Source organism: Lentzea aerocolonigenes (genome assembly GCF_000974445.1).
Lineage (GTDB): Bacteria > Actinomycetota > Actinomycetes > Mycobacteriales > Pseudonocardiaceae > Lentzea > Lentzea aerocolonigenes.
In genome coordinates, this window is the sequence record NZ_BBOJ01000003.1 from 112,780 (window position 1) to 170,320 (window position 57,541).

A 57,541-nucleotide genomic window follows, 5' to 3' on the forward strand; every position below is an offset into this window, starting at 1 on the left:
AGGCCGCCAGGGTGGCGAGGTGCAGCGTGCGGGCGGCGATGTAGACGTCCGCGACCTGAGACGCCGCTGCTTGGAAGGTCGCCAGCGGCTTGCCGAACTGGTGACGGGTGCCGACGTGCCGCACGGTGAGGTCGAGCGCGCCGGCGAGAACACCGTCCGCGACCGCGCAGGCACCGGCGAGGGCGAACCGGCGCAGGTCAGCGGCCGAGCCCTTCAGCTCTTCACCGCGAGCGCCTTCGAAACGCACTGTTCCGTCCGATGTGGACACACCTGGTTGTGCGGGATCAACGACGAAAACTCCGCTGTCGGTGCTGACGAGAATTCGTCGCGCCTCACCGGCGTGCGGCACGTTGATCTTCACGCCGGTGATCCCGTCCGGCCCGGCCGTGGTGCTCGGGGTGGCCGGCAGTGGTGCCGACGGTTCGCTCAGCGCCGCGGTCAGCACCGCGTGCTGTTCGGTCACCAGTGGCAGCAAGGTGTCCTGCTGCTCCGGAGTCCCGTGCCGGACGATCGGCAGCACGCCCAGCGCGAGGGTCGCCAGCGCCGGAACGTCCGCCGCCCGCCGTCCGACCTCGGTGAGCAGCACGGCTGTCTCCAGCACACCGAGTCCATCACCGCCAAGTCGTTCCGGAACGGCGAGGGACAGCAATCCCGCTTCCCCCAAGGCCTTCCAGGGGGTGTCGCTCTCCCTGCCCAGCACGTCGGCCGCCAGCCGGGCGATCTCCCGCTGGGTGTCGTCGAGCTCGAAATCCATCAAGACTCCCTGGGTAGACCGAGAATCCGTTCTCCGGCGAGGTTCATCAACACCTGTGTCGTCCCTCCCGCGATGCTCAGGCACCGCGTCAGCAGGAACTCGTGGACCAGCTCGCCGTCGACGGCGGCGTCCGGACCGAGCAGCTCCACGGCGAACTCGGCGACGTCCTGCCGGTGCCGCACTCCGACGAGCTTGCGCACACTGGACTCCGCGCCCGGCTCCTGCCCGCTCAGCACCCGCAGGTTCGCCCGCAGGTCCAGCACCGACACCGCGAGACCTTCCGCGACGAGCGCCCCGAGCCGTTCCGCGTGATCCGCGGCGGCCGGAGATTTCAGAACCTGTTCCAGTGCCTCGCCCAGCGACGAACCGCGACCCATCGCCACCCGCTCGTTGGCGAGCGTCGTGCGGGCGAGCCGCCAGCCGTCGTTCACCTCGCCGACCACGCAGTCGTCCGGCACGAACACGTCGTCCAGGAACACCTCGTTGAACCGCGCGTCGCCGGTGATCTCCCGCAACGGCCTCACCTCGACACCCTGCGACCGCATGTCGACGAGGAAGTACGTGATGCCCTTGTGCTTGGGCACCGAGGAGTCCGTGCGGGCCAGGCAGATCGCCCAGTCGGCCTGGTGCGCGAGCGACGTCCACACCTTCTGACCGGTGAGCCGCCAGCCGCCGTCGACCTGGTGAGCCTTGGTGCGCAACGACGCGAGGTCCGAACCGGCCTCCGGTTCGCTGAACAGCTGGCACCAGGTGATCTCGCCGCTCAACGTCGGGCGCACGAACCGTTCCTGCTGCTCGGCGGTGCCGTGACGCAGGATCGTCGGCCCGGCCCAGCCCCCGATGATCAGGTCGGGCCTGCGCACACCGGCGCGGGCGAACTCGTCGTCGATCACCATCTGCCGCGCCGGTCCGGCGTCCAGCCCGTACGGCCGGGGCCAGTGCGGCACGAGGAAACCGCTGTCCGCCAGCCGTTCCCGTTGCGCGGCGGGGTCCAGCGCGGCGATCTCCTCCGCGAACGCCCGCACCTCGGGATCGGACTCGATCTGGACGTTGTGGGACCTGCGCGCCCCGGCCAGCGCCAGCTCGGCGACCCGTCGGCGCCACCGCGCGACACCGCCCGCGAGCTGTTGCAACGCCAGCGCCCGGCGCAGGTAGCGGTGCGCGTCGTGTTCCCAGGTGAAGCCGATGCCGCCCAGCACCTGGATGCAGTCCTTGGCGTTGCGCACAGCCGCGTCGAACGCCACGGCGGCCGCCACCGCCGCGGCCAGCGGGTGCTCGTCCTCGCCGACGGAACTGGCCGCGTCCCACGCGACCGAGCTCGCCTGCTCCGCGCGGCACAGCATTTCCACGCACAGGTGCTTCACGGCCTGGAACGACCCGATGACACGCCCGAACTGCTGACGTTGTTTCGCGTACTCGACGGCGGTGTTCAGACACCACGCCGCCACCCCGCTCGCCTCGGCCGCCATCAGCGTCACCGCGAGGTCGGTCGGATCGGCGATCTCGACGCCGGGCTCGGTGACCACCACCGAACCGAGCGAACGGGACAGGTCCACGGGCTGAAGCTCGGTCACCTGACCAGCGGGAACGAGCCGCCACGAGTCCGTTTTGACCAGCACGTGCGTCGCCTCCGCCGCGCCCACCACGTGCTCCGGCGAGAACCCGAACCCCGCGACCCCGTCGAAGTCCGGGACCAGCACGGACACCAGCGCCGTGGGCAGCAACGGCCCCGGCACGAGGTTCTCGGCGGCCCGCTCCAGCATCACCGCGAGATCGGCGACCGTGCCGCCTTCCCGCGTCACCTCGAAGAACCCGACCCGGACGAGATCAGCCCACTCGCCCTTGGCCGCGTCCACGCTGTCCCGCAACGCTCGTTGTTCCCCGGTCGTGGCGATCGGCATGCGGCCTCCTCCAATACGTGAAGGAGTTTATAGAACGTGTTCTAATTCGGGCAACAGATCATGGCTGGGAAACCGATCTAGTACGATGAGGAGGCAGCTGCAACACGTTCCAGGAGGATCATCTCCGTGTCACCTTCGAAGTCGCGCACCGACGCACTCATGGCGGGCGAGGAGCTCAGCTCCGTCGCCCAGCGCGAGCGTCGCAAGCGGATCGTCGACGCGACCATCGCGCTGGCGTCCAAGGGCGGGTTCGACGCCGTCCAGATGCGCGCGGTCGCGGACAGGGCGGACGTCGCGCTGGGCACGTTGTACCGCTACTTCCCGTCGAAGGTCCACCTGCTCGTGTCCAGCCTCGCCGTGGAGCTGGAGCGCGCGCAGGAGAAGATGGACCGCACCACGGTCCCCGGCGACAGCGCCTACGAGCGCGTGCTGTTCGTGCTCGGCCGCATCACCAGGGGCCTGCAGCGCAACCCGCACCTCACCGAGGCGATGACGCGCGCGTTCACCTTCGCCGACGCCTCCGCGGGCGCCGAGGTCGACCGCGTCGCGTGGCTCATGGAGAGCATGTTCACCAAGGCGATGAGCGACGACGCGCCGACGGACGAGCAGAAGGCGATCGCGCGGGTGATCGGCGACGTGTGGCTGTCGAACCTGGTCGCCTGGGTGACGCGGCGGGCCACGGCGACCGATGTCGCGAACCGGCTCGAGCTGACGGTGCGGCTGCTGCTGAAGTGACTCGGTGACGGGGTGCCAGTCGGGTTTGCCAACGCCGCCGCTTCCGACGCCCCGAACCCACAACCCGCCTACCGCTCACACCAACGGCAACACGCCAGCCGTCCAACCCGGACACCTCCACGCCGCCACCACCCACCTCGAACCCGCAATCCGCCTCCTGCCCGGTTGATCGGCCTACCCTGGGCAGGTGCAGCGGATCCGTGTGTTCCTGTCCTCCCCGGGGGACGTCGCTGACGAACGCGCGATCGCCCTGGAAGTGCTCGACCGGCTCCCGTACGAGCCGGCGTTGCGCGGACGGGTGGCGCTCGAGGTCGTCGCGTGGGACAAGCCCGGCGCCGGCGCCCCGATCCTCGCCACGCGCACCCCGCAGGCCTCGATCGACAGCGGCCTCCCACGGCCGCGGGACTGCGACGTGGTCGTGGTGCTGTTCTGGGCGCGGATGGGCACTCCGCTGCCGTTCCCCGACTACCAGCGGGCCGACGGTCAGCCGTACGCGTCGGGCACCGAGTGGGAGTTCGAGGACGGCGTGAGCGGCAGCGGCCAGGTGCTGCTCTACCGGCGCACGACCGAGGTGTCGATCAAACTCTCCGACCCGGAGCGCGCGGACAAGGAGCGTCAGTACGACCTGGTGCAGGACTTCTTCGCGCGGTTGAAGGACCCCGCGACCGGCGCGATCCTGCGCGGGTACAAGGAGTACACGGCTCCCGAGCACTTCCGCGACGAGCTCACCACCGACCTGCGCGAGGTGCTGCACCGGCTGGTCGTCGGACCGGCCGGGAAGGACACGGGTCCGCGGTGGCAGGGGTCGCCGTTTCCCGGACTGCGGTCGTTCACGCCGAAGGACGCGCCGATCTACTTCGGACGCGGCCGCGAGACCGACGAGCTGGTCAGCCGGGTCGACGCCAGCCGGTTCGTGGCGGTGGTCGGCGCCAGCGGTTCCGGGAAGTCCTCGCTGGTGGGCGCGGGGCTGATCCCCCGGCTGGCCGCGCGCGGGTGGACCGTGCCCGAGCACAACGGGAAGCAGTGGATCGGGCCGCGGTTCACGCCCGGCGAGCTGGGCGACAACCCGTTCCTCGCGCTGGCCGCGAAGCTCGGCGGCATCCCGCGCGAGGTGGCGCGCGAGCTGGAGCGGGGTGATCTCGCCTCGCACCTCGACGGAGAGACGCTGATCTTCGTCGACCAGTTCGAGGAGCTCTTCACCACCGTCGCACCCGATCACGTCGAGCCGTTCGTGGCCCTGCTCTCCAACCCCGGCCCCGCCCACGTCGTGGCCACCGTCCGATCGGACTTCTACCACCGGTGCCTGGAGATCCCCGCGCTCGCGAAGCTGCTGGAGACCGGCCAGTTCCCGCTGTCGACCCCGACCGACACCCTGGTCGACATGATCACCAGACCCGCCGAGCGCGCCGGCCTGGAGTTCGACGAGGGACTGCCCGGCCGGATCCTGGACGACGCGGGCAAGCAACCCGGCACGCTCCCCCTGCTCGCGTACACGCTCGACGAGCTGCACCGCGTCTGCCCCGGCACGCTCACCCACAGCGCGTACGAACGGCTCGGCGGCGTCGCGGGCGCGATCGGCACCCGAGCCGAGGACGTGTTCCAGCGCAAGCTCGACGACGCCACCCGCGCCACCTTCGACGCCGTGTTCCGCGAGCTCGTCGACATCGACGAACACGGTCACGTCGCCAGGCGCCGCGCCCCACTGTCCACTGTGGTCATGGACCCGTGCGCCGAGCGGCTCATCGACGTCTTCGTCGAAGCCAGGTTGCTGGTGCGCAGCGCGGACGCCGGCCAGGAACCGGTGGTGTCGGCGGCGCACGAGGCGTTGTTCGGCAGCTGGGGCCGCCTGCGCCAGTGGATCGAGCTGGCCCAGGACGACCTCGTCCTGCTGCGCCGGGTTCGCGCCGCCGCACGGGAATGGGTCGAGGCCGGCCGTGCGGACGCCTACCTGTGGCAACACGAACGCCTCGAACCGGTGTACGAGATGATCGCCCGCCTCCAGCCCACCCTCGACCCGGAGCTGGAGCAGTTCATCAGGCCGGAGCACGAACGTCTGCTGGCGGAGTTCACCTCACCCGCGCTGGAGGGCTACCGGCGGCAGAACATCGCCGACCGCCTCTGCGTCATCGGTGTGTACGTGGTGCCGGAACTGCTCGACGCCATGCTCACCGGCACACCGGCGGTGCGAACAGCCGCGGCGGCAGCCCTCGCGAGGCTCGCCCCGGCGTCGATCACCGGCCTGACCGAGGCCGCGGCACACCACCCGTCAGCCGACGTCCGGCTCGCCGCGCTGAGCGCGTTGCGGCAGACCACGGACCCCCAGGTCGTCCCCGCACTCGGCCGCGCGTTGCACGACCCCGACGACCGAGTGCGTTCCCTCGCGAACGGCGGCCTGCGCGCCATCGGCGGTGCCGAGGCCCAGTCGATCCTCGCGGCCGCCGCGAGCGACGCCGACGTCGACATCCGCTGGCAGGCGATCGGCACGCTCGGCGCGTTCGGCGAGGCGGCGGTGAGCCCGTTGCTGCTCGCCATGCGCGACAACGACTTCCGCGTGCGCACCGACGCACTCCGCGCCCTGCAGGCGATCTGCGCCGACGCACCCGAACCGCTGATCAGCGCCCTGCGCGACCAGAGCGCGAGCGTGCGGGCGGCGGCCACCGAGGTGCTGGGCACGCTGGACGAGCGCGCGATCCCGGCGTTGCTGGCGGCGCGGGACGACCTGGACGCCGACGTGGCGTGGCGGGTGCGGGACGCGCTGGACACGTTGGGGCACGCCGATCCGGTCGAAGAGTTGATCGGTCAGCTGCCGGACGCCGCCGACGCGTTGGTGCGGCACGGTGATGCTGCGGTGGCGCCGTTGCAGGCCGTCCTCACGTCGCCACGGCCGAGCGAGGGGCGGGTAGCCGCGGCACGGGCTCTGAGCAGGCTCGGCGATGCGGGCACCCGTGCACTGGTGGCCGCGTTGCACGACGAACGTCCACGGGTGTGGCTCAGGGCGATGGACGCCTTGGGAACGTGGCCGGGGTCGTTCCACGACATCCTCGAACTCGAGGGACCGGCGCACGAGGCCGCGGTCGCCTTGCTGATGGAGGACTCAGTCGGCCACGCCCTGTCGATGCTCCAGCACGCGGACGTGCCCACGCGCAGGGCGATGGCAGCCGCGTTCCAGGCCTGGCCTTCTCCCGCGGTGAACGCCGCCTTGGTGCAGCTGCTCGAGGACGACGACAACGCCGTCCGTCTCGTGGCCGCGCGCAGCATCGGGAAGATCGGCGCGGAGATGTTGCCGTTGCTGGCTCCGCTGGTGAACGACCCGGACGTGCACTACCCGCTGCAGCTGGCGCTGCGCTGGATCGGCGGCGAGGCCGTGCCGTGGCTGCTGGAGCTCGTCTCCCTGCCCGACCAGCAGGTACAGGAGCTGGCCGTCCGCGCCCTGTCCAGCATCGGCACACCGGCAGCCGTCTTCGGGCTGGCCGAACGCGGGATCGAGGTTCAGCCGAGGTAGTAGACCACCCGGAAGAACGACTGCGCTTGCCCGACGGTGATGCCGCACTCGGCGACGATCTGGTTCGCGTCCCTGCTCTCGGCAGGGTTCGCGGCGTCGTCGCAGCGCACGGAGTAGGCCTCGGCCGCTGTATCGCCCTCCAGCACACCCGCCCGCCACAACAGTCCGAAGAACTCGTCCAGGGCACCTTCGATCCGCTGGAGCAGCCCTTCGTCGCGGGCGTTCTCGAAGATCACCCAGCTCGTGCCCGAAACGATGTTGCGGCCGATGAAGTTCATCAGCCGCCGACGGTTCAGCTGCCGCCACTCCGGCTCGCTCGTCAGCGTGCGCGCACCCCACACCCGGATGCCGCTCGCCATGGAGACCACGCAGTTGATGCCCCAGGGATGGAGGATGTCCTGCTCCATCTTCATGAGGTCCAGCTCCAGCCCGAGGACACCCCGTAGTTCGAGGTTCGCGGCCTGGCGGTGCGGCCCGCGCAGCAGATCGGACCGCGCGAAGGCACCCGCGACGTGACCGCACGGCGGCACGGACACCAGACCGGTGCGGTCGAAGACCCGCAGCCACGGGAAGTAGAGCGCCGCGAACTTCGAGTCGTAGCCGCGCTTGGTCCGCCAGTCCCTGACCTGCTCCGCGCTGAGCCCCTGCGGCGGGTCGAAGAGCGCGATGCGGTCACCCATCAACTCGCAGTGCGCCATGAGGATCATCCGCGCCACGTGCGCGAGCTCGTCGTCCTCGGGCAGGTCCGGCATGCACACGGTGGAGACGTCCTCGATGCGCTCCAGCATCGAGGAGGCCTCGCGGACGTCATCGGTCGGAACGATCCAGCACCCCGTGCCGCCGTTCTCGAAGAAGCCCTGCACGGCACGCGGCATGTGCCTGTTCTCTTCGTAGAACTGGCGGACGTACGCGTTCCAGCTCGTCACGAACGCCGGTTCGGTGTGCTCCCCTCTGGACACGCGGCCGATGAACGCGGCGACCGAGTGTTCGGCCAGCCACTTGGCGGGAATGCCCGGCTTCAGCGGCCGCGACGGCTCGTAGGGACGGCGCAGCCGCGGACTCTTGAAGGAGTCCGCCTCCGTCTCCTCGACGTAGACGCCGGGACGCAGGTAGAAGGGCACGCGCACATCGTGACAGCTCAACGGCGTAAGCGTCATGATCTCGGGCGTGCGCGTGTTCCTCGGTCATCGGACCGCCCAGCGCTCGTCCCGGGGAATGACACGCCGGTCACCCCACCGAATGATGCGAGCGCATCGTTCACCCGAATAGCGTATGCGCCGTGAAGACATTGCTCGTGGTGCTCGGCGTCGTGGCGGTCGTCGGTGGCGGGACCGTCGTCCTGGTCAACTCGTTCGGCGGCTGGAACACGCTGATCGGCAAGGCCTGGGCGATCACCTACGAGGTCCAGGCCCAGCCCGCCGAGACGGCCGTCGACGTGACGTACACCGAGTCGCCTGACCGGTACCGCAAGGAAGCGCCGCGGACGGTCACGGTCTCGAAGCCGCTGCCGTGGACGTACGAGGCCGTGATCAACTACGGCGAGAAGGCCGAGGTTTCCGCGACGCCCAAAGGTGATCAGGTGCTGACGTGCCGGATCCTGCTCGACGGGATCAAGGAGCTCGCCAAGGCCACCGCCGCGCCCGGTCAGCAGGTGAGCTGCAAGGCCGTGACGGCCACCTGATCATTCCTCCTCCGGCCTGTCCCCGGACTCGATCTGGCCGTTCTTGCGGCGGTCGAGCCCCTCGATCTGCTCGGCGTTGAGACTCTTGAGCGTGTCCCTGAGCATCTCCTGGCCGATGACCGTGGGGACGATGCTGCCGGCCGCGCCGACGTCGCCGATGTAGGTGTTCGGGCTCTGCATCTTGGCGAGCTCGCCCATCACCTCCTTCATCCCGACGAACTCGGCTCCGAGGACTTCGGCCCGCTTCTTGATCTCGGCCACCGGGACGGCGACCTCGATCTCGTCGGTCGCGAGGCGGATGCGCCTGATCTCCTCCTCGAGCTCGGCGTTCCTGCGCTGGTAGCCCAACTCCTCCTGCCGGTCGCGCTCCTCCGCCTTCCTGCGCCGCCGCTGGTCGAGCTCCGGGTTCTCGGGCTCGAAGTCGCTCAGCGTCGTGCGGCCCGCCTGCACGCCCCACTCGCCGAGCGCCTCCGCGACCCTGGACTCCAGCTCCATCCGCACCTCGTTGTGGCTCTCGAGGAACCGGAGCACCTCGTACTCCGAGGCGCAGCTGTGGAAGTAACCCTCCACGGTGCGGCCGAGCACGCGTGCGACGAACCGCTGCACGGGAGTGGGGCTCTGCACGTCACCCAGCCCCGTCATGTCGGTGTCCTCGCCGAACCGGCGCACCAGTCGCGGAGCCGCCTTCGCCGGGATGCGGATGATCTGGGACATCGTGAACCTGATGCGCTCGCCCTCGACGTTGACGACGATCTGGCCCAGCGCGGCGTCGAACCGGTCGGTGTACTCGCCCTCCTTGCGCTGCCACTCCAGCGTCAGCTCACGGGTGGGGATGATCGCGACGCGCGCGAACCACGGGTTGATGCGGTACACACCGCCGTGTGACAACGTTTCAGCCTGAGCGCCGCGGCGACCACCGTTGGCGAGGAACTCCCACGGCTTCTGGAAGCTGAAATGCCCCTCCACGACCGGGCCGACGGCGTTGGTGTTCTCGTCCTCGTCGGGTGCTTCGCCGTGCCTGGCGATGACGACCCCGGTGGCACCTTCCGGGACGCTGATCTCCGTCAGGTCGGACCGGGTGACCTCGTACTTCTCCTCGTCTCCCAGCGTGTCGACCGTGATGACCTCGAACAGCGCCGGGTTGATGTCGTAGTAGGCACCGCCGGGCAGCACCATCGGCTGCTTGCCCATCTGCCCGCCGCGCAACAGGAACTTCCTGCCGTCCTGGAAGTAGTCGCACTCGACGTGACGGCACAGCGTCTCTTCGACCGACGGAACCGCGCCGACTTTCGCGATGACGAGGCCGATGGTGCCGGGCGGGACGTAAGTGCGTTCGACGGCCTTCACGCGGTACAGCAGCGGTGGCAGCAGGTACCGGCGATCGGCCTGGAGCGTGTGGACCTGCACGCCCTGGCCGCCGTGCACCCGCACCGGGTACTTCTCGTTCTTGAGGCTGCCGAACCGCTTGTAGACCAGGCCGATCTTGCCGGTCGGCACCGACTGGTAGCCGGTCGCCGCCACCACGAGTCCCGCGATGGCGGCGATCACCAGAACGACGATCAGGAAGTCCATCAGCCTCTTACCCCGCTGTTCCGCAGTCGTGTGTGGACGGCCATCACGGTGTCCGTCCACTTGTCGTGCCAGCTCTCGAACCGTTCGAGCTGGGGGTTGCGCATCGTCGGGAAGAAGCCCGGCGGAAAGAAGTCGGTGGCGACGAGTTCCTCGTAGACGGGGGAAACCTCGCCGCGCAGGCCTTTCCAGCCCACCGACAGGGCCAGCCCGAGGAAGTCGCGGTGCCGGCCGGGCGGCGCTCCGGGCGGTGGTCCGGGGTGCCGCGCCAGCTGAACGCCGAATCCCTGCTGTCCCTGGGAGAACTTCGACCAGACGGTGTCGATGTCGGCGAGCAGGCCGGTCGGCAGCCGCGCGCTGTCGGTCCGGCGCAGCCAGCCCTTGTCCAGTCGCTGCACGGCGTCGAGCAACAACGACGTCGTCAGGATGTCCGCGTGCACGAACTGGCCTTCTTCCAACGCGTTGCGCAGCTTGCGCAACGAGGTCTCCGAGGGCACGACCGCCACCGGCACCACGGGACTCGGCCGCTGGGTCGGCGGCGGCGCGGCGTGGCCGTCCAGCAGGTCCCGCAGCCTGCGGATCTCCTGCTCGCCCGGCAGCCCGCCGTCCCGCGCGTCGAAGAAGTTCGTGGCGGCCAACAGGAAGTGCCGGTATCCGCGCAGCAGGATCGGCAGGAACGGCCGGCCGTAGCGCTGGCCTTCGAGGATCTCCCGTTCGACCCACTCCGACTGCTCGGAGGCGGGCGACATGATCACGATGATGGCGGGCGCGGCGGCCAGCCGGTCGCGGATCTCTCCCGGCACCCTGGTGCCCCAGCCGAGCTTGGCGTCGAGCCACACCGGGAGGTCCGCTGCCTCCAGGTGCTCGGCGAGCCGCTTCACGTACGCCGCGTCCGCCTGCGTGTACGAGAGGAAGAAACCGGGTGGTCCAAACGACATGCCGCAAGCTATCCGCGGTTCGGCCAGATGGGACAGCGGAGTCCGCTGATTGTCCATCAATTGGCCAGTTCGCTTCACCCTCTCGGAGCAGGCTCCGCGAACTGGCCGTCGCGCGTCACGCGGTGAGCACCGGCGCGGCCGCCAGGCCCAGGGGACGTTCGGCGAACGCCTGCTCGGTCGCCACCGGGTAGCAGTGGTTCTCGCTCGCGTCACCGAGAACCGTGTCGACCCAGCCCTGGACCGGTGTCAGCGAATCCGCCTCCCACAGGCAGGTGACCTCGGTCAGGTCCTCGCTCGGGTAGAACTGGAGCACCTTCACGCCCTCCGGCGCCCCGTCTCCCGAGATGAGCCGCTGCCCGCGCTCGAAAGCCGCCTCGGGGTTCTTGATGTGGTGGTGGACGACGATGTACATGGCGTGTGCCTCCTCGTTCGAGCTGATGGGCACGACGCTAGGCAGGACGGGCCACGCCCCGCCTCGCTCGGATTCACCAACTCGGGCGGGAACTCCCATCACCAGCATTGACCACACGTCTCAGGCGAGGTGGTGTTCGTGGGCGAACGCGCCCGCCGCGGTCCGCGAGGACACACCGAGCTTGCCGAAGATGTTCTGCAGGTGCCGGGCCACCGTGTGCTCGCTGAGGAACAGGACCGCCGCGATCTCGCGGTTGCTGCGGCCGGTGGCGACGAGCCGGAGCACCTCGATCTCGCGGTCGCTCAGGCCGTGCCGCGCCCCGGTTTCCTGCGGGAGAGACTCCACGTCCGGCCGTGCGCCGAGTGCCGTGAACGTCTCCAGCGCCGCCTGCAACTCCAGGCCGGACGACTCGTGATCGCCCAGCAGCGCGCACGCCCTGGCGATCAGCACACGGCTGCGGGCGGCGTCGTACGGCGCCTCGATCCGTTGCCACGCCTGCCAAGCACGTCGTGACGCGGTCAGCGCCGCCTCGGGATCGCCCGCTGCCAACGCCAGCGCACCCCGGGCCTGCCAGGACATCGCGTCGATCGCCTCGTTCTCCTGCTGCCGGGCGATCTCGGCGAGCTCACGGCACGCACCGGCGGCCGCGTCGAGGTCGCCTGCCACCAGCACGATCTCGACGTAGGCCGGCAGCAGCGCGGCGCGGGGCAGCCCGCGGGACGTCTCCGCCACGATCCTGCGGATCATCGCGACCGCCGTGTCGGTCCTGCCCTGTGCCAGACGCAGCAGCGCGTGACCTGGTTGTGGTTGCCTGCCCAGGGAACTGGCCCTGCGGTAGGCGTTCTCGGCCAGAGCGAACTCTCCGCGCAGGCGGCGGACCTCACCCTCGCGGTACGCGGCGTCCCCGCGCGCCAGCTGGTTCAGCGCGCCTCTGGTGAGCTCCTCGCTCACGTGACCGAGTTCCACCAGCGCGTCGTCCCACGCCCCGCCCAGCGTCATGACCTCCGCGCGGTGCACCAGGCAAACACCCTTGTGCGCCACCATGTCCGGCTGACGCGCACACCACCGCGTGAGTGCGGAGGTCCACTCCTTGACCCGGCGCAGCTGGTAGACCTCGCGGCAGAAGGAGATCGTGTTGCAGTACACGATCCCGGCGACGATCGGCGAGAGCTCGCCCGAGGTGACGGCGACCATCGTCTCGTCGATCAACCGCAGGCCGTCCGGCAGACGCCCGAGCCTCACCAGCGAGTGCCCCTGCTCCATCATGCCCAGCGCGACCAGGTCCTCGTCGCCGAAGCGTTCGCCGACCTCCACGACCTGGGCGGCCAGCGCGCCCGCCGCCTCGATCTCGCCGTTGATGAGGTTGCCGAGCATGTCCGTCAGCAGCACGTAACCGCGCTCGGCGACGTCACGCCCTTCCCGCTCGAACAGCCGCCGCGCACGGGCGAACCAGCCCTGCGCCGGCGCGATCTGCCCGCGGAACAACCAGCTGTGCCCGATCCAGAACGCGCACCGCACCGCCCGCGTCGGCGCACCCGCCCCCAGATGGGCCCGATGCGCCCGTTCCAGGGCGCTGACGTACTCGTCGTCCCGGCCGAGCATGTACGCGGTCTGTGCGAACAGCTCCAGGTCCGCCGCCTCCCGGGCCGTCCCGGCCAACGCGGCGTGAGCCTCCCGCCAGTTCGCCTCGGCGAAACACCGGCGCCCGTGTTCGAGGTCAGTTTCCACGACCACCTCCGACCGCCGCGCCATCGTGGCACAGGTCAGCTCTTTCAGCCGGGTGAAACGACATGGCCTCGTCAACCGGACAAATCCCCGCGATACATCGGAGGTCTTCGTACCGGGAATGCGGTTACCAGCCGGATTCGACACGTTGGAGCCTTGACCCATCGGGTCGATACTGCTTGTGTGGCCCCGAGCACAGGGGGTCACATGACAACCAGCAGGCGGCAGTTCTTCGGCCAGGCGGCGGCGGTCTCGGCCGGAGTCGCACTGTCCGCACCGGCGGTGGAGGCACTCGCCGCCGAACCCGCACCGGCGGGCCTCGTCGACGTGGTGTTCGAGGTCAACGGCGAACGTCAGAAGCTCCGGCTCGATCCGCGGGTGACCCTCCTGGACGCCCTGCGGGAACAGCTCGGACTCGTCGGCACGAAGAAGGGCTGCGACCGCGGGCAGTGCGGCGCGTGCACCGTCCACGTCGACGACAGACGCGTGCTGTCGTGCCTGACGCTCACGGCAACTTTGCAGGGCAAGGAGGTCACCACCATCGAGGGCATCGCGGACGGCGACGACCTGCACCCCGTGCAACGCGCGTTCATCGACCACGACGGCTTCCAGTGCGGCTTCTGCACGTCCGGTCAGATCATGTCCGCCGTGAAGGTCGTCGAGGAACGCGAGGTGCGCACCGACGACCAGATCCGCGAGGCCATGTCCGGCAACATCTGCCGGTGCGGCGCCTACCCGAACATCCTCGAAGCGATCAAGCAGGCCAAGGCTGGTGACCGCTGATGCACGCGTTCGACTACGCCGCGGCCTCGACCGTCCGGGGTGCGCTCGACCTCGCCGGGCCGGGCTCTGCGTTCCTCGCCGGCGGCACCACCCTGGTCGACCTGATGAAGCTCGACGTCCTGACGCCGGACCGGGTCATCGACGTCAACGCCCTGCCGCTCAAGGGAATCCGGCTGCACGACGGCGCGCTGCGGATCGGCGCGCTGGAGCGGATGAGCGACGTCGCCGCCCACCCCGTCGTCAGGTCGGTCCACCCGGTGATCTCGAAGGCGTTGCTGCTCAGCGCCTCCGGCCAGGTGCGGAACATGGCGAGCATCGGCGGGAACCTGATGCAGCGCACCCGGTGCGACTACTTCCGCGACGTCACGTCGGCCTGCAACAAGCGCCGGCCCGGCAGCGGGTGCCCGGCGCTCACGGGCGTCAACCGCAACCACGCCGTCCTCGGCACCAGCGACTCCTGCGTCGCCACGCACGCCAGCGACGTCGCCGTCGCGTTCGTCGCGCTGGACGCCCAGGTCGTCCTCAGGAGCAAGGACGGCGACCGGGTGGCGCCGCTCGAGGAGTTCTACCGGCTCCCCGGCAGCACCCCCGACCGGGAGAACGTGCTCGGGCCGGGCGAGCTGATCGCCGAGGTCGTCGTGCCGGTGCTGCCGTGGGCGCGGCATTCGACGTACCTCAAGATCCGTGACCGGCAGTCCTACGAGTTCGCCCTCACGTCGGTGGCGGCGGCCGTCGACGTCAAACGCGGCGTGGTGCAGGACGTCCGTCTCGCCGCGGGCGGGGTGGCGGCGAAACCGTGGCGGCTGCGCGCCGTCGAGGAGGCACTCAAGGGCGGGGTGGCGATCGAGCGAACCTTCGCCGAGGCTGCGGAGTCCGCTGTGGACGGAGCACGACCGTTGGCGCACAACGCGTTCAAGACCGCCCTGCTGAAGCGCACGATCGTCCGCGCGCTGCTCGACGCGGCAGGTGCGCGATGATCGGACGCCCGGTCGACCGCGTCGACGGCCGCATCAAGGTCACCGGCGCGGCACCCTACGCCGCCGACACGAAGATCCCCGGCGTCACCTGCGGCTACCTCGTCACCAGCACCATCGGCCGGGGACGGCTCACCGGTATGGACACGGCCGCGGCGCTCGCCTCACCCGGCGTGCTCGCCGTGTACACGCCGTTCAACCCGTTGAAGCTCTTCGCGTACGTGCAGGAGCAGAACGACGAACGCTTCCCTCCGTTGCAGGACACGGAGATCCGGTTCTTCGGTCAGGCGATCGGGTTCGTCGTCGCGGAGACCTGGGAACAGGCCCGTGACGCCGCCGGTCTGGTCACCGCGACCTACGACCAGCAACCACCGGTCACCGAGTTCCCCGGCCGGACGCTCCAGGCGTTCGAGGAGGTCGAGGAAGTCGTCGGCACCCAGACCGTCGGCGACATCACCTTCACCGCGAGCTACACAACGCCGTTCCAGCACCACTGCGCAATGGAACCGCACGCGACCGTGGCGACCTGGAACGGCGACCACCTCACCGTCTACACGGTGTCCCAAGGCGCGCTTCTGGTGCAGCGCAGACTGTCCGAGACCCTCGGCGTGGACGCGGCGAAGATCCACGTGCTCAGCCCGCACGTGGGCGGCGGGTTCGGCGGCAAGTGGGGCAACTGGGCCCAGGTCCCGCTGGCGTGCGCGGCGTCGAGGGCGCTGGGCAGGCCGGTCAAGGCGGTGCTCACCCGCGAGCAGGTGTTCGCGATGGCGGGCCACCGGCCGAGGACGAAGCAGACGCTCGCGATGACGTGCACCGAGGACGGCAAGCTCACCTCGATCGTCAACGACGGCGTGACCAGCCGCGGACTGGGCGGGAACTGGTCCGAGTCCGTCGCGAACTGGACGCTCACCACCTACGCGAGCCCGAACCTCCGCGTCACCAAGACGGTCGTGCCGCTGAACCTCGGCGCGGCGACCGTGATGCGCGCGCCGGGCGAGGCGAACGGGTCGTTCGCCCTGGAGAGCGCGATGGACGAGCTCGCCGCGCAACTCGGCGTCGACCCCGTGGAGCTGCGGCTGCGCAACTACGCGACCCTCGTGCCGAACACCGGGAAACCGTGGTCCGGCAAGCACCTCGACGAGTGCTACCGGCTCGGCGCGGAGGAGTTCGGCTGGTCGAAGCGGCCGAAGCAGGTCCGGGCGACCGCCGACGGCGACTGGCTCGTCGGCACCGGCATGGCCACCGCGACCTACGGCGCCTCCCGGGGTCAAGCGTCGATCAAGGTCAGGCTGCACCCGGACGGCACGGCGTCGGTGTCCGGCACCGCGGCGGACCTCGGCACCGGTCAGTACACGGTGTTCGCGATCCTGGCCGCCGACGAGCTCGGCATCCCGGTCACCCGCGTGCGCCCGGACCTCGGCGACTCCACGTCCCCCGCCGCCGCGAACGCCGGTGGTTCGAACTCGACGTGCACCAACGGCCCCGCCGTCCAGGTCGCCGCGAAAGCCGTGCAGACCGAACTGATCACCCTCGCCACGACGAACCCCCGTTCGCCCTTCTACGGCAAGGAAGTCTCGTACCGCGACGGAAGCGTGTCCTCCGGCGGGCTGACGATGAGCTTCGGCACCCTGCTCACGACGTGCGACGTGGGCGGCGTCGAAGCGGTCGGCACCTCACCCCGGCTGGTGGACCCGGAACACGGCTTCCGCTCGTTCGGCGCGCACTTCTGCGAGGTCCGCGTGCACCGCCTGACGGGCGAACCGCGGGTGACGCGCTGGCTGTCGGTGTGCGACGCGGGCACGATCGTCAACGCCAAGGCCGCCCGCAGCCAGATCCAGGGCGCGGTGGTCATGGGCATCGGCCAGGCGTTGCTGGAGGCCACCGAGGTCGACGTCAGCGCCCGGTTCACCAACGCCAACCTCGCCTCGTACCTGGTGCCGGTGCACGCCGACATCCCCCGCATCGACGTGCGGTTCCTCGACCACTCGGACCCGGTGATCAGCGGCCTCGGCGCGAAGGGCATCGGCGAGCTCGGCATCGTCGGGGTGGCCGGCGCGATCGCGAACGCCGTCCACCACGCGACGGGTGTCCGGGTTCGCGATCTGCCGATCACACTGGACAAACTGCTGTGATTCACACGTTGTCGACGTGCTCCACGCCGGAGCTGCGGTAGTTCTGCACCGCCGTCTTCACCTGGGCAGGGCTCAGCACCTGCCCCTTGGCGAAGTACACGTAGTCGACCTCCTGCTGGTAGGCCCGCTCGGCGCTGCTGCCCTGCAACCCGCCGGAGATGAACCACAGGTTGAAGTTGATCGACATCGGCGTCTCCGGGTAGTACTTGTCGCCGTGATCGGCGACCAGCACGCCGTCGATGTAGTACTTCACCCTGCCGCCGCCGACCTGGAACACCAGGTCGTGCCAACCGGCGTAGCTCACGCGCTGTTCGTTGTGGACGTTGTCGGCGACCCAAGGCTCGTTCTGGTAGGTCTCCCAGGTGGTCTCGTACATGACGTTGGCCGGTTCGCCCCAGCCGCCGTTGGGCAGGTACTCGAAGTCGATCTCGCCGTAGTCGGGGTCCATCGGGGCGTTGAGCGGCGTGATGGTGAAGAAGGTCTGCACGACGTGGTCGCCGTCCGGGCCGAAGACCGGCGCGTCGCTGAACTTCACCCTGGCCGCGTAGGTGCCCTCGAAGAACTTGCGCTGGTGGAACATCTCTGTCTGGCGGGCCGCGGAGCCGTTGTTCCACGAGTCGAGGCGCAGGACCTTCTGGCCGTCGACGGTCGGGAACGTCACGCGCGACGGGTCCCACTCGGCGCCGGGCACGCCGGGGCCGCCGGCGCCCGAGCGGACGGTCCAGCCGCGCTGGCCGATGCGCGAGTCGCTGGAGCTGGTGTAGCTGAAGTCGTCGAACATGGCCGGGCCGTTGGGGTTCGGCGGTGTCGAGGTCGTGGTCGTGGTGGTGGGCGGGCTGCCGCCGGGCGGAGTGCCCCACAGCACCGTGCCGCCCCGGTGGACCGTGACCTTGGACCACGCCGAGTACGTGCTCTCACCGCGGAACGAGTAGTCGTCGGACTGGGTGATCGGGCCCCAGTTCGCGCGGTAGAACCGCACTTGCAGGTCGCCGGTGTCGGCGCCGGGGGCCAGAGTGCCCGCGCCGCCGGTGAATCCGACCTCCAGGTAGCGATCGGCGGTGCCGCCGGTCAGGGTGCCGAACTGGCCGGTGACGTTGGCGCAGCCGCGGACCGCCCACGAGCAGGCGAACCGGTAGCCGACGTCCGGTGTCTCGCTGCGGAAGTAGTAGCGGATCTTCACCTCCGCCAGCGGCAGGCTCGTGGTGCCGGAGTTGACCAGTTTGAGCCACGGTTCGACCTGGTCGGTGGTGGCACCGGAGGCGCTGGTCCGGTACTGGGCGGTGACGGCGTCGGCGGCGAACGCGTTCGGTGCGACGGCCAGGGCGATCGCGGTCAGTGCCGCGCAGAAAGCGGCTATGAGTGGTCGCAAGGTTCTCTCCTCACTTCGGCAGGGACGGACAGTGCGGCGAGCCTCGATGCGTGGTGACGCATCCGGGTGGTGAAGCCCTCCCACTCGGGGCGCTGTGACCAGAGGGTGTCGGCCAGCGCGGCGAGGCGAGGAAAAGCCAGGTATTCCAGGTGTTCTCTCGTGCGGACGTGTTCGGTCCACAGCTGGCACTGGGCGCCGAGCACGCCGTCGGGCAGCGGCACGTGGTAGACGTCGCGGCTGGTCACGACGTGTCCGGGCTGGCCGGGCGGTTCGTGCGGGCCGTCGGACCGCGGGTAGTCGAGGTAGGTGGAGGTGTGTGGCGCCATCACCACGTCCTGGCCACGTGCCAGCGCTTTTGCTGCCTGTGTCTCGTCCTTCCACGGCATCACGAGCGCGCGTGGATCACCCGTCGGTTCCCACGCCGCCGGGACGCGGCCGTGGTCCAGCAGGTAGCCGCCGGCCTGGCGGAGGAACTCGCCGTGCACGTCCGTTGGCAGCAGGCACTCGTCGCCGCCGAGGTGGACGTGCGAGCCGGGGAACACCTCCAGCACCTCGGACAGCACCTCGCGGACGAACCCGACGGCGTGCAGGCCGAACGACGAGTCGCTGATGCCCCAACGGGTCCAGACGGGCAGCGGTTCTCCGGCCGCGCCGAGGTCCGGGTACGCGGCGAGCGCGGCACGGGCGTGGCCGGGCATCTCGATCTCCGGCATGATCCGGATGCCACGTTCGGCGGCGTGCGCGACGAGTCCTTCCAGCTCGCCGCGGGTGTAGGTGCCGCCGTGCGGGACGCCGTCGCCGTTGGTCTCGGTGCGCCAGCCGCCGATCGACGTGAGCAACGGGCGGCTCGGGACCGGCATGCGCCAGCCCTGGTCGTCGGTCAGGTGCAGGTGCAGGACGTTGAGCTTGTGCACGGCCATCAGGTCGATGAACCGCCTGACGACGTGCACCGGCTGGAAGTGCCGTGCGACGTCGAGCATGAACCCGCGCCACGGCAGCCTGGGCACGTCGCGGATGTCGACGCCGGGCAACGTCCAGTCCACTTCGGACACCCGGTTCGGCCGGAAGACCTCCGCGGGCAGCAGTTGCCGGATCGTCTGGATGCCGTGCGCGAGACCGGCGGTGGTTCCGGCGCGCAGCAGGACGCCGTGTTCGTTGACGGTGAGCGCGTAGCCTTCCGCGCCCAGCCCGACGAGCTTGGCGTCCAGCGCGATCACGACCTGGCCGTGGTCGGTGATCGGCAACGGCAGACCGGTGGCGGGCCGCAGCAGTGAGCGGAGCAGCCTGGCCGCGTGTTCGGCGCCGGGCGTGACCCGCACGCCCGTGCCGCGGTCCAGCGTGAAACCCCTGCTGCGCCGCACGACCCTGGTCGGGAGCGGAACGATCACCCCTTCACCGCCCCTCCCACGATGCCGGTCGTGACCCTGCCCTGAAGCACGACGAAGATCAGCAGCACCGGGAGCATGAACAGCGTCGAGGCGGCCATCGTGGCGCCCCAGTCGGTGCCGAAGGTGTTGTTGAACGACGACAGCCACACCGGCAGCGTGCGGTCGTCCTGGTCCTTGATGATCAGCACGTTGGCGAAGGCGAACTCGTTCCACGCGGTGATGAAGCCGAACAGCGAGGTCGCGAGCAGGCCCGGCGCGAGCAGCGGGAACACCACCCGCCGGAACGCCTGCCCGCGCGAGCAGCCGTCGACCTGCGCGGCCTCCTCCAGGTCGACAGGGATCGCGGCGAGGAACCCGCGCAGCGTCACGATCGTGAACGGCAGCGTGATCATGAAGTAGACCAGCGTGAGCATCCAGAGCGTGTCGAGCATGCCGGTGTCCCTGGCGATCACGTAGATCGGGATCAGCAGGGCCTCCCACGGTGTCATCTGCGCGACGAACACCATGAGCACGAACGCCCGGCGCCCCTTCCACCGCAGGCGCGCGATGGCGAACGCGGCGAGCAGGGCGACGACCAGTGCGAGCAGAACCGCTCCTCCGGCGACCAGGAGACTGTTGCGCCAGAACGAGAAGAAGCCCTTCGCCGCGATCGCGGTGCCGAAGTGGTCGAACGTCACGGACGCCGGGAGGAACGTCGGCGTCGCGCTCTGGATGTCCTTCGTCGGCTTGAAAGCCGTGAGGACCATCCAGTACACGGGAAAGACCGAGACGACGAAGACGAGGAGCGCCGCCGCCGTGCGGGAGATCCGTCCGATCACGCTTCGCGCTCCTGCCGGTAGAGCTGGCGGAAGTAGGCCAGCAGCGCGAGCACGAGCAGCACCACCATGAGCATCGAGACCGCCGCGCCGAGGTCGTAGCGCTGCAACGACTGCGCGACCTGGAACGCGTAGACCGGCAACGTCGTCGTGGCCTGTCCGGGACCGCCCTGGCTGATCACCCAGATCTGCACGAACGCCTTGACGACCCAGATCACCTCCAGGCACGTGATCAGCCCGAACATGGCTTTGAGCACGGGAAACGTGATGGTGGAGAACACCCGCCACGCGCCCGCGCCGTCGATGCGCGCGGCCTCGTACAGCTCCTGCGGCACCGTGATCATCGCCGCGTACAGCGACAGCGCGGCGAACGGGACCGACTGCCACACGATCAGCGTCACGAGGATCCCGAACGTCGCCTCGCCGTCGGCGAACCACGTGTAGTTCCGGTACTCCTCGAAGCCGAGCGAGGTGAGCGCCCAGTTCACGACGCCGAGCCGGGACTGGAAGAGCCACTGGAACACCGTGGTGGCGGCGATGATCGGTGTCGCCCAGGTGAGCACGAGCCCGCCCATCACCAGCAGCCGCAACCACTTCCCGAGCCTCACGAGCAGCAGGGCGACCGATGTGGACAGCACCATGATCAGCACGACGTTGATCGCGGTGAACCACAACGTCCTGCGGACCACGGCCCAGAACTCGGGGTCGTGCAGCACTTGGACGTAGTTGGCGAGCCCGACGAACCTCGCGTCCCCGCGCACCAGCTGCGGCAACCCGAACTCCTGCAACGAGATGACCACGTTGCGGACGAGCGGGTACAGCAGCAGGTACGCGGTGGCGACGAGAGTCGGCGCGATCAGCAGGTACGGCAGGACGTTGGCCCGCTTGCGGCGCTTCGGGGCGGCCGGCGCGGTCGCCCGCACCGGCCGTTCGGCCACGAGCGTCATTTTCCGGAGTTGAGCGCTTGGGTGATGACCTCGTCGGCCTTCGCGGCCGCCGTCTTCGGGTCCGTGCCGGTCAGCACCGCCGTCTGGAACTCCTTGATCGGGTTGCGCGCCTCGACCGCCGCCCAGTTCGGCGAGTTCGGCGTGGCGTGCCCGTTGGCCGCGCCGACGGCCATCGCCGCGGTACCGGGATCGCCGCCGACGTCCTTGGCGAGCGACTTGCGGTTCGGCACGTAGTTCATCGCCTTGGCGAGTTCGACCTGCCACTTCTCGCCGGCGAGCGCCTTGACGGCCTGGTAGGCGCCTTCTTGGCGGGACGACGCGAGCGGGATGATCAGGTCGGAACCGCCGGTGAACACCGCACCCGGCTTGTCCGCGGTCTTGCCGGGGATGGGGAAGAAGCCGATCTTGCCGTCCAGTTCGGGGTTGGCCTTCGTGACGAGCTTCGCCGCACCCGGCACCGCGATGAACTGCGCGACCTTGCCGCCCGCGACGACGTCGGTCTGCTGCGGCTTGGCCTCGTCGGAGTCCTTCGGCCCGTCGCCGAGAGCCTGGAGTTTCTTGTAGAAGTCCATGCCGGCCAACGCTTCCGGCGTGTTCAGCACACCCTTCCACCTCCCGCCGTCCTGCTCTGCGAGGTCACCGCCCTCGTCCCAGACGAAGCCGGAGAGCGTGTACCAGTTCTGTCCCGGCAGGTAGATGCCCTGCTGGTCGCCCTGGTCGAGCTTGGTCGTGGCCGCGATCCACTCGTCGCGGGTCTTCGGCGGCGTGACCCCGGCGGCCTCGAACAGGTCCTTGCGGTAGATCACGACCCGGTTGGCGGCGTAGAACGGGATCCCGAACTGCTTGCCGTCCACCGCACCCGGTTCGGACAGGCCCGGAATCCAGTCGCCGCCCTGGAGTTCGTCCTTCTTGCCGGACAGGTCCGTGACGCCCTTGCTCGCCACGTACTGGGCGACCTGGGTGTTGCCGACCTCGATCACGTCCGGCGGGTCGGTGCTGGCCAGCGCACTGGTCACCTTCTGCGTGATGCCGTTCCACTCCTGGATCTGGATCTTCAGGTCGAGGTTCGCGTGGTCGCGTTCGAACTCGCTCTCGAACCTCGACACGAACTCGTCGGTGGCCGTGTCCTTCATGAGCCACACGGTGATCTCCTGCTTCTCACCCCCTCCCGCGGACGTGCCGCAGGCGGACAACGTGAGCGCCAGGACGAGCAGGGCAGCGGAGCGCGACACGACTCACCTCTCGCTGGGGATGTGACCAATTGGTCAGGTCCGGTGGAGTGAGGTAGAAAGTGGCACAGACCACTTGCTCCGTCAATACCCAGTTCAAAGCAGTGAGAGCGCTCTCGATCTCGCACGAACTGGTTACTTACCACTGGTATGCCATACTGGCCGCCGACGAAGCGGAGAGGCATGGGCGAGGCGATCCTCAAACGCGAGCGGGTCCGCGACCACCTGCTCGAACTCATCGAGACCCACCCGGCGGGAGCCCCGATCCCCGCCGAACGCGTGCTGTGCCAGCAACTCTCGGTATCCCGCCCCACCGTCCGCTCGGCCGTCGAGGAACTGGTCAACACGGGCCTGCTGGTCCGCCAGCACGGCCGCGGCACGTTCGTGAACCGGGCCAAGATCACCCAGGAGATGGTCTCCGGCACGGGTTCCATGTCCCTCCCCCAGGCCTCGGGCACCTGGGAGTCACGCGTCCTCGAACACGCCCGCATCCCAGCGGGCGCCCGAGTGGGCCGTCGCCTGCACCTCTCCCCCGCCGCCGAGATCCACTACATCGCCCGCCTGCGCCTGGTCGACGGCGAGCCCATGGCCCTGGAGTACCTGCACGTCCCCGCCGTGCTGGCGCCCTCGTTGACGTTGCACGACATGGAGTCCGGCGACTTCTACGAACGGCTGCGCGAGCACGGGGTGCACGTTTCCGAGGCTGTGCAGTCGATCGAGCCGACGGTGACGAACGAGTCGGAGGCGTCGCTGCTCGGGGTGCCGGTGCTGGCGCCGGCGTTGTTGTTCGAGCGGCTGACGACGGATGCGGAGGGGCGGCACGTCGAGTACGTGCACTCGATCTATCGCGGGGACAGGTATCGGATCGTGTCGCGGTTGACGCTCGGGGAGTCGCCGCAGAGCACGGTGGACGTGCAGGCGCGGGTGGGCAACGACCCGTTCTGATCAGGCGGTGAACCGGGCCGACATACCGTCGATGAACACCTGCGCCCGCTCCAGCGTGTGCGAACTGAACGTCCCCCCGGCCCGAGCATCCAGCAGCGCGCTCTGCTGAGCCTCCATCATCACCCGCTGCAACTCCCGTTGCTGCTGCAGCTGACTGTCCGGATCCCGCTCGTTGACCATCCTGTCGATCACCTCACCCATGACGAGACTCCGTTCCCGCGCCTTCGCCAGAACCTCGTCGTCGAACGGCTTTCCGTTGTCCCGCACCAATGCCGGGCTCTCCAGCAGCGCCTGCGTCGCCGTCACCAGCTCACCCGCGAGCCGCGCGTACTCCCGGCGCTCGTGCTCCTCGTCGTTGCCGCGGATGCCGAGCCACCTGATCACCAGCGGCAGCGAGCCGCCCTGCACGACCAGGGTGAGGATCGCGACCGTGAACGCGATCAGGATCAGCTCCGCGCGGTGCGGCACGTCCGTCGGCAGTGACTGGGCCGCGGCCAGGGTCACCACGCCGCGCATGCCCGACCAGGCGAGCACCGCGCCGCCGCGCCAGCCGAGGCCTTCGCTGGCGTAGAAGTTGATGTCGGCCTGGCGGCGTTGCAGGGAGCGGGCCACCCTGTCGAAACGTTGTTCCTCGCCGGGGCGTGGGCCTCGGGCCGCGAAGCCGTCGACCAGCTCCTCCATCCGGCCGGTCAGCTGGTCGGCGCGTTTTTGCTGGTGGCGCAGGACGGCGATCAGCGGGACCACGAACACCGCGCGCAGCACTACAAGCGCAGCCGTCACCAGCAGGCCGAGCACCAGGGTCCGGCTCAGGCCCTCGTCCGCCACGTCGCTGACCACCGACGTGAGCTCGAAGCCCATCAGCAGGAACACGCCGTTCTCCAGCAGCAGCTGGATCGTGCGCCAGTTGGTGCGTTCGGAGATGCGGTCGTGCGCGGCGAACCGGCGGGCGCTCTGGTGGCCCGTGATCAGACCGGCCGTGACGACCGCGATGACGCCCGACGCGTGCAGCTCCTCGGTCGGGATGAACGCCAGGAACGGCACCACGAACGAGATCGCGGTGGTGAGCACCGGCTGGCTCTGGATCTTCGAGCGCACCCACACCGACACCGCGCCGACTCCAGCTCCGATCACCACACCGACCACCACGGCGAAGGCGAAGTCGCCCAGAGCGCTGCCGAACGAGACCGTGGTCGCGATCGCGGCGATGGCCGTGCGCATCAGGACCAACGCCGTGGCGTCGTTGACCAGGCCCTCGCCCTCCAGGATCGTCACGAGCCGCGGCGGCAGCCCGAGCCGCTTGCCGATGGACGTGGCCGCCACCGCGTCCGGCGGGCTGATCACCGCGCCGAGGGCCAGCGCGGTGGCGAAACCGATGTCCGGCAGGAGCCACCAGATCAGCAGGCCCGTCCCGAATGCCGACACCGCCACCAGCAGGACCGACAGCGAGCCGATCGTCTTGAGGTTGCGCCGGAAGTCCACCACCGGCACGTTCACCGCCGCCGCGTAGAGGATCGGCGGCAGCACCACCACCAGGATCAGCTCCGGCTCGACGAACACGCGCGGCGCGCCGGGCAGCTGGCTGCAGCCCATCCCGACCAGCACGAGCAGCACCGGCGCCGCCACGCCCAGCTTCGGCGCGAAGTACGACACCGCCACGATGATCAGCACGCCCGCGACCGCGAGCAACGCGAGTTCCTGCACGAGGGCAGATCCTGCCTGATCAAGACGCCGATCGCCGCGCGTGTGACGGCCAAGTGACGCGGCGGCTCGCGTTGTTCGTCGCGTGCCACCGCCTTCGCTGTCCGACACCGGGGCGCCCTAGAGTCGCCGCGTGAGACGACGGACAGGACTGGCGATAGCCGGAGCAGTAGCCCTGGGCTGGGGCGAATGGTTGAACTGGCGTTGGTCTCGAACTCTCCTGGGACACAGCGGGGGCGTCTCGGAGGCGGTGGTCGTGCTGGGGTACCGGAACCCCCAGGCGACGGCGAACCTCGTCAACCGCTGGCGAGTTCGTGCCGGCCTTCGCTCCATCTCCGCCCACGACGGGCGGGACACGCGCGTGATCTTCAGCGGCGGCGTGACCAGTACCGGCGCCGCGGAGGCCCAGTTGATGGCCGACTACGCGAAGTCCGTGCTCGGGTTCGGCGGCACGGTGTTCCTCGAAGACCGGAGCAGAACGACCTGGGAGAACGTCACGAACGTGATCCCGCTGCTCGAGGACGTCGACCGCATCAAGATCGCCTCCCAGCCGGCTCACGCGCTCAAAGCCCGCGCGTACCTGCGGCGGCAGCGTCCTGATCTCGCCGTCAGGCTCGTGCCCGCGGACGACTACCGTCCCGGCGAGTGGCTGATCGCCAAACCGCTGCTCGCTCTGCACGGGCTGTGGACGCTCCGCCGCCTGAGCGACGCTGAGCGGAAGGGCTCGCTCTGACCAGGTGCTCTAGAGCTTCCAGATCCGGATCGACTTGTCCGCGCCCGCGCACGCGATCCGCTTCCCCTCGGGGTCGAACGCCACGTCCTCGATCCGTGCACCCGCGCCGATGACCACGGCGCGCACCGACTTCGACGCCACGTCCCACAGCTGCACCGCGTTGCCGTGCCCCCAGGTGGCGATGGTCTTGCCGTTCGGGTGGTACAGGGCCTTCGTGATGATGTCGTCGCCCTCGGTCCGGTCGAAGACGGCCTTGCTCTGCCCGGTCGCGACGTCCCAGAGCTGCATGCTGTTCTTGCCGTCGTCGTCGGGGATCGCGAGGGTCTTGCCGTCCGGGGAGAACGCCATGCCGGGAGCGGTCGAGTCGTTGATGGTCCTGACGGTCTTACCGGTCGCCGGGTCGACCAGCTTGATCTCCTGGAACTTCGTGCCGCCGTAGGCGAGCAGCGACCCGTCCTTGTTGAACGCGAGCTCGCTGCCGCCGTCGGCCTCGGTCAGGCCGATCTTGACCTTGCGGGTGGCGACGTCCCACACCTTGAGGCCGCCGCCGTGGGTGAGGCCGACGATCGTCTTGCCGTCCGGGTGGAAGCGCAGGCACTTCATGATGGCCCTGGCGTCCTCCAGCGTGCCGATCTGCGTGCGGTCGGCGAGGTTCCACAGGTACGTGGTGCTGTCGCCGGTGCGGTTGCCGCCCGCCGCGAGGATCTTGCCGTCGGGGCTGATCGCCACCGCGCACGCCGACGCGCCGCCCGGTCCGTCCGGGTTCTGGACGGTGCCGAGGACCTTGGCCGCCGCGACGTCCCAGATGCGGACCACGGCGCCGTCGAGGCTGTCGTCGCCGCTCACCAGGAACTTGCCGTCCGGGCTCCAGGCGATCGACGTGACGGTGTCCTTGTGGTCGGAGAGCTGGACGTGCTCGGTGATCTCCTCCGGCCGTCCCGGTTGCGCCACCGACGAGGTCGTCGACTGCTCGGAGCCGCCTTCCTTGTCGGAGGCGAGCTTCTTGTCGTTGGTGGAGGGCAGTTCCGCGCCTTCACCGCCGTTCTTCCCGGACATCAGCCACCACGTGGTGCCGCCGCCCACCACCGCGAGCGCGCCGACACCGCCCAGCAGCAACGTGCGTCTGCTGGGGCCGGATCTGGCCGGGACCGGCAGCACGACGGGCGCGCCGGCGAGCAGCGCCAGTGCCTGGTCCACCGAGGCGCGCTCGGCGGGGTTCTTGCGCAGCAACGCGCCCAGCAACGACGAGAGGTGCCCGGCGCGCTGGGGTGGTGGCGGCTCCTGGGTCAGCAGCATCGACAGCGTCGTCATGAAGTCCTGGCCCTGGTACGGCGGCCGGCCCTCCACGGCCGCGTACAGGGTGGCGCCGAGCGACCACATGTCGGTCGCCGGGGTGATCGCGGCGCCGGTGCCCTGCTCCGGCGCCATGTAGGCGGGCGTGCCGACGATCGAGCCGTCCGTGGTCAGCGGGACGTCGCCGGTGAGCCTCGCGATGCCGAAGTCCGTGATCACCACCCGGTCGCCGGACAGCAACACGTTGGCGGGCTTGAGATCGCGGTGCACGATCCCGGCCTGGTGCGCCACCCGCAGCGCGCTCAGCATCGACGTGGCGACGTAGGCGACCTGGTCCGGGGGCAGCGCGCCGTGGGCCTTGATGGCGTCGGACAGCGAGCCGCCCCTGACGAACTCCATCACGATCATCGGGGTGCCGTTGTACTCGACGACGTCGTGCACGGTGACGATGCCGGGGTGGTTGAGCTGACCGGCCAGCTGCGCCTCGCGCATGGCGCGCTGGCATAGCACGGCCCGCTGCTGCGCGTCGAGCCCGGCGGGCAGCAGCAGTTCCTTGATGGCCACCTCACGGCCGATGACCTCGTCACGGCCGAGCCAGACCCGGCCCATGCCGCCGGTGCCGATCACCTGCACGAGCCGGTAGCGCTGGGCCACCAGACTTCCCGTCGCATCTGTCACGGCGCGCAGCTTAGATGGGAACAGGCTCCCGTTCGCGGGTATCACCGAAGTTCGGGAAGTACCGGAACTGTTGGTACACAAGCAACATCGTGCATGTTCAATCGGTCGACAATGGACCTGTCGCTAGTGGACCGTCGCGACCTCGATCCCGACTTCCCCGAACATCCGCAGCTTGCGCCTGCGGGTCGGTTCCGCGGTGAACCCCGCCGCGACGATCCGCTTCGCCACGGCGCCGTCGACGTTGTCGAGCAGGTGCTCCTTCATCTTCCCGTGGCCGTGGTGGCCGTGGTCGTGCAGCACGGCGTCGGCGAGCACGAGCAGGCCGCCGGGCTTCAGGACGCGACGCACCTCCGCCAGCATCTCGTCCTTCGACGCGCTGTCCAGGTGGTGCAGCATCAGGCTGGAGAAGACGCGGTCGAACGAGTCGTCCGGATGCGGCAGCTCCTGGGCGAACCCGCGGTCGAGCCGCGCCGTCAACCCGCCCCGGCGGAACTTGCGCTCGGCCCTGGCGAGCATCTTCAGGTCGGGGTCCACACCGAAGAGCTCAACGTCGCGGTGCCGCTTTCCGGTGGCGCGCAACAGGTTCCCCGTTCCGCACCCGACGTCCAGCACCCGGTGCCCCGCGCGCAACCCGGCCGCCGTGATCATCTCCTGGTGGACGGCGCTCAGCCCGGAGATCCGGTGCACCACGTCGTAGAGGGGCAGCAGGTAGTGCTTGCCCATGCCGGGCAGGTAGTCCCGCTCCTGGGACGATGTTTCGGCCATGAACCCATTCTGACCGGTTCACCAGCAGGATTTCTGTGTCGATCCACGGTTTGAGTGGGACGATCTGACGGTGCGAGCGCGACGACTGACACCGACCGGGGACCAGCCGGCGACCTACTCCTGGCAACCCGCCCCCGGTGAGCTGGCGGTGGCGGTCGTCCGGCTGGGCCACGACGCCGACATCAACGGCGCCCACGAGGCCCACTCCCACGACTTCCCCGGCATCGCCTACTTCGGCGCCCCCGGCGGCATCGTGCGCACCGGCAGGCAGGTCCGGGAGGTCGAGGCGGGCGACCTGTTCGTCGTCGCGCCGGGCGACGTGATGGGCCGGGCCCGCAGCGACGACCTCGCCGGAGCCAGCGGCTGGGGCGTGTTCTTCACGGCCGACGCTCTGGGCGAGGACACCCCCGGCGCGCACCTGGCCTGGCGGACCCACCCGCTGCTGTTCCCGTTCGTCCACGGCGGGGCGACCGGCGCGTTGCGGCTCAAGGTCCCGGCCGCGCAGCGCCAGGAGTGGACCGCTCGCATCGAAGCGTTGCGCGACGAGCTCGAGCACCGCCGCGAGGGCTACCGGGAGGCGGTGTCCGCCCACCTCGTGCTGCTGCTCGTCGCGGTGTCACGGCTCGCCGCGGACGTCGTCGGCGACCTGCGCGAGAACGCCGAACCGCCGCTCGCCGAGGTGTTCGACGTGATCGAACGGCGTTACCCGGAACCGTTGTCGCTGCGCGAGGTCGCCGCCGCGGTGAGCATCTCCCCCGGCCACCTGACGTCGACGGTCCGCAGGCGGACCGGCCGCACGGTGCAGGACTGGATCACCGAACGCCGCATGGTGCAGGCACGGCGGCTGCTGGCCGCCACGGACCTGCCCGTGGGCGACATCGGCAGGCAGGTGGGGTTCACGGACGCCGGGTACTTCGCCAGGACGTTCGGCAAGCGGCACGGGATGAGCCCCACGAGCTGGCGGCGGTTCAACCACCTGAACAGCGTCTGAACTCCAGCGGACCGGCGGGCGGTTCGTCGCTTTCGTCCCAGCGGGTCCTGGCACTGTGGTCACCATGATCAGCAGCACCGCGAAGGACGACCTCGGAACCAGGTTCCACGACCTGATGGAGAAGGTCGTGAGGTGGCTGCCCTTCGGCCTCTCCCGCCTCGTCGCGCCCAGCTTCCTCGGCTTCGCGCTGATCAACGGGTTCACGTTCGGCGTCGACCTGCTGCTGCTCGCCGGACTGCGCAGCGGGCTGGGACTGCCCGTGCCGCTCGCGTTCACGATCGCCTACGTGCTGGCGTTCGGGCTGAGCTTCGTGCTCAACCGCGCGCTGAACTTCCGCTCGCACGCGCCGGTCGGCCCGCAGGCGGGCCTGTACGCGGTGGCGATCCTGCTGAACTACCTGGCGTTCATCCTCGGCGTCGGCAGCGCGCTGACCGCGGTCGGCCTGCAGTACCTGCTCTCGCGCGTCGTCGCCAGCGCCTGCGAGGCCGCGTTCATGTACAGCGTGATGCGCTGGATCATCTTCCGCGACAGCAGGTGACTACTGCAGATATCCCTCGACCTCACCGACCGAACGCGCGGGGACGTCTTCCGCGTCGCCGCCGAGCGACCGCGCCGAACGGCGCCGCCGCAGCAGGTCCCAGCACTGGTCGAGGGCTTCCTCCAGGGCGCGCAAGCGGGCGTGCTCCTCGTCCGTGGTGATCTCACCGGCGGCGAGCTGCTCGCGCAGCTTGTGCTCCTCGTCGACCAGTTCGTTGATGCGGCCCAGCACGTTCTCGTCGCTCATCCACCCGACTCTACGACGATCAGTCGGGAACCGCCGCGAGCGACAGGCTGTTGGAGTCCGGATCCAGCACCTCCACGTGCCGCACACCGTTCGAATAGGTCTCGACGGGCCCGTGGGTCACGCCGTGCGCGGCGAACCGGGCCAGCGCGTCGTCGAACTCGGCCCCCGCCACCCCGAACGTGGTCATCGAGCCGCCCACGCGCTGCGCACGCACGGCACGCGCGTCCACGACGAGGTAGGCGTTCTCCCCCACCTGCCAGAGGTGCTCCTCGCCGATGACCTCGTCCGCCGCGCGCCCGAAGAACACCTCGTACCACTTCAGCGACTTCGCCAAGTCACTCACGCACATCACGCTGTACAGGTCCATGCGCGTGTTGACCCTGCACGCGGCCGGAACTCATCGAGGAAGTTCCACGACAGGGCCTGGCGGGGTACCCGGTCGGCAGACCCAAGGAGGCCGACATGCAACCAGTCCCGTTCGTCCCGTGGGTGTGGCGCGACCCGTCCTGGGCCGGCGGCCCCGAACACGACGAGCAAGAACTCGCGCAGCGACCGGACACCGGCTTGATCGGGTACGAGGTCGAGGCCACCGACGGCGGCATCGGCAAGGTCGACGAGGACAACGCGAAGGTGCCGCACGACTGCCTGATGGTCGACACCGGACCGTGGATCTTCGGTCGCAAGGTCGTGCTGCCGGTCGGCACGGTGCAGCGGGTGGACCACGAGGAGCGAAAGGTCTTCGTGGACCGCACGAAGGAGCAGATCAAGAACGCGCCCGAGTACGACCCGGACGACGACGAGGGCTACCGGCGTCGCACGGACGACTACTACGCGGAGAGCTACCGCCTGATGCCGCCCATGCTCTAACGGCGCAGGTAGATCGTGATGGAGTGGCCGACCTCGTCGATCGGCGTGCTGCTCGCGATCAGGGCCTTGAGCCGGTCGTCGGCCTTCGCCGCGGCCGAGTCGGACACCACGAGCAACCCGTGCACCTGGTCGGGCGGCACCTTCCGGGGATCCTCCGCGTGGATCCCGTAGTGCTCCGGCACTCCGGCTCCCTTGTAGACGAGCCAGGTACGCCCAGCCGGGCGCTCCTTCAGCCGGTCCGCGAGACGGCCCAGGTCCTGACCCCAGTCGACGTTCGAGTCGTGCAGGTGCAGGTGGGTCTTCTCCGGGCCGCCGAAGGCCTCGTTGGAGTAGGGCAGGTAGTACGGGAACGTCCGCAGCGAGCTGAGCGCGACGAACGCCAGCAGCACCGCCACCATCCAGCGCCACCGCACGCACGCCGCCGCCACGGCCAGGAACATCGGCACGAAGATCGCGTATCGCACACCGAGGTCGCGGCTGCCGCTCATGGCGGCCACCAGCAGCACGGCGGCGGGAACAAGAACGTACGGAACCGCCGCACGCTTGTGCGCGATGACGGCGGCGACCCCTGCGAACCACAGCACCAGCGCGCCCAGCGGCGTCTTCACCAGCAGCGCCGCCGGCAGGTAGTACCAGCGCGATCCCTCGTAGTGCTCGCCGAACAGGTAGCCGCCCCACACCCGGTTCTCGAAGCCGAACTGCACGCGCATCCCGTCGCGGTACGGCTCGGGGAACGGCAGCCAGTCGACGAACCCGGCCGCCAGGTCCGGCGGGGTTTCCCAGCGCAGGAACGGATCCACGGCGAGATAGGACGCCCACACGACAGCGAGCGACACCAGTCCGACGACGCCAACGGCGCGCGTGCGGTTGCGGGTGGACAGTGCCGCGAGGACCAGCAGCACCGGAACCGCGGCCAGCGTGCTCATCTTCGTCGCGAGGGCCGCGCCCAACGCCAGTCCCGCGAGCGGGAGGTACAGGTCGGGCTGGGTCCTGGCCCGCCACAGCAGCCAGGCCGACGTCAGCAGGAAGCCCGCCGCCGGCACGTCGAGCGCGGCCAGCGAACCGTGAGCGATGAGGTCCGGTGAGAACGCGTAGAGCGCGAGCGCGACGAGCCCACCCCTGTCGCCGGCCAGGTCCCGGGCGAACAGGAACACGACGAGCCCGAACAACAGCGTCAGCACGATCATCGGCAGCCTGGCCAGCAACAGCAGACGTCCCGGATCGTGCCCGGACTCGTACAGCACGTACCGGCCGAGCTCGGTCTGGTCACCGGTGAAACCGCGGTCGACGTGCACCTCGGCGAAGAACAGGCCCGTCGCCATGATCAGCTTGCCGAGCGGTGGGTGCTCGGGGTTGTACCTCAGGCTGTGCTGGTCCAGGTAGACCGCCGCCGCACCCGCGTAGACCGGCTCGTCGATCGTCGGCGTCTGCTGCACGGCCGTCGTGACCATGGCGATCGCCATCTGGCCGAGGAGCACCGCCACGAGCACCCAGACGAACCGTCGCGGAGCTACCGGCGCGGGTACGTCGGCGGTGCGCGGTGAGCCGAGCGTGGCGAGCGACAAGCGCGAAGTCCTTTCAGGTGGCTGAACAAGCTCAATACACCGGAAACGGGATACCCGCCGGACGGGTTGTATCCCCGGACGGTCCGGTGAGCGGAAAACTCGCTTCGAAGCGCCCGCAGCACGGGGCTAACCTGCGCGAATGCCGTTGGAAGACATCGAAAAGATCGCCGAGGACACCGGTTTCTCCGGGGTGGTCCAGATCGACCGCGCGGGTGAGATCGAGTTCGCGAAGGCGTACGGGCTCGCGAACCGGGCCTACCGCGTGCCCAACACCGTCGACACCAGGTTCGGCATCGCCAGCGGCGGCAAGGGGTTCACCGCGCTGACCGTGCTCTCCCTGGTCCGCGAAGGCGCGCTGGGCCTCGACACGACGGCACGCTCTCTCCTCGGTGGCGACCTCCCGCTGATCGCCGACGACGTCACGGTCGAGCACCTGCTCACGCACACGTCCGGCATCGGTGACTACCTCGACGAGGAAGGCGACTGGGAGGCCAACGACTACGTGATGGGCGCGGTGCACGAGCTGACCACGACCGAGTCGTTCCTGCCGCGGCTCGACGGGATCCCGACGAAGTTCAAGGCGGGCGAACGGTTCGGCTACTGCAACGGCGGCTACGTGGTGCTCGCGCTGCTGGCCGAGCGGGCGAGCGGGCAGAGCTACCACGACCTCGTCCGGGAACGGGTGCTGCGCCCGGCGGACATGACCAGGACGGACTTCCTGCGGTCCGACGAACTGCCCGGCGACGCCGCCGCGGGCTACCTGGACGGGATGGACCGGTCGAACGTCTTCCACCTGCCCGTCGTCGCGAACGGCGACGGCGGCATCCACACCACGGCGGGCGACATGTCGAAGTTCTGGCGCACGCTGTTCACCAGGGACGACGTCGAGGAGTTCGTGCGGCCGCGCCTGGACGTCCCCGAGGAGTCCCTGCGCTACGGGCTCGGCTTCTGGCTGCACCAGAGCACCGACACGGTCATCCTGGCCGGGTACGACGCCGGTGCGTCGTTCAAGTCCACTCACGACCCGCACACCGGCACCACGATCACCGTGCTGTCCAACACCGCGCCCGGTGCGTGGCCGATTGCTCGCGCGCTCATGTCGTGACTGTTCTGAACGGGTGACGGATGCGAACATGTGTTCGTGAGCACCCCGATCCTGCACGCCGACCTGGACGCGTTCTACGCGTCGGTCGAGCAACGGGACGATCCGAGCCTGCGCGGCCGCCCGGTGATCGTGGGCGGTGGCGTGGTGCTGGCCGCGAGCTACGAGGCCAAGGCGTTCGGGGTGCGCACGGCGATGGGCGGCGCGCGGGCGTTGAAGCTCTGTCCACGTGCGATCGTCGTGCCGCCGCGGATGTCGGCCTACTCCGCCGCGAGCAAGGCGGTGTTCGAGGTCTTCCGCAACACGACGCCGTTGGTCGAGGGGCTGTCCATCGACGAGGCGTTCCTGGACGTCGGCGGCCTGCACCGGATCGCGGGGCCGCCGGAGGTGATCGCGGCCCGGCTGCGCGCACGCGTGCTCGAGCAGGTCGGGCTGCCCATCACGGTCGGGGTCGCGCGGACGAAGTTCCTCGCCAAGGTCGCGAGCGGGGTCGCGAAGCCGGACGGGTTGCTGGTCGTGCCGGCGGAGGGCGAGCTCGACTTCCTGCACCCGCTGCCGGTCGAACGGCTGTGGGGCGTCGGTGAGGTCACCGCGGCCAAGCTGCACTCTCTCGGCATCAGAACCGTCGGCGAGGTCGCCCGGCTGGACGAGAGCGACCTGGTCTCGATCCTCGGCCGGGCGGCGGGCAGGCACCTGCACGCGTTGGCGCACAACCACGATCCCCGTCCGGTCCAAACAGGACGCCGGCGCCGGTCGATCGGCTCGCAGCGGGCGTTGGGGCGCAGGGAACGCACGCGGGAAGACCTCGATGCGATCCTCGCGTCACTCGTCGACGGCATCTCGCGGCGGCTGCGCACCGCCCACCGCGCGTGCCGGACCGTGGTGCTGCGCCTGCGGTTCGCCGACTTCACGAGGGCGACCCGGTCGCACACCGTCCGGCATCCGACGACGGAGACGGAGGTCCTGCTGAACGCGGCCCGGCAGCTGCTCGACGCCGCGATGCCCCTGATCGAAAGCCGCGGCATCACGTTGCTCGGCGTTTCCCTCACCAACCTCCAGAACGACACGCCGATGCAGATGACGCTGCCGTTCGAGGAGCAGAAGCCGGGCGCGCTCGACGCCGCGCTGGACCACGTGCGGGACCGGTTCGGCACCGCCTCCGTGACGCGGGCGGCACTGCTCGGCCGCGAACCTGGAATTTCAGTACCACTGCTCCCGGACTGACCCCATACGCTCGAGATCATGCGACTACACGTCAACCGCTGGGGTCAGGGGCCGCGCGTGGTGCTGGTGCACGGCGCCGTGCTCGGCGGCCGCGAAGCCTGGCGGGCCCAGCGGCCGTTGACCGAGCGGTGGACGCTGCTCGCGCCGGACCGGCCGGGGCACGGCCAGTCGCCGCCCGCGCGGCAGGACTTCGAACCGGAGGCGGCGTTGGTCGCCGACCAGCTGCTCGACGAACCGAGCCACCTCGGCGGCCTGTCGTACGGCGCCATCGTCGCGATGTACGCGGCGGCGCTGCGGCCGGAGAACGTCCTGTCCCTGACGATCGTCGAGCCGCCGTCGACCGCGGTCGCGCGGGGAAACCCGGTCGTCGACGAGTACGCCGCCGCCATCCGCGCACTCGCCGAGTCCGATGTGGACCCAGTCGAGGGCCTGCGCCTGTTCTTCCGCTTCGCGGGCGTGCCGGTCGAGGTGCCCGACGAGCCGCACGAGACGTTGCTCAAGGGCATGCGGCAGCTGTTGGGCGCCCGCTCGCCGGACGAGGCCGAGCCGCCGCTGCACGCGTTGCGCGACGCGGACTTCCCGATCCTGGTGGTGTCCGGCGGGCACAGCGAGGTGCAGGAGATCATCTGCGACACGATCGCCCGCGAGTCCGGTGCCTCCCGGGAAATCTGCCGAGGGCGCGACCACCTGGTTCCGGAAGCGCCGGAGTTCAACGCTGTGCTGGAACGATTCCTGATGAACGGGCGGCCGGAAAAACCGTGACATTTCCCGGTTCCGTTCGTACACCTGATGGACGCTTGAAAACTGAAACGTGTTCTAGTTAGTCTACCGGCATGATCGCCACAGTGGTGTGGGGCACCGGAAACGTCGGCCGTGCCGCGATTCGCGCCGTCGAGGCTCATCCGGGACTGAAGCTGACGGCCGTGATCGTCCACGACCCCGCCAAGCAGAGCAGGGACGCCGGCGATCTCGCGGGACTGGACCACGAGCTCGGGATCACGGCCACCACTGACATCGACGCGGTACTGGCCGCCAGCCCGCGCGCCGTGGTCTACGCGGCGTCGGGTGACATCAGGCCGGACGACGCGCTGGCCGACATCACGAAGGCGATCCGCGCGGGCGCGGTGGTGGTCACGCCGTCGCTGTACGCCCTGTACGACCACCGCAGCGCGCCACCGGAGTTGCGAGAACCGGTTCTAGCCGCCATCACGGAGGGCGGTGGATCACTCTTCGTCTCGGGCGTCGACCCCGGCTGGGGCAACGACGTGCTGCCGTTGATGATCAGCGGTCTGGGCAGCCGGATCGACGCGGTGCGCTGCCAGGAGATCTTCGACTACTCCACCTACGACCAGCCGGACGCGGTGCGGTGGCTGATCGGGTTCGGGCAGCCGCTCGACTACCAGGCTCCGATGCTCATGCCGACGGTGCCGACCATGGTGTGGGGCGGGCAGATCCGGTTGATGGCCAGGGCGCTCGGCGTGGAGGTCGAGGAGATCCGCGAGACCGTCGACCGGCGGGCGCTCGACGCGGACGTGACGACCAGGACCATGGGCGAGTTCGCGGCGGGCACGCAGGGCGCGATCCGGTTCGAGGTGCAGGGAATCGTCGGCGGCGAACCGCTCATCGTCATCGAGCACGTCACGCGCATCCACGCCTCGTGCGCCACGGACTGGCCGATGCCGCCCTCCGGCGACGGCGCGCACAAGGTGATCATCGAGGGACGACCGCGCATCGAGGTCTCGGTCGAGGCGGTCGACGAGGGCGAGAACCGTTCCGCGGGCGGCAACGCGACGGCGGTCGGCCGCATCGTGAACGCCATCGACTGGCTCGCCGAGGCGGAGCCCGGACTCTACGACGCGCTCGACGTCCCGTTGCGGCCCGTGGCGGGCAAGCTCGGAAGGAGCCCGCGATGAACATCGACATCCCCGAGGGCAAGGACCCCATCGGGTACGTGTGGGGCGAGATGGTGCCCGGCATCGGTGTCGCCGCCGCCGGCCTCTCGCTGGCCGTGTACCAGCACACCACGCTGGGGCTGCGGGAGTTCGAGGCAGCGCGGCTGCGGATCGCGCAGATCAACGGCTGCATGTTCTGCCTGGACTGGCGGACCGAGCGCGACGGCGTGAAGGTCGAGGACGACTTCATCGACGCGGTGACCCAGTGGCGCACCACCGACGCGTTCGACGACCGGGCGCGACTGGCCGCCGAGTACGCCGAGCGGTACGCACTGGATCACCACGGCCTCGACGAGGAGTTCTGGTCCCGCATGGCCGAGCACTACAGCCAGGCGGAGGTCGTGGAGCTGACCATGAGCATCGGGGCCTGGCTCGCGTTCGGCAGGCTGAACCGCGTGTTCGGCCTCGACGCCATGTGCGTGCTACCGAAGTTCTGAGGGCGTCACAGGTCGGTAGCGATGATCTTCGCGATGTTCCTCTCGGCCAGCGCCGTGATCGTGACGAACGGGTTCACCACGGTGCTGCCGGGAATGAGCGAGCCGTCGATCACGTAAAGGCCGGGATGGCCGTGCAGGCGCCCGTAGTTGTCGGTGGCCTTGTCCAGGATCGCGCCGCCGAGCGGATGGTACGTCAGGTGGTCGCCCCAGACCTTGTAGACGCCGAACAGGTCGGTCCGGTAGATCGTCCCCTCCTTCGAGTTGATCTTGTCGAAGATGCTCTTCGCGGCGTTGATCGACACCTGCTTCCAGGCCGTCTGCCAGTTCAGGTCGACCTTGCCCGTGGCGGCGTTCCAGGAGAACTCCCCGCGGTTCGGGGTCTTGGTGATCGACAGGTAGAACGAGGCGTAGGTCTCGATCCCGGTCGGTAGCGGCGCCACCTCCGCGAACGCGCCGCCCGCCGCCCAGTTGTCGATGCCCATCGTCGGGATGGACGACTGCAGCGCCCCGGTCGGGTCCCACATGTGGTTGGCGCGGCCGCACATGACGTTGCCGTTGTCGCCCCAGCCCCTGCCGACCTCGCCGTTGAGGTTCGGCAGCGCGCCGGTCGCCTTGAGCTTGACCAGGAGCTTGCTCGTGCCGACGCTGCCCGCCGCGAAGAACACCCTGGCCGCGGTGACCTGCTTGGTGGCGATCGGGTCGCCGTTGGTGTTGAGCTGCTCGATGGTGACGGCGTAGCCACCGGCCGCGGGCGTCACCGAGACGACCCTGTGCAGCGCCGAGATCGTGACGCGGCCGGTCGCCCTGATCTTGGGCAGGTAGGACTTCTGCAGGGACTTCTTGCCGTAGTTGTTGCCGTAGAGGATTTCCCCGATCAGCGCCGACTTCGGCACGGTGCCGGCCGCCTCCTGCTCCATGTAGTCCCAGTCGTACACGGTGGGCACGAAGACGTGCGGGAAACCGGACCTCTGGGCGTGCTTCCTGCCGACCCTCGCGTACTGGTAGCAGTCGGTCGTGTCGAACCAGGCGGGGTCGATCAGCCCGACGCCGAGCTCGGCGTTGGCGCGCGGGTAGTAGACGTTGTACATCTCGTCGGCGTTGATCATCGGCAGGACGTCGCCGAAGTACTCGCGCTTCGGCGTGACCGCCATGCCGCCGTTGACGAGCGACCCGCCGCCGACTCCGCGGCCCTGGTAGACGGTGATGCCGGCGAACTCCTCGGCGTCGAGGATGCCGGTGTAGCGCGGGATCGCCTTGTCGATGGGGAAACCGAGGAAGTTGCTCAGCGGCTGCTTGGTCTTGGTGCGCAGCCAGAACGAGCGCTGGTCGGGAGTCGTCGTGTTGGCGAAGATCTTGCCGTCCGCACCGGGGGTGTCCCAGGCCATGCCCATCTCGACCATGTGGACGTCGACGCCGGCCTGGGCGAGGCGCAGGGCCGCCACACAGCCGCCGTAACCGGTGCCGATCACGAGGGCCGGAACCACGGCCGCGTCGGAGATCTCAGTGGACGCTCGTGCCGCAGGAGTCACGCCGCCGAGGGCGACGGCACCAAGAATAGAACCTGTTCCTGCAAGGAACGAGCGGCGGGTTGGACCCTTGAAACCGTTGTCACACGTCGTTGTGCGAGTCATGTGATCTTCCTCACTGTCGTCACATGAGAACAAGTTATACCGGTGGTTGTGGAACAAGTCACTACCTGGGAGTTCCGGTTCCTCCGGGTGCGCAGCGCAGGTGAGGGGCTCGGAAGCCAGGTCCGTGAGCACCGGAGAACTCCGCACGGATGCATCGCCGGGGAATGTTCGGGCCCGGACGGGCGCCCGGCAACCGAGCGATGCCCGCGGTCTTCCACCAGCGTTGAGTCCGTTGTGGACGGCGGTGCGGGTGGTGCCCGACCCAACACCGCGTGCCGGAAACCCGCCCGGATTCCGCCCGTTCGCCGTCTGCGGCATTCGGCCTCTTGATCGCTCAACACCATCACGCCAAGGTGAGAGACGTTCACGTCCCTGAACACCTCGGAAGCCGACGGCGTCAGACGAGGAGCACGGATGCGGAAACGCGCGACAGTCGTCCCACTGCTGGCTCTGCTCAGCCTGGTTCTGCCCGCCCCAGCGACGGCCCAGCCGTCCGGCACGGTCGTGTCGGGGCAGGCCAGGTTCCAGATCCTGTCCCCCACCCTGGTGCGCACCGAGTACGCCGGGGATCGCAGATTCGAGAACGCCTCCACTTACAACGTTGTAAATCGCACCGTCCCCGGCACGGCCTACCGTTCGCGCGTCGAGGACGGCTGGCTGGTCATCACCACCTCGGCGCTGACCTTGCGCTACCGCGTGGGTTCCGGCCCGTTCCGCGCGGACAACCTGGAGCTCAGAACCGCGAGCACGACCGCGTCCCCGTGGCGGCGGGTGGTCTGTGCGACCGGGCAGCTCTGCGAAGCCGAGGACCAGCAACGAGAAGGCGTGCTCGTCGACTCGGAGCACCCCGGCCACACCGGCGCGGGCTTCGTCGCCGGGTTCTCCTACGCCAACAACGGCGTCACCGCCACCGTGCGTGCCACGAGCTCGGGCAGGCACCGGCTCGTGGTGAAGTACGCGAACGGGCGCGGTGGCGACGGCAAGCACGAGAACCGCACGCTCGGTCTCAGCGTCGACGGGCAGGCACCCCGGCAGATCAGGTTGCCGGCGACCGCGGACTGGCGTGACTGGCGGCAGGTCGAGACCGAGATCGACCTGTCCGCGGGCGAACACCGCATTGCTCTGACGCGGCGTGCGGCGGATTCGGGCAACGTCAACGTCGACAGCCTCGCGCTGCTCACCGCCGGTCAGGCGTATCCCGTGGTCCGGGCCGTGGACGACTGCCGGTTCGGCACGAACTGCGAGGCCGAGCACGGCGCGCCCACGGGTGCCGCGAAGATCGCCGACGAGCACGCGGGGTTCGCGGGCACCGGGTTCGTCGCCGAGCTGGTCGGCGGCACCGGGTTGCGGCTGCCGATCAGCGGTGTTCCGGCCGCGGGCACGTATCCGGTGGTCCTGCGCTACGCCAACGGGGTCGGTGGCGACGGCAAGCACGAGCCGCGCACCGTCCTGGTCAACGGGCAGGCGATCACTGTTCCGGTGACCGCGAACTGGGCGACGTGGGCCACCACGACCGCGCAGATCCCGTTGCCGGCAGGCACTTCCGACCTGACCATCACCTGCCCGGACGCGGGTTGCCACGTCAACCTCGACACGATCGGGATCAGCAACTCGTCACCGCACCTGGCCCTCGGTGGCTACCGGCGTTCGCTGGACGGGTACACCGGCACCAGCGGAGATCCGCGGGTGACCCCGGGACTGACGTACCGCGACGGCTGGTACCTGCTCGACGACACGAGTTCCGCGCTGCTGAACGGAACTCCGCGGGCGGACCGCGGCGCGCAGCCCTACCAGGACGGGTACGTGTTCGGTTACGGCCAGAACTTCAAGGCCGCGCTGGGAGATCTCGCGGCGCTGACCGGCGGGCCGAAGCTGTTGCCGCGCTGGGCTTACGGCGTCTGGTACTCCGAGTACATCGACCGGACCGCGGCCGACTACCGCGACCGGATCCTGCCCGCGTTCCGGCAGCACGGCGTGCCGTTGGACGTCCTGGTCGTCGACACGGACTTCAAGGCGCACAACACGTGGAACGGCTGGCAGATGGACTCCTCGAAGTTCCCGGACCCGCAGGGGTTCCTGGACTGGGTGCACAGCGAGGGAATGCACAGCACGCTCAACATCCACCCGAGCATCCAGGGCACCGACCCGGACTTCGCGCGGGCGCAGGCGATCGCGAAGGGCAAGCTGGCCAAGGGTTCCTGCGCCGACTGCTACGTGTTCGACTGGGCCGATCCCGACCAGCTGCGCGCGTACGTCGAGCTGCACCGGAGCATGCCCACCGACTTCTGGTGGCTCGACTGGTGCTGCGACGGCTCGGGGTCGTCGCTGCGGGGCGTCACGCCGGACACGTGGATCAACGAGCAGTACGCGAAGCTCGGCGGGTTCGCGTTCTCCCGCGGCTTCGGTTCGTTGCAGGCGGGCGGCTACAGCGGCTCCGGGCCGTTGCCGACGGGCCCGTGGGCGGAGAAGCGGCACACGCTGCACTTCACCGGCGACACCTCCTCGACGTGGGGCGCGATGAAGGCGACCATCGGCTACACCTCGGGCGAGGCGGTGTCGACCGGGATGTCGGCGATCAGCCACGACATCGGCGGGCACAACGACACGACCGGCCTGCGCGGGTCGGAGACGTACCTCGACAACGGTCAGCTGCGCTACACCACCAAGCTCCCGGACGACCTGTACGCGCGCTGGGTGCAGCTGGGGGCGTTCCAGCCGATCACTCGCCTGCACAGCAACCACTCCGACCGCCTGCCGTGGCAGTACGGACCGGCCGCGCAGGCGTCGGCGACGAAGTTCCTGAACCTGCGCGAACGGCTGGTGCCGTACATCTACACGTTGGCGGAGCAGGCTCATCGGACGGGAGTGCCGGTCGTGCGGCCCGCCTACGTCGAGTACCCGGGCAGCCCGGAGGCTTACTCCACAGTGGACAGCGAGTTCCTGCTCGGACCCGACGTGCTGGTCGCACCGATCACCACACCTGGCGAGAGCGGTGAGACGCGGGTGTGGTTCCCGCCCGGTCAGTGGACCGACTACTTCACCGGGCAGGTGTACCAGGGCAACACCTGGGCAACGGTTCGCGCGGGCCTGGACACCATGCCGGTGTTCCTGCGCGCGGGCGGGATGCTGGTCGAGCGTTCAGCCGACGTGGCCCACGACGTTCGCGCCGACTCGTTGACCGTGCACGTCACGGCCGGCGCTTCGGGCGAGTTCACGTTGTACGAGTCCGGTCGGCGCACCTGGATCGTCCAGTCCGGTGACTTCGCGTTCGTGTCCGGACTGTCCAAACGAGACTGGAAGTTCGTCGTGCACCACGCGGACGGGTCCAGCCACGTGGTGCGGGCGAAGGGGGCGGTGATCAGTCTTCTGGCACCCAGGTGAGCAGCCGCACCTTCGCGACGGTCCGGACGTGCCTGCGCATGGCCGCGGCGGCCTTCTTCGGGTCGCCCGCGGCGATGGCCTCGTAGATCGCCGTGTGCTGCGCCAGTGAGCGGGACGGACGACCCGGCTGGCGCAGCGACTCGGTGCGGCTCTCGGTGATCTGGCGGGCGATGGTCTTCATGAAATCGGCCAGCAGCGAGCTGTGCGCGGCCGCGGTGACGGCGGCGTGGAAGCGGCGATCCCCTTCCACGCCGTTCTCGCCACCCGCGATCTCGTCGCGCATGAAGTCGAGCGCCTGCCGGATGTCGTCGAGTTCGGCGTCGGTGCGGCGTTCGGCGGCGAGCTCGGCGAGCTTGGTCTCCAACGCCTCGCGCGCCTCCAGCACCTCGGGGAGGCGCTTGCGGCGTTCGACGAGCTGCTCGACCGGCTCGACGTCGAGCGTGTCTTTGACGAGGTAGGTGCCGCCGCCGTGCCGCGCCTCGACCAGCCCCTGGACCTCCAGCACCACGATCGCCTGCTTGACCGACGCGCGACTCACGCCGAGGCTCGCGGCGAGATCGCGCTCGGCAGGCAGCCGGTCCCCCGCTTCGAGCCCCGCTTCGGTGACGTACGCGCGCAGCCGTTCGAGCACCTGCTCGTACAGGCGGGACTTGACCATGGGCCGCAATGCCTCGGACATGGGCCAAGGATATCCGGCCAAGTGGCTCAGCCACTAGGCCACCTCTTGACAGCCGGTGGACCACCGGCGGAAAGTGGCTCAGCCACTTTGCCACTAGGACGAGCCCCAACGACGGGAGCCCTGCATGTCCGCCGAACTCATCTCGATACTCGTGCTGGTCGTGGTGTTCGTGATAGCCACGACGCGGTCGATCAACATGGGAGCGCTCGCGTTCGCCGCGGCCTTCGGGGTCGGCACGCTGGTCGCGGACATGAAGACCGACGACATCTTCAAGGGCTTCCCCGGCTCACTGTTCGTGGTGCTGGTCGGCGTGACGTTCCTGTTCGCCATCGCCCGCGCCAACGGCACCACGGACTGGCTGGTGCACCTGGCGATCCGGCTGGTCGGCGGCCGGATCGCGCTGATGCCGTGGGTGATGTTCGCGATCACCGGAGTGCTCACGGCGATCGGCGCGGTGAGCCCCGCCGCGGTCGCGATCGTGGCGCCGATCGCGATGGGGTTCGCCGCGAAGTACCGGATCAACCCGCTGCTGATGGGCGTGATGGTGGTGCACGGGGCGCAGGCAGGCGGGTTCTCGCCGATCAGCATCTACGGGACGATCGTGAACGGGATCGTGGCCGAGGAGGGGCTGCCGGGGAACGAGATCGTGCTGTTCCTGGCCAGTCTCGTGGTGAACCTGGTGATCGCGGCCGTGGTGTTCGTGGTGCTGGGCGGGATGAAGCTGGCTCGGCAGCCGGTGGAGGCGGCGGCGCTCGCGCGGGCCGGGGGCGGCGGTGCGAGTGGTGCGGGCGCGGCTGGTGGTGGGAGCGGCGTGGCTGGTGTCGGGAGCGTGGCTGACAGCGGCGGGAGTACGGCACCCGGCGCGGCGGGCAGTGGGAGCCCGGCTGGCGGTGCCGTCGCCGAAGCCGACCCCGCCGACGAGCGCATCTCCCTCACCCCTCCTCGCATCGCCACCCTCGCCGGCCTGGCGGCTCTGGTCGTCGCGGCCCTCGTCTTCGACCTCGACGTCGGCCTGGCCGCGATCACCGTGGCCGTGCTGCTCAGCGTCGTGTGGCCGGAGACCTCCAAGCAGGCCATCACCCAGATCACCTGGCCGACCGTGCTGCTGATCTGCGGCATCCTCACCTACGTCGCGGTGCTGCAGACGATGGGCACGATCAAGTGGGCCGGCGACTCGGTCGCGGGTGTCGGCGCTCCCCTGCTCGCCGCGTTGCTGATCTGCTACATCGGCGCGATCGTGTCGGCGTTCGCCTCGTCGGTGGGCATCATGGGCGCGCTCATTCCGCTGGCCGTGCCGTTCCTGCTCCAGGGTGAGGTCAGCGCGGTCGGGCTGATCGCGGCGCTGGCGGTGTCGGCGACCGTGGTCGACGTCAGTCCGTTCTCCACCAACGGCGCGCTGGTGCTGGCCGGTGCGCAGGACGTCGATCGCGACAGGTTCTTCAAGCAGCTCATGGTCTACGGCGGGATCATGGTCGCGGCGGCGCCACCGCTGGTCTGGCTCGCCCTCGTCGTCCCCGGAATCTGGTGAGGTCATGTTCCCCTTGCAGTCCACCTGCGTCGCGCTCCGCTTCGGCGACCGCACCCTCACCCACGCCGAGCTGGCGGCCTGTGCCGGCACGGTGGCGCGGCAGCTCACCGGGCTGCCTCGGGTGGCGGTGTGGGCGACGCCGACCATCGAGACGTGCGTGGCCGTCGTGGCGGCGCTGCTCGCCGGGGTGCCCGCGGTGCCGCTCAACCCGAAGGTCGGCGAACGCGAGCTGGCGCACATCGTGGCCGACAGCGCGCCGGCCGCCGTGCTCGCGGCGCCCCGAGCCGAGCTGCCGGAAGGGCTACACTCGGTGCCGCGCCTGGACGTCACGCTGGACGGTGACACCCCGGACCTGCCGGAAGAGCCGGATGCCGAGGCGCCCGCGCTGATCGTCTACACCTCGGGCACCACGGGGGCGCCGAAGGGCGTGGTGCTGCCGCGCCGGGCGATCGTGTCCACACTGGACGCCGTGGCGCAGGCGTGGGAGTGGACCGGGGACGACGTGCTCGTGCACGCGCTGCCGTTGTTCCACGTGCACGGGCTGATCCTCGGGGTGCTCGGGCCGCTGCGGCGGGGCGGCACGCTGCACCACCTCGGCAAGTTCTCCACCGCCGAGCTCGCCCGAGCCCTTGCCGGGGACGGCACGATGATGTTCGGCGTGCCGACGATGTACCACCGCATCGCGGAGGAGGTCGGCGAGAACGCCGAGCTCGGCGCGGCGCTCAAGAAAGCCCGGTTGCTGGTCTCGGGGTCGGCGGCGCTGCCGGTGCGCGACCACGAGCGGATCGCCGCGGCCACCGGGCAACGGGTCGTCGAGCGATACGGCATGACCGAGACGCTGATGAACACCAGCGTCCGCGCGGACGGCGACCGCAGGCCCGGCGCGGTCGGCCTGCCGTTGCCGGGGGTCGAGGTGCGGCTCGTCGACGACGACGGCGCGACGCTCGACGACACCGGTGCGGTGGGCGAGATCCAGGTGCGCGGGCCGAACCTCTTCACCGAGTACCTGAACCGGCCCGACGCCACCGCGGAGGCGTTCGCGGACGGCTGGTTCCGCACCGGTGACGTGGGCACCCGCGACGCCGACGGCTACTTCCGCATCGTCGGGCGCAAGGCGACGGACATCATCAAGAGCGGCGGGTACAAGATCGGCGCGGGCGAGATCGAGAACGCGCTGCTGGAGCACCCCGCGGTCAAGGAGGTGGCGGTGACCGGCGAGCCCGACGACGACCTGGGCGAGCGGATCGTCGCCTGGATCGTGCCGTCGGGAGAAGAACCTGCCGCAGAGGAGCTCGCCGACCACGTCGCCCGGCTGCTCACCCCGCACAAGCGGCCGCGTTCGGTGCGGTTCGTGGAGTCGTTGCCGCGCAACGACATGGGCAAGGTGATGAAACGTGCCCTCGGAACGTGAGCCGGCCCGCGAGCTGATCGGCCGGTTGACGTCGGCGTTCACCGAGCTGCCGCACGAACCAGTCCTGTCCGAAGTGGACGGACCGCTCGACTGGCCGGGCTACGGCAAGTCTTTGGCCCAGGCCGCCGCTCGAACCGGCGAGTCCGAGTCCGTCGTCTGCGGTGTGGCGCAGATCGGTGACGCCATCGCGGTGGTGGTGGCGTTCGAGTTCGGGTTCCTGGGCGGCTCACTCGGCACCCGCACCGGCGCGCGCATCGAGCAGGCCTTCACGCACGCGCGTGAGCTGCGTGTTCCGGTCGTCTCGCTGGTCGCGACAGGCGGCAGCCGCATGCAGGAGGGCACGCTCGCGCTGATGCAGCTGCCACGGATCGCACGGCAGATCACGCTCACCCGCGAGGCCGCCCTTCCGCACATCTCCGTCCTGCGCGACCCGACCACCGGCGGCGGCTGGGCCACCCTCGGTGCGGGCGCGGACGTCGTGCTGGGCCTGCACGGCGCCCAGGTCGGGTTCGCCGGCTCTCGAGTGCGCCCGCCGGGGTACTCGGTGACACAACAGTTCGCGGCCGGCCTGGTCGACCAGCTCGTCGAGCCGGACGAGCTGCGCGCACGGCTGGAGCGGTGGCTGCACCTGCTCACCACGCCCGGCAACGGTCCCGCGCCCGTGCCACCGGCGCTCGGCACGACGACGTTGCCGGACACCGGCTGGGAGGCGGTACGCCGTGCCCGCGCCCCGGAACGGCCGCGCGCCGGCCAGTACCTCGCGGCGTACTTCGACTGGCTCGAACCGGTCAGCGGTGATCGCGGCGGCGGAGTCGATCCCGGAGTGCTGTGCGGGTTCGGGCACCGCGACGGCAGAACGATCGCGTACGCGGCACAAGGCGGCACGGCCACGCGTCCCGCCGGGTTCCGCACAGCGGCGCGCCTGGTCCGGCTGGCCGACCGGCTCGGCATCCCGGTGCTGACACTCGTCGACACACCGGGTGCCGCCAACGACGAGGCCGCCGAGAACGCCGGTGTCGGCGCTGCCATCGCGGACATGTTCACCGCCGTCGCGGCCGCACGGGTGCCGGTGACGACGCTGCTGATCGGCGAGGGCGGATCCGGTGGCGCGCTCGCGTTCGCCGCGCCCGGCCGGATGTGGGCGACCCCGGACAGCTACCTCGCGGTGATCTCGCCGGAGCTCGCGGCGGCCATCCTGAAGCGCGACCCGGCACAGGTGAAGGAGACCGCCGACCGGCTCCGGTTGCGACCGCAGGACCTGGCCGAGCTGGGAATCGCCCAGCTCGGCCCGTCCGCGGATCAGGCGACGGCGATGTACAGGAACGCCAGCAGCGAGCTCGGCACGCAGATGGTGACGAGACCGACCACGCCGTAGAACGGGTCCTTCCTCGTCACCATCGCTGCCAGCCCGCCGACACCGGCGAGCATCGACGCGATCAGCAACACCAGCACGGCAATCGACATGTCTCAGGTCCTCAAGGTCAGGGGTGGGTGGAGTCGGGAGCGGACTCCCCCGGCGGTGCCCTGCTGGACCACGGACCTGAGAACGTCGTGTCGAGATGAACCGCACGCGCCGCGCCGGTGCGCACTTCCCGCCGCGGTGGCTGCGGGCCGGTCGCGGTGCCGCACAACGCCCAGCAGGCGTCGGGTGACGCCGTCGCCTGCCCGTGCACGACCGAGACCGGCGTGTTCAGCCCCTTCAGCCCCGAACCCTGCTCGCCCACCGCGTCGTGACGCGTGCTCGCGCCGACGAACGCCAGCAGCAGCGCCAGCAGGAGCGCGGGCCACCTCACCGAACCGCTGCCCGCCTGCGCAGGAAGAACTCGCCCACCGGTTCCACGTAACGCGCCGCGATCGGGCCGATGATCGCCATCAGCAGCACGTAGGCGGTCGCGAGCGCGGCCAGCTGCGGACTGACGTGGCCGGACGCGACGGCGAGGCCCGCGATCACGATCGAGAACTCGCCGCGGGCGACCAGTGCGGCACCGGCACGCGCCCGGCCCATCGGTCCGATGCCCTGGCGCCGTGCCGCCCACCAGCCCGTCGCGACCTTCGTCAGCGTGGTGATCACGGCCAGCAGCACGGCCATCAGCAGCACCGGCGGGATCGTGCGCGGATCGGTGTTGAGGCCGAACACGACGAAGAACATCGCGGCGAACAGGTCGCGCAACGGTTCCAGCAGGCGGGTGGCGTTCTCGGCGGTGGAGCCGGAGATCGCGATGCCGAGCAGGAACGCGCCCACCGCGGCGGAGACCTGGAGCTCGGACGCGATTCCGGCGACGAGCAGCGCGGAACCGAGGAGCTTGAGCAGGAACACCTCGTGGTCGGGACTGTCCACGACGGCCGAGATGACGCGGCCGTACTTCAGCGCCACCACCAGGACCACGGTGATCGCGAGCAGCGAGATGCCGACCGACGTGAGCCCGCCGAGGAAGCTGACGCCCGCGAGCACCGCCGTGAGCACCGGCAGGTAGACCGCCATCACGAGGTCCTCGAACACCAGCACCGAGAGGATCACCGGTGTTTCGCGGTTGCCGAGCCGGCCCAGATCGCCGAGGACCTTGGCGATGATCCCAGACGACGAGATGTAGGTGACGCCCGCCATCGCGAGCGCGCCGACCGGGCCCCAGCCGAGCAGCAGCGCGACGACCGCGCCCGGTGCCGCGTTGAGGACGATGTCGAGCACGCCCGCCATCCACGACTTCTTCAGGCCGGTGGTGAGCTCGGACGCCGAGTACTCGAGGCCCAGTAAGAGGAGCAGCAGGACGACGCCGATCTCGCTGGCGAGGTGGGCGAACTCCTCGATGCCGTGCAACGGGAGGAGCCCGCCGGAGCCGAACGCGAGCCCTCCGACGAGGTAGAGCGGGATGGGCGAGATGCCGAACCGCCAGGCGACGCGGCCGAGCAGACCGAGGCCGAAGAAGACCGCACCCAGCTGGATCAGCGCGATCGTGGTGTCGTGCACCGGCTCAGCCGCCCGTCAGGATGTCCGCGGCGGCATCGAGGCCCTCCGCGGTGCCGACGACGACCGCGAGGTCGCCGTTCTCGAAGAGGAAGTCCGGGCCTGGCGACGGATGCGCGTTGCCCGCACGGACGACCGCGACGATCGACGCCCCGGACCGCGTGCGCAGAGCGGTGTCCCCGAGGGTGCGGCTCGCGAACGCGGTGACCGGCAGCTGACGGGTCGTGATGCCGGTGATGTCGCGGTGCTGCTTCGCGAGCTGCGACACGAGCTGCGGCGCGCCGAGCAGACCGGCCAGCGTCCCCGCCTCCTCCGGGGCGAGCGGGATCGACGCGGCGGTGGCGTCCGGATCGTCCTGTTTGGACAGGACGAGCTCGAACTTGCCGTCGCGGTAGGAGATCACCCCGATCCGGCGGCCGGCGCGGATCGAGAAGTCCTGCCTGACCCCTATGCCGGGCAGGGGCGTCACTTCGACGTTCACTCTGGAGTTCCTAGGGTTCGATGAGCCCGGCGCGGATCGCGTACCGGGTGAGTTCGAGACGGTCCTTGAGCCCGAGTTTCTGCAGCAGGTTGGCCCGGTGCCGTTCGACGGTCTTGACGCTGATCACGAGCATGTCCGCGATCCCCTTGGAGGAGTGGCCCTCCGCGACCAGCTTGAGGATCTCCTCCTCGCGGTCGGTGATGGCCTTCGGCGGCAGGCCTCGCTCCAGGTAGTTGCGGATCAACGAGTTGACCGCGCCGGGGTAGAGGAACGGCTCGCCGCGCATCGCCGACCGGCACGCCTCGACGAGATCGCGGTCCGCCACGGACTTGAGCACGTACCCGGACGCGCCCGCTTTGAGCGCCTCGAAGAAGTACTGCTCGTTGTCGTACATCGTGAGGATCAGGATGCGCAGGTCCGGCAGCAGTCTCGACAGTTCCCGCGCCGCTTGCAGGCCGGTGAGCCGCGGCATGGCGATGTCGAGGATCGCCAGGTCGGGTTTCTCCGCGCGGGCTGTGCTGATCGCCTCGGCCCCGTCGCCCGCCTCCGCGATCACCGTGAGGTCGGGTTCGTTGTCGAGGATCAGCCGGACGCCGCGGCGGACGAGCGCGTGGTCGTCGGCCAGCAGGATGCGCACGGTCATTCCCGCTCCTTCGCCTTGACCACCAACGTGATCTCCGTGCCTCTCGGTGTCGCGGGCCCGACGGTGAGCTCGGCGCCGACCAGCAGTGCGCGTTCCCGCATGCCCCTGATTCCCGCGCCTTCCCCGTTGTCTCGTATCCCCCGGCCGTTGTCGCGCAGGCGAAGCTCCACTTCGGACGGACGGCCGCGGAGGGTGAGCTCGACCTCGTCGGCCTGCGCGTGGCGCGCCGTGTTCGTGAGGCCTTCCTGGGCCACGCGGTAGACGACCAGCTCGGTCTCGGCGTCGAGCTCGGGCAGGTTCTTGTCGAACGACTGCCTGACGGTCAGCCCCGTCTCCGCGGTGAGGGCCTTGAGCGCACTGACCAGCCCGAGTTCCTCCAACACTCCCGGCCGCAGCCTGCGCGCGATGCGGCGGATCTCGTCCAGCGTGCCGCGCGTGATCTCCTGGACCTGGTGCAGCTCCTCGCGCATGTCCTGCGGCGACTGGTCCGCGACCCTCTTGAGCCCGAGCAACACGGCCGTCAGCGACTGCCCCACCTCGTCGTGCAGCTCCTGCGCCACCCGCCGCCGTTCGGCCTCCTGCGCCGACAACGCCCTGGCCGCGCTGTACCCGCGCTCGGCCTCCAGCCGGTCGATCATGCTGTTGAACGTGGTGATCAGCTCGGCGATCTCACCGTGCCCCCTGGCCGCCAGCCGCGGCCCCGGCTTGAGCAGGTCGATGGTGGTCATGGCGCGGGTGAGCCTGCCCAGCGGCGCGAGCCCCACGCGGATCAGCACCGCGTTCGCGATGAGCATCACCACCAGCCCGGCCGCGAGCACCAGCACCTCCCGCAGGAGCGCGGGCGTCGACACGGTGGCGGGCCCGAAGACGAGCAGGGCGGCCGCCGCGACCAGGACCAGGGCGTTGAGCAGGAAGATCCGCCCGAACAACGACACGCGCGCCGCCTCTCCGTGATCACTTCCCGCCACGCCGGCGAGGCTGACGGGCGAGGGCGCCACGTGTCCATCCGTGGCAACACCCATGTTCGCGGTGCCGCGGGGGCGGCGCTGGTCAGCACCGGCGGGGGTGGCCACGCTCACGTTGGGTGGCAGGACGGATCGTCAAGGGCGTGCTCGATGACGGATGGTGGGACGCTGGCCGGCTCGGCCGCGCTCAGGCCGCCTTCGGAACCGCGAACACCCGCAGGAAGGTGTCGAGCAGCTCGCGCCGCCCGACCAGGTCGACCTTCCCGGACTTCGCCGCCTTCACGAACGCCCGGTAGGACGGCACGTCGTCGGCACCGAGGCGCGCGGTCATCACGAGATCGGGCTCGCCGGGCGCCGGCCCGATGCCCGACTCGAACTTGCCGTCGGTCAGCACGGCGTACGCCACCAGGTCGCCGACGTGGATCTCCCACGACCCGGTGACGCCGGCCGCCTGGGCGGGCTGGAAGTTGGCGCGCAGGTTCAGCACCGCCGCGTCCGGGCTGATCACGTCGCCCGGCTGCGGGTCACCCAGCTGGGAGGAGCCCCAGCGGCCCAGTGCGAGCAGGGCCGGTTCCAGGTCCTGGCCCACCGGTGTGAGCGCGTACACGACGCCGCGCTGGGGAGCCGGTGCGACGCGGCGTTCCACCACGCCGGCCTGCTCGAGTTCCTTGAGGCGGGTGGAGAGCACGTTCGTCGGGATGCCCGGCAGGCCTGCCTGCAGGTCCGTGTAGCGGCGTGGGCGGATGGTGAGGTCGCGGACGATCAGCAACGCCCAGCGCTCCCCCACCAGGTCCAGCGCGCGGGCGAGACCGCAGTACTGGCCGTAGTCACGTCGCTTCACGCATCTATCGTAGCAAGCTTGTCCATACCTAGCGAACTTTCTAAATAAAAGTTTACTTGCAAAGATGAAGTGCACTGGTTAGCGTCGTTCTCGCTCGCATCCCAACCAGTGAAGGAACCGTCATGACCGCTGTGCTCGACCGCGCTGTCACCGCCCCGCGCCGGCCGTCCGTGTCACGGGGCATCGGCTTCGCCGGCATCTCGGCGGCCATGGTCGTGGTTCTCGTGGCGGCGGGAGCGCCGGCGCCGCTGCTGCCGATCTACCAGCACCAGTGGGGCTTCCCGCCGTGGATGCTGACCCTCGCGTTCGGCGTCTACGCGTTCTCGCTGCTGGTCGCGATCATGGTGATCGGCTCGCTGTCGGACCACGTCGGACGGCGGCCCCTGATGATCGCCGCCCTCGCGATCGACCTGGTCGCGATGGTGATGTTCCTCTTCGCACCCTCGATCGGCTGGCTGATCGCCGCCCGCGTCGTGCAGGGCGTCGCGACCGGCGCCGCGTCGAGCTCGCTCAGCGCGGCCGTCGTCGAACTGGCGCCCGAGCGGTACAAGAAGCTCGGCGCACAGATGACCAGCATGGCGCCGCTCGCGGGCCTGGGAATCGGCGCGCTCTTCGCGGGCGTGCTGGCCGAGTTCGCCGACGACGCCGTGTTCGACGTGTGGCTGGTGCTGGCCGTGGTGATGGCACTGGGCACGATCTTCGCCCTGGTCACACCGGAGACCGCGGCGCGCAAGCCGGGCGCGCTGGCCTCGCTCAACCCGCGCGTCTCGTTGCCAGTCCAGGTCCGCCGGCTGTACTGGACGACGGTGCCGGGCATCGTCGGCGGGTTCATGACGATGACGCTCTACATGGGACTCGTGCCCGTCGTGCTGGTGACGGTCTTCAAGGTGAACAGCCCGGTCGTCGGCGCGCTCGCCGGCTTCGTCGCCCTCGGCGCCGCGGCACTGGCGTCCGGACTCACGAGCCGCGTCCGCGCCCCTCGCCTGCGCACCGTCGGGACCACCGCGATGATCCTCGGCGCGGTGCTGTTCATCGCCAGCATCGGCACCACCTCCCTCCCACTGCTCTGGGCCGCCGCGGTGTTCGGCGGATCCGGCATCGGCTTCTCGTTCGCCGGCACCACCCGCGGACTCGTGCCCGAGGTGGCACCGCACGAGCGCGCGGGCCTGTTCACCGCGATCTTCCTCGCCGGCTACCTCGCGATGGGCGTCTCGGCGGTCGTGTCCGGAGTGTTCATCGGTGTCGTCGGGGCGGCGGCCACGGCGGCCGGTTTCGGTGCGGTCACCGCGATCGTCGCTCTGGCCGGAGTGGCGTTCACCCGCAGGTGACGCGGTCCGCGTGGACGACCAAGACCGTGAAGGTCCGAACCCGAGTCGGTGAGCGGGTTGCGGCTTCGCCGACCCGGCACATGCCCTCCTTCGTCGGGCGTGTGCCGGACCGAATTTCTGTGGTCGCCTTGCGGGAGTGGTTGCGGGGCGTGGTCCAGTGCCGTGCGGTGGCCGCCGGTTGCGGTGGTGGTCCTTAGGTGCGGGTTGCGATTTTTAGAATGGCGGTGGGTCGCCGAGGACCGGTTCGGGGTGGCGTTCGTAGGTTTTTCCTGCGGGGCTGCGGAAACAGAACCTGCCCGGTTTAGGTCGGCTCACCTGCCAGGCTGTGCGGTGTTTGACGCGGTGGTGTCGGCGGCAGAACGCGCCCAGGTTCGCCGCCGAGGTGGAGCCACGTGGGAACGGGACCGTGTGATCCAGATCCGACTCGTGTGACGGGCGCATGCAACCGGGAAAGCGGCAGGTCCGGTCCCGCGTCCACACGAAGCGACGCAACGCCGCGGGCGGGCGATACGTGCTCGTGCCGAACTCCAGGGCCTCACCGGTGACCGGGTCGGTCAGCAACCGCCGCCACGTCGCGTCCCCCGCCAGGTCACGCGCCAGCTCAGCGGTGATCGGACCATAGCCCGCCAACTCGCCCGGCTGCGACGAAAGGCCCAGCAGCGTGGCGGCCGAGACGGTCACGTACAGCTCCACCTTCACGGCGCTGGTCTTGTCGGGAGTGGCGAGCAGCAGGTCGGCGAACACGTCCGCGCGGACCTGATCCAGCGTCCGCGGATCAGACGGCGTGTGCGCCTGACGCGCGATCGCGTCGACCCGCGCCGAGCACGCCGCCGCCAGATGCGCGGGCAGGAACGCCCAGATCCGCGCCATGTCGTCCTCGACCGAGTCCAAGCCCGTGCAAGCTGCTTCCTGCGCTCCTCCGCTCGTTCCTCGTGGCCTTCCGGATCCACCTTCATCACCACGCGGCGCGTGAGCTGACGCATCTGCGCACCGGTCTGGCCGGATGCCTTGGCCAGCACACGGGCCTCCACCTCGGCGGCGAGATCGGCCGACAGCGGCATCGTCTGGTCGTGCAACACGCGGGCCTTGTAGAAGTCGATCTCCCCCTTCTCCAGGGCATCGAGCGTCTGCGGCAGCCTGGACGCCAGGTCCAGCGCCAGCGCGATCTGGTCGGTGGTCCAGCGCGACGTCCACCGCATCGCCGCCGCGATCTCGGCGTCGAAGAACTCCTCGCCCTCACAGGCGATCGCGTACTCCGCGATCACACGCAACGACTGCGCCTGGTGATAGGCGATCTGTTTGTGGTGATAATCGAGAGCATCGAGGACCTCGACCGCTTCCATGCCACCAATTTTATTCGTGATCAAAAACCGCAAAGGGGGCTCAGGGCCTCACGATCGAGTGAAAGTGCAGTCCAGGCAACGAGAACGAGCTTCCGTTCTCATGATCTGGTTGGACTGCCGTCTCGATGGATGATTCGACGACCTGGCGCAACGGCACGATTCTCGCTGTCTTCAGGCAGGTGCGACGTAGCCAGCGCCAGTCCATCAAGGTCGTTCCAACGCCCGTCGAAGTGTTTCCGGTTCCCCATCGCCGCGGGGTTCAGGCTCCGCACGTCAGGATTCCGCGGCCTCCGCCTGATGCACCACCTCCACGGGAGTCGTCAACACCCGGTTCGCGTCAACGGTCCGGATGCCGCCGGTCACAGTGAAGGATCCGCGCAGTGGCGTGTCCGACGACGAGCCGCCGACAGCGATGTCGACCCGGCCGGGTTCGACGATCCGCCGCAGGTCCACTCCGGTGAAGGCGAGGCGATCGGTGTGCAGACGGAACGTCACTCGGGCGCGTTGTCCTGGTTCGAGGGCGACACGGGCGAAACCGGCGAGCTGCTGGACGGGTCGGGTCACCTGCGCGACGGGGTCGTCGAAGTAGAGCTGCACGACTTCCTCCCCGCCGCGCCCGCCGGTGTTCGTCACCTCGCAGCTGATGGTGACCTCGCCGTCGGCCGGGACGGTGTCCGCGGACAGCGCGAGGTCGGCGTAGGCGAACGTCGTGTAGGACAGGCCGTGGCCGAACGGGTACGCCGGTGTCGGGTCGAGGTTGCTGACGCCCTGGGTGTTCCCGCCCAGTGGCGGGTGCAGGTAGGTGCCGGGCTGTCCGCCGGGCAGGGCGGGGATCTGCACGGGCAGCTTTCCGCTGGGCACCACCCTGCCGCTGAGCACGCCGGCGAGGGCGGGACCGCCTTCCTCACCGGGGAAGAACGCCTGCACGATCGCTGCGGCCCTGTTCACGTACCGGCCCAGCGCGTAGGGGCGGCCGGACACCACGAGCAGCACCACCGGGGTTCCGGTCGCCAGCAGCTCTTCGACGAGCTCGTGCTGTACCCCCGGGAGGCTCAGGTCCTCGGTGTCGCAGCCTTCACCGGACGTGCCGCGGCCGAAGAGGCCGGAGCGGTCGCCGACGACGGCGACGCACAGGTCCGCGGCGCGCGCGGCGTCGGTCGCGGCGGTGAAGCCCGACCGGTCGTCGTCCTTGATCGGGCAGCCGGGCGACGAGGTGATGGTCGCGCCGGGCAGTTCCGCGTGCAGGGCGTCGAGCAGGGACAGTGCCTCGATGCCGAGCGGCAGGTCGGGGTGGCGGGGCAGCACGTGGTTGGGGAAGGAGTAGCAGCCGAAGAACGCCTGCGGATCGTCCGCGCACGGGCCTACTACCGCGATCGAGGCGTTGGCTGCCAACGGAAGAACGCCCTGCGGGTTGTCGAGCAGCACGATGGCGCGCTCGGCCAGCCGACGGGCGATGTCCCGGTTGCCGGGTGGGTCGAGATCGACGGGACCTGGGGGTACCGGTGCCCAGTCGTCGTCCAGGAGACCCAGCTCGGCCTTCTGCCGCAGCACGCGCCGAACCGCGCGATCGACGTACTTCTCTTCGAGAGCACCGGAACGGACCTGGTCGAGCAGATCTTCGCGGTAGCAGAGCGCGTCGGGCAGTTCGACGTCGATTCCGGCGCGCAACGCGAGTGCGCCCGCCTCACCGTTCGAGGCGGCGACGCGGTGCATCGACGCGAGGAACGCGATCGACCAGTAGTCCGACACGACGGTGCCCTCGAAACCCCAGTCGTCGCGCAGGATTCCGGTCAGCAACGACTCGTCCGCGCCGGCGGGAACACCGTCGTTGTCGTTGTAGGAGTTCATGACCGAGCGCGCGCCGCCCTCGCGGACGGCCATCTCGAACGGCGGGAGGATGACGTCGTGCAGTTCGCGTCGTCCCATCGAGACGGGTGCGTGGTTGCGGGCCGCGCGCGAGGCGGAGTAGCCCGCGAAGTGCTTGAGCGTGGCCACGATTCCCGCGCTCTCCAGACCGCGGACGTAGGCGGACGCCATCATTCCGACCACGTACGGATCCTCGCCGAGAGTCTCCTCCACCCGTCCCCACCGGTAGTCCCGCACGACGTCGAGCACCGGCGACAGTCCTTGATGGACACCGACCTGACGCATGCCAGAGCCGATCGCGTGCGCCATCTGCTCGACCAGGGCAGGGTCGAACGTGGCGGCCCACGCGAGCGGAGCGGGGAACACCGAGGCGCGGTAGGCGGTGAAGCCGGTCAGGCACTCCTCGTGGACGATCGCCGGAATGCCCAGCCTGGTCTTCTCGACGAGCCCGCGCTGGAGCTCCGCGAGCGCGGCAGCACCCTCGGCGGGATCCACCGGCTTGCTGCCGAACGGGCGGGTGAGGTGACCGATCCCGTGCCGGGTCGCGGTCTCGAAGTCGACCTGCTGGGCGAAGATGTCCTGCATCGGTGCGAC

The 57,541-nt window shown here is 69.8% G+C and carries 50 protein-coding genes and 1 pseudogene (2 of these 51 running past the window's edge); 21 read left to right on the plus strand and 30 right to left on the minus strand.

The window, feature by feature from the left end; translation table 11 throughout:
- Nucleotides 1-754, minus strand: the 5' portion of a protein-coding gene (locus AOM45_RS06635; RefSeq protein WP_030469802.1) for an acyl-CoA dehydrogenase family protein. Its footprint begins 209 nt before the window's first position; 754 of the gene's 963 nt are visible here — the first part of the coding sequence; the start codon lies at nt 752-754; the stop codon falls past the left edge of the window.
- A complete protein-coding gene (locus AOM45_RS06640; protein ID WP_030469803.1) occupies nt 754-2,655 on the minus strand; it encodes an acyl-CoA dehydrogenase family protein in 1,902 nt (633 codons plus the stop codon). Before AOM45_RS06640 ends, AOM45_RS06635 begins: the two co-directional genes overlap by 1 nt.
- A gap of 159 nt (nt 2,656-2,814) precedes the next feature.
- Between AOM45_RS06640 and kstR the strand changes: the two genes are divergently transcribed.
- Both kstR and AOM45_RS06650 read left to right on the plus strand, forming a co-directional pair.
- Nucleotides 2,815-3,390, plus strand: a complete 576-nt coding sequence (gene kstR / locus AOM45_RS06645) for a cholesterol catabolism transcriptional regulator KstR (RefSeq protein ID WP_051784046.1) — start codon at nt 2,815-2,817, stop codon at nt 3,388-3,390.
- Between the two features lie 187 nt (nt 3,391-3,577).
- On the plus strand, nt 3,578-6,892 hold the full coding sequence (locus AOM45_RS06650; RefSeq protein ID WP_030469805.1) for an nSTAND1 domain-containing NTPase: 3,315 nt from the start codon (nt 3,578-3,580) through the stop codon (nt 6,890-6,892).
- On the opposite strand, the gene AOM45_RS06655 is transcribed toward AOM45_RS06650, so the two are convergent.
- Nucleotides 6,880-8,013, minus strand: coding sequence for a phage tail sheath family protein (locus AOM45_RS06655; RefSeq protein ID WP_162185697.1), 1,134 nt, complete (start codon nt 8,011-8,013; stop codon nt 6,880-6,882). The genes AOM45_RS06650 and AOM45_RS06655 overlap by 13 nt on opposite strands.
- 158 nt (nt 8,014-8,171) lie before the next feature.
- Here AOM45_RS06655 and AOM45_RS06660 point away from each other — a divergent pair, with 158 nt between their 5' ends.
- Complete coding sequence (locus AOM45_RS06660) at nt 8,172-8,573, plus strand: hypothetical protein (protein WP_051784034.1); 402 nt, start codon at nt 8,172-8,174, stop codon at nt 8,571-8,573.
- Here AOM45_RS06660 and AOM45_RS06665 read toward each other — a convergent pair whose 3' ends face one another.
- From AOM45_RS06665 to AOM45_RS06680, 4 genes are all read right to left on the minus strand, one after another.
- Complete coding sequence (locus tag AOM45_RS06665; protein ID WP_051784035.1) at nt 8,574-10,145, minus strand: SPFH domain-containing protein; 1,572 nt, start codon at nt 10,143-10,145, stop codon at nt 8,574-8,576.
- A complete protein-coding gene (locus AOM45_RS06670; protein WP_035911552.1) occupies nt 10,145-11,080 on the minus strand; it encodes a TIR domain-containing protein in 936 nt (311 codons plus the stop codon). The genes AOM45_RS06665 and AOM45_RS06670 overlap by 1 nt, the downstream gene beginning before the upstream one ends.
- A 115-nt stretch (nt 11,081-11,195) precedes the next feature.
- Nucleotides 11,196-11,492 carry a DUF3303 domain-containing protein gene (locus AOM45_RS06675; protein WP_030469810.1) on the minus strand — a complete coding sequence of 99 codons (297 nt, stop codon included), beginning with the start codon at nt 11,490-11,492 and terminating at the stop codon, nt 11,196-11,198.
- 120 nt (nt 11,493-11,612) lie between these two features.
- Complete coding sequence (locus AOM45_RS06680; RefSeq protein ID WP_201779909.1) at nt 11,613-13,220, minus strand: helix-turn-helix transcriptional regulator; 1,608 nt, start codon at nt 13,218-13,220, stop codon at nt 11,613-11,615.
- 204 nt (nt 13,221-13,424) lie between these two features.
- Between AOM45_RS06680 and AOM45_RS06685 the strand changes: the two genes are divergently transcribed.
- The 3 genes from AOM45_RS06685 to AOM45_RS06695 are packed head-to-tail and all read left to right on the plus strand — an operon-like array spanning nt 13,425 to nt 17,106.
- On the plus strand, nt 13,425-14,000 hold the full coding sequence (locus AOM45_RS06685) for a (2Fe-2S)-binding protein (RefSeq protein WP_035911555.1): 576 nt from the start codon (nt 13,425-13,427) through the stop codon (nt 13,998-14,000).
- On the plus strand, nt 14,000-14,977 hold the full coding sequence (locus AOM45_RS06690) for an FAD binding domain-containing protein (RefSeq protein WP_030469813.1): 978 nt from the start codon (nt 14,000-14,002) through the stop codon (nt 14,975-14,977). The genes AOM45_RS06685 and AOM45_RS06690 overlap by 1 nt, the downstream gene beginning before the upstream one ends.
- Nucleotides 14,974-17,106, plus strand: a complete 2,133-nt coding sequence (locus tag AOM45_RS06695; RefSeq protein ID WP_030469814.1) for a xanthine dehydrogenase family protein molybdopterin-binding subunit — start codon at nt 14,974-14,976, stop codon at nt 17,104-17,106. Before AOM45_RS06690 ends, AOM45_RS06695 begins: the two co-directional genes overlap by 4 nt.
- Before the next feature lies 1 nt (nt 17,107).
- On the opposite strand, the gene AOM45_RS06700 is transcribed toward AOM45_RS06695, so the two are convergent.
- Genes AOM45_RS06700 through AOM45_RS06720 form a run of 5 tightly spaced genes read right to left on the minus strand, consistent with a single transcriptional unit; the run spans nt 17,108 to nt 22,857 of the window.
- Entirely contained in the window at nt 17,108-18,475 is a 1,368-nt protein-coding gene (locus tag AOM45_RS06700) for a cellulose binding domain-containing protein (RefSeq protein WP_030469815.1), read from the minus strand.
- Nucleotides 18,460-19,863, minus strand: coding sequence for a beta-N-acetylhexosaminidase (locus AOM45_RS06705; RefSeq protein ID WP_030469816.1), 1,404 nt, complete (start codon nt 19,861-19,863; stop codon nt 18,460-18,462). Before AOM45_RS06705 ends, AOM45_RS06700 begins: the two co-directional genes overlap by 16 nt.
- Nucleotides 19,860-20,681 carry a carbohydrate ABC transporter permease gene (locus tag AOM45_RS06710; RefSeq protein ID WP_030469817.1) on the minus strand — a complete coding sequence of 274 codons (822 nt, stop codon included), beginning with the start codon at nt 20,679-20,681 and terminating at the stop codon, nt 19,860-19,862. The genes AOM45_RS06705 and AOM45_RS06710 overlap by 4 nt, the downstream gene beginning before the upstream one ends.
- Entirely contained in the window at nt 20,678-21,625 is a 948-nt protein-coding gene (locus AOM45_RS06715; RefSeq protein WP_081902349.1) for a carbohydrate ABC transporter permease, read from the minus strand. The genes AOM45_RS06710 and AOM45_RS06715 overlap by 4 nt, the downstream gene beginning before the upstream one ends.
- Nucleotides 21,622-22,857: an extracellular solute-binding protein gene (locus tag AOM45_RS06720; RefSeq protein WP_030469819.1), complete on the minus strand. Its 1,236-nt coding sequence runs from the start codon at nt 22,855-22,857 to the stop codon at nt 21,622-21,624. Before AOM45_RS06720 ends, AOM45_RS06715 begins: the two co-directional genes overlap by 4 nt.
- Before the next feature lie 180 nt (nt 22,858-23,037).
- Between AOM45_RS06720 and AOM45_RS06725 the strand changes: the two genes are divergently transcribed.
- On the plus strand, nt 23,038-23,799 hold the full coding sequence (locus AOM45_RS06725) for a GntR family transcriptional regulator (RefSeq protein ID WP_081902350.1): 762 nt from the start codon (nt 23,038-23,040) through the stop codon (nt 23,797-23,799).
- On the opposite strand, the gene AOM45_RS06730 is transcribed toward AOM45_RS06725, so the two are convergent.
- Nucleotides 23,800-25,500 (minus strand): cation:proton antiporter, encoded by a 1,701-nt coding sequence (locus AOM45_RS06730; RefSeq protein ID WP_030469821.1) that lies wholly within the window; start codon nt 25,498-25,500, stop codon nt 23,800-23,802.
- Between the two features lie 130 nt (nt 25,501-25,630).
- Between AOM45_RS06730 and AOM45_RS06735 the strand changes: the two genes are divergently transcribed.
- The gene (locus AOM45_RS06735; RefSeq protein ID WP_030469822.1) at nt 25,631-26,230 is read left to right on the plus strand and encodes a YdcF family protein; all 600 of its coding nucleotides are present in this window, start codon (nt 25,631-25,633) and stop codon (nt 26,228-26,230) included.
- 9 nt (nt 26,231-26,239) lie between these two features.
- Here the strand turns inward: AOM45_RS06735 and AOM45_RS06740 are convergent, their stop codons facing one another.
- Together AOM45_RS06740 and AOM45_RS06745 are read right to left on the minus strand one after the other, a co-directional pair.
- Nucleotides 26,240-28,201, minus strand: a complete 1,962-nt coding sequence (locus AOM45_RS06740) for a WD40 repeat domain-containing serine/threonine protein kinase (protein ID WP_156094047.1) — start codon at nt 28,199-28,201, stop codon at nt 26,240-26,242.
- A gap of 123 nt (nt 28,202-28,324) precedes the next feature.
- A complete protein-coding gene (locus AOM45_RS06745; RefSeq protein WP_051784037.1) occupies nt 28,325-28,966 on the minus strand; it encodes a class I SAM-dependent methyltransferase in 642 nt (213 codons plus the stop codon).
- A gap of 70 nt (nt 28,967-29,036) precedes the next feature.
- Between AOM45_RS06745 and AOM45_RS06750 the strand changes: the two genes are divergently transcribed.
- A complete protein-coding gene (locus AOM45_RS06750) occupies nt 29,037-29,957 on the plus strand; it encodes a helix-turn-helix transcriptional regulator (RefSeq protein WP_156094048.1) in 921 nt (306 codons plus the stop codon).
- Between the two features lie 64 nt (nt 29,958-30,021).
- The gene (locus AOM45_RS06755) at nt 30,022-30,495 is read left to right on the plus strand and encodes a GtrA family protein (protein WP_051784050.1); all 474 of its coding nucleotides are present in this window, start codon (nt 30,022-30,024) and stop codon (nt 30,493-30,495) included.
- Here the strand turns inward: AOM45_RS06755 and AOM45_RS06760 are convergent, their stop codons facing one another.
- The gene (locus AOM45_RS06760) at nt 30,496-30,741 is read right to left on the minus strand and encodes a DUF2630 family protein (RefSeq protein WP_030469827.1); all 246 of its coding nucleotides are present in this window, start codon (nt 30,739-30,741) and stop codon (nt 30,496-30,498) included.
- Nucleotides 30,742-30,760: 19 nt separating this feature from the next.
- Entirely contained in the window at nt 30,761-31,090 is a 330-nt protein-coding gene (locus tag AOM45_RS06765) for a VOC family protein (RefSeq protein ID WP_236703230.1), read from the minus strand.
- Between the two features lie 113 nt (nt 31,091-31,203).
- Here AOM45_RS06765 and AOM45_RS06770 point away from each other — a divergent pair, with 113 nt between their 5' ends.
- Entirely contained in the window at nt 31,204-31,608 is a 405-nt protein-coding gene (locus AOM45_RS06770) for a hypothetical protein (protein WP_030469829.1), read from the plus strand.
- Here AOM45_RS06770 and AOM45_RS06775 read toward each other — a convergent pair.
- Nucleotides 31,605-33,173: a glycosyltransferase family 39 protein gene (locus tag AOM45_RS06775; protein ID WP_051784038.1), complete on the minus strand. Its 1,569-nt coding sequence runs from the start codon at nt 33,171-33,173 to the stop codon at nt 31,605-31,607. The two genes, AOM45_RS06770 and AOM45_RS06775, sit on opposite strands and share 4 nt — an antisense overlap.
- Nucleotides 33,174-33,312: 139 nt before the next feature.
- Here AOM45_RS06775 and AOM45_RS06780 point away from each other — a divergent pair, with 139 nt between their 5' ends.
- The 5 genes from AOM45_RS06780 (at nt 33,313) to AOM45_RS06800 (ending at nt 37,888) form a co-directional block, all read left to right on the plus strand.
- On the plus strand, nt 33,313-34,278 hold the full coding sequence (locus AOM45_RS06780; protein ID WP_030469831.1) for a serine hydrolase domain-containing protein: 966 nt from the start codon (nt 33,313-33,315) through the stop codon (nt 34,276-34,278).
- A gap of 30 nt (nt 34,279-34,308) precedes the next feature.
- Nucleotides 34,309-35,499: a DNA polymerase IV gene (gene dinB / locus AOM45_RS06785; RefSeq protein WP_030469832.1), complete on the plus strand. Its 1,191-nt coding sequence runs from the start codon at nt 34,309-34,311 to the stop codon at nt 35,497-35,499.
- Between the two features lie 18 nt (nt 35,500-35,517).
- Complete coding sequence (locus AOM45_RS06790; RefSeq protein ID WP_081902351.1) at nt 35,518-36,261, plus strand: alpha/beta fold hydrolase; 744 nt, start codon at nt 35,518-35,520, stop codon at nt 36,259-36,261.
- A 71-nt stretch (nt 36,262-36,332) separates the two neighbouring features.
- Nucleotides 36,333-37,412, plus strand: a complete 1,080-nt coding sequence (locus tag AOM45_RS06795; RefSeq protein WP_030469834.1) for an NAD(P)H-dependent amine dehydrogenase family protein — start codon at nt 36,333-36,335, stop codon at nt 37,410-37,412.
- A complete protein-coding gene (locus AOM45_RS06800; RefSeq protein ID WP_030469835.1) occupies nt 37,409-37,888 on the plus strand; it encodes a carboxymuconolactone decarboxylase family protein in 480 nt (159 codons plus the stop codon). Before AOM45_RS06795 ends, AOM45_RS06800 begins: the two co-directional genes overlap by 4 nt.
- A 5-nt stretch (nt 37,889-37,893) precedes the next feature.
- On the opposite strand, the gene AOM45_RS06805 is transcribed toward AOM45_RS06800, so the two are convergent.
- Nucleotides 37,894-39,417, minus strand: a complete 1,524-nt coding sequence (locus AOM45_RS06805; protein ID WP_487042828.1) for a GMC oxidoreductase — start codon at nt 39,415-39,417, stop codon at nt 37,894-37,896.
- Nucleotides 39,418-39,933: 516 nt separating this feature from the next.
- Here AOM45_RS06805 and AOM45_RS06810 point away from each other — a divergent pair.
- Entirely contained in the window at nt 39,934-42,900 is a 2,967-nt protein-coding gene (locus AOM45_RS06810) for a TIM-barrel domain-containing protein (RefSeq protein WP_051784039.1), read from the plus strand.
- Here the strand turns inward: AOM45_RS06810 and AOM45_RS06815 are convergent.
- The gene (locus AOM45_RS06815; protein ID WP_030469838.1) at nt 42,878-43,579 is read right to left on the minus strand and encodes a FadR/GntR family transcriptional regulator; all 702 of its coding nucleotides are present in this window, start codon (nt 43,577-43,579) and stop codon (nt 42,878-42,880) included. The two genes, AOM45_RS06810 and AOM45_RS06815, sit on opposite strands and share 23 nt — an antisense overlap.
- Nucleotides 43,580-43,703: 124 nt before the next feature.
- Here AOM45_RS06815 and AOM45_RS06820 point away from each other — a divergent pair, with 124 nt between their 5' ends.
- The 3 genes from AOM45_RS06820 to AOM45_RS06830 are packed head-to-tail and all read left to right on the plus strand — an operon-like array spanning nt 43,704 to nt 47,893.
- Entirely contained in the window at nt 43,704-45,107 is a 1,404-nt protein-coding gene (locus AOM45_RS06820) for an SLC13 family permease (protein WP_030469839.1), read from the plus strand.
- A 4-nt stretch (nt 45,108-45,111) separates the two neighbouring features.
- Entirely contained in the window at nt 45,112-46,518 is a 1,407-nt protein-coding gene (locus tag AOM45_RS06825) for an acyl-CoA synthetase (protein ID WP_030469840.1), read from the plus strand.
- Nucleotides 46,502-47,893 (plus strand): carboxyl transferase domain-containing protein, encoded by a 1,392-nt coding sequence (locus AOM45_RS06830; protein WP_063757102.1) that lies wholly within the window; start codon nt 46,502-46,504, stop codon nt 47,891-47,893. The genes AOM45_RS06825 and AOM45_RS06830 overlap by 17 nt, the downstream gene beginning before the upstream one ends.
- On the opposite strand, the gene AOM45_RS50625 is transcribed toward AOM45_RS06830, so the two are convergent.
- From AOM45_RS50625 to AOM45_RS06860, 7 genes are all read right to left on the minus strand, one after another.
- Entirely contained in the window at nt 47,818-47,982 is a 165-nt protein-coding gene (locus AOM45_RS50625) for a hypothetical protein (protein WP_156094049.1), read from the minus strand. The genes AOM45_RS06830 and AOM45_RS50625 overlap by 76 nt on opposite strands.
- 17 nt (nt 47,983-47,999) lie before the next feature.
- The gene (locus AOM45_RS06835) at nt 48,000-48,311 is read right to left on the minus strand and encodes a hypothetical protein (protein WP_030469842.1); all 312 of its coding nucleotides are present in this window, start codon (nt 48,309-48,311) and stop codon (nt 48,000-48,002) included.
- Nucleotides 48,308-49,483 (minus strand): cation:proton antiporter, encoded by a 1,176-nt coding sequence (locus tag AOM45_RS06840; protein WP_030469843.1) that lies wholly within the window; start codon nt 49,481-49,483, stop codon nt 48,308-48,310. The genes AOM45_RS06835 and AOM45_RS06840 overlap by 4 nt, the downstream gene beginning before the upstream one ends.
- A 4-nt stretch (nt 49,484-49,487) precedes the next feature.
- Nucleotides 49,488-49,961: a cation:proton antiporter regulatory subunit gene (locus AOM45_RS06845; protein WP_030469844.1), complete on the minus strand. Its 474-nt coding sequence runs from the start codon at nt 49,959-49,961 to the stop codon at nt 49,488-49,490.
- 10 nt (nt 49,962-49,971) lie between these two features.
- Nucleotides 49,972-50,604 carry a response regulator gene (locus tag AOM45_RS06850; protein WP_030469845.1) on the minus strand — a complete coding sequence of 211 codons (633 nt, stop codon included), beginning with the start codon at nt 50,602-50,604 and terminating at the stop codon, nt 49,972-49,974.
- On the minus strand, nt 50,601-51,602 hold the full coding sequence (locus tag AOM45_RS06855) for a sensor histidine kinase (protein ID WP_236703188.1): 1,002 nt from the start codon (nt 51,600-51,602) through the stop codon (nt 50,601-50,603). Before AOM45_RS06855 ends, AOM45_RS06850 begins: the two co-directional genes overlap by 4 nt.
- A 154-nt stretch (nt 51,603-51,756) precedes the next feature.
- On the minus strand, nt 51,757-52,410 hold the full coding sequence (locus AOM45_RS06860; protein WP_030469847.1) for a winged helix-turn-helix transcriptional regulator: 654 nt from the start codon (nt 52,408-52,410) through the stop codon (nt 51,757-51,759).
- A 122-nt stretch (nt 52,411-52,532) separates the two neighbouring features.
- On the opposite strand from AOM45_RS06860, the gene AOM45_RS06865 reads away from it, so the two are divergent.
- The gene (locus AOM45_RS06865) at nt 52,533-53,738 is read left to right on the plus strand and encodes an MFS transporter (RefSeq protein ID WP_051784040.1); all 1,206 of its coding nucleotides are present in this window, start codon (nt 52,533-52,535) and stop codon (nt 53,736-53,738) included.
- Nucleotides 53,739-53,951: 213 nt separating this feature from the next.
- Here the strand turns inward: AOM45_RS06865 and AOM45_RS52680 are convergent, their stop codons facing one another.
- From AOM45_RS52680 to AOM45_RS06880, 3 genes and pseudogenes are all read right to left on the minus strand, one after another.
- Nucleotides 53,952-54,608: an HNH endonuclease signature motif containing protein gene (locus AOM45_RS52680; RefSeq protein ID WP_082157628.1), complete on the minus strand. Its 657-nt coding sequence runs from the start codon at nt 54,606-54,608 to the stop codon at nt 53,952-53,954.
- Between the two features lie 50 nt (nt 54,609-54,658).
- A pseudogene (locus AOM45_RS53425) lies at nt 54,659-55,081 on the minus strand (DUF222 domain-containing protein); the annotation flags it as partial.
- Nucleotides 55,082-55,354: 273 nt separating this feature from the next.
- Nucleotides 55,355-57,541, minus strand: partial view of a beta-xylosidase/alpha-l-arabinosidase gene (locus AOM45_RS06880; RefSeq protein ID WP_030466893.1) — the 3' portion only. Its footprint extends 129 nt past the window's final position; the window shows 2,187 of its 2,316 coding nt (coding positions 130-2,316); its start codon lies off the right edge, out of view — the gene reads right to left on this strand; the stop codon is at nt 55,355-55,357.

What these genes read in the sequence shown, in the direction of transcription:
- AOM45_RS06675 (WP_030469810.1), bottom strand. Translation starts at nt 11,492, where the DNA reads ATGTACATCGTCGTCCACCACCACATCAAGAACCCCGAGGCGGCTTTC.
- AOM45_RS06790 (WP_081902351.1), top strand. Translation starts at nt 35,518, where the DNA reads ATGCGACTACACGTCAACCGCTGGGGTCAGGGGCCGCGCGTGGTGCTG.
- AOM45_RS06745 (WP_051784037.1), bottom strand. Translation starts at nt 28,966, where the DNA reads ATGGCCGAAACATCGTCCCAGGAGCGGGACTACCTGCCCGGCATGGGC.
- AOM45_RS06810 (WP_051784039.1), top strand. Translation starts at nt 39,934, where the DNA reads ATGCGGAAACGCGCGACAGTCGTCCCACTGCTGGCTCTGCTCAGCCTG.
- AOM45_RS06725 (WP_081902350.1), top strand. Translation starts at nt 23,038, where the DNA reads ATGGGCGAGGCGATCCTCAAACGCGAGCGGGTCCGCGACCACCTGCTC.
- AOM45_RS06795 (WP_030469834.1), top strand. Translation starts at nt 36,333, where the DNA reads ATGATCGCCACAGTGGTGTGGGGCACCGGAAACGTCGGCCGTGCCGCG.
- AOM45_RS06770 (WP_030469829.1), top strand. Translation starts at nt 31,204, where the DNA reads ATGCAACCAGTCCCGTTCGTCCCGTGGGTGTGGCGCGACCCGTCCTGG.
- AOM45_RS50625 (WP_156094049.1), bottom strand. Translation starts at nt 47,982, where the DNA reads ATGTCGATTGCCGTGCTGGTGTTGCTGATCGCGTCGATGCTCGCCGGT.
- AOM45_RS06690 (WP_030469813.1), top strand. Translation starts at nt 14,000, where the DNA reads ATGCACGCGTTCGACTACGCCGCGGCCTCGACCGTCCGGGGTGCGCTC.
- AOM45_RS06850 (WP_030469845.1), bottom strand. Translation starts at nt 50,604, where the DNA reads ATGACCGTGCGCATCCTGCTGGCCGACGACCACGCGCTCGTCCGCCGC.
- kstR (WP_051784046.1), top strand. Translation starts at nt 2,815, where the DNA reads ATGGCGGGCGAGGAGCTCAGCTCCGTCGCCCAGCGCGAGCGTCGCAAG.
- AOM45_RS06760 (WP_030469827.1), bottom strand. Translation starts at nt 30,741, where the DNA reads ATGAGCGACGAGAACGTGCTGGGCCGCATCAACGAACTGGTCGACGAG.
- AOM45_RS06815 (WP_030469838.1), bottom strand. Translation starts at nt 43,579, where the DNA reads ATGTCCGAGGCATTGCGGCCCATGGTCAAGTCCCGCCTGTACGAGCAG.
- AOM45_RS06755 (WP_051784050.1), top strand. Translation starts at nt 30,022, where the DNA reads ATGATCAGCAGCACCGCGAAGGACGACCTCGGAACCAGGTTCCACGAC.
- AOM45_RS52680 (WP_082157628.1), bottom strand. Translation starts at nt 54,608, where the DNA reads ATGGCGCGGATCTGGGCGTTCCTGCCCGCGCATCTGGCGGCGGCGTGC.
- AOM45_RS06820 (WP_030469839.1), top strand. Translation starts at nt 43,704, where the DNA reads ATGTCCGCCGAACTCATCTCGATACTCGTGCTGGTCGTGGTGTTCGTG.
- AOM45_RS06865 (WP_051784040.1), top strand. Translation starts at nt 52,533, where the DNA reads ATGACCGCTGTGCTCGACCGCGCTGTCACCGCCCCGCGCCGGCCGTCC.
- AOM45_RS06665 (WP_051784035.1), bottom strand. Translation starts at nt 10,145, where the DNA reads ATGGACTTCCTGATCGTCGTTCTGGTGATCGCCGCCATCGCGGGACTC.
- AOM45_RS06715 (WP_081902349.1), bottom strand. Translation starts at nt 21,625, where the DNA reads ATGACGCTCGTGGCCGAACGGCCGGTGCGGGCGACCGCGCCGGCCGCC.
- AOM45_RS06780 (WP_030469831.1), top strand. Translation starts at nt 33,313, where the DNA reads ATGCCGTTGGAAGACATCGAAAAGATCGCCGAGGACACCGGTTTCTCC.
- AOM45_RS06695 (WP_030469814.1), top strand. Translation starts at nt 14,974, where the DNA reads ATGATCGGACGCCCGGTCGACCGCGTCGACGGCCGCATCAAGGTCACC.
- AOM45_RS06670 (WP_035911552.1), bottom strand. Translation starts at nt 11,080, where the DNA reads ATGTCGTTTGGACCACCCGGTTTCTTCCTCTCGTACACGCAGGCGGAC.
- AOM45_RS06800 (WP_030469835.1), top strand. Translation starts at nt 37,409, where the DNA reads ATGAACATCGACATCCCCGAGGGCAAGGACCCCATCGGGTACGTGTGG.
- AOM45_RS06685 (WP_035911555.1), top strand. Translation starts at nt 13,425, where the DNA reads ATGACAACCAGCAGGCGGCAGTTCTTCGGCCAGGCGGCGGCGGTCTCG.
- AOM45_RS06825 (WP_030469840.1), top strand. Translation starts at nt 45,112, where the DNA reads ATGTTCCCCTTGCAGTCCACCTGCGTCGCGCTCCGCTTCGGCGACCGC.
- AOM45_RS06640 (WP_030469803.1), bottom strand. Translation starts at nt 2,655, where the DNA reads ATGCCGATCGCCACGACCGGGGAACAACGAGCGTTGCGGGACAGCGTG.
- AOM45_RS06765 (WP_236703230.1), bottom strand. Translation starts at nt 31,090, where the DNA reads ATGTGCGTGAGTGACTTGGCGAAGTCGCTGAAGTGGTACGAGGTGTTC.